Annotated in this window: 54 protein-coding genes and 1 tRNA gene (1 of these 55 running past the window's edge); 26 read left to right on the top strand and 29 right to left on the bottom strand. The window is 70.9% G+C overall.

Going from position 1 to position 56,202, the window contains the following annotated elements:
* Positions 1-380 carry the beginning of a sugar porter family MFS transporter gene (locus tag ABT324_RS16980; protein ID WP_351177680.1) on the bottom strand. It extends 1,030 nt beyond the left edge of the window, so only the first 380 of its 1,410 coding nucleotides appear in the window; its start codon is at positions 378-380; its stop codon lies off the left edge, out of view.
* Between the two features lie 198 nt (positions 381-578).
* Positions 579-1,160 carry a dCTP deaminase gene (dcd, locus tag ABT324_RS16975; protein ID WP_351177677.1) on the bottom strand — a complete coding sequence of 194 codons (582 nt, stop codon included), beginning with the start codon at positions 1,158-1,160 and terminating at the stop codon, positions 579-581.
* Between the two features lie 80 nt (positions 1,161-1,240).
* On the opposite strand from dcd, the gene ABT324_RS16970 reads away from it, so the two are divergent.
* Positions 1,241-1,311 (top strand) — tRNA-Gly (locus ABT324_RS16970).
* 303 nt (positions 1,312-1,614) lie between these two features.
* On the opposite strand, the gene ABT324_RS16965 is transcribed toward ABT324_RS16970, so the two are convergent.
* Both ABT324_RS16965 and ABT324_RS16960 read right to left on the bottom strand, forming a co-directional pair.
* Entirely contained in the window at positions 1,615-2,115 is a 501-nt protein-coding gene (locus ABT324_RS16965; protein WP_351177674.1) for a GtrA family protein, read from the bottom strand.
* A gap of 190 nt (positions 2,116-2,305) precedes the next feature.
* A complete protein-coding gene (locus tag ABT324_RS16960; RefSeq protein WP_351177671.1) occupies positions 2,306-2,704 on the bottom strand; it encodes an SSI family serine proteinase inhibitor in 399 nt (132 codons plus the stop codon).
* 415 nt (positions 2,705-3,119) lie between these two features.
* On the opposite strand from ABT324_RS16960, the gene ABT324_RS16955 reads away from it, so the two are divergent.
* On the top strand, positions 3,120-3,557 hold the full coding sequence (locus ABT324_RS16955) for a carboxymuconolactone decarboxylase family protein (protein WP_351177669.1): 438 nt from the start codon (positions 3,120-3,122) through the stop codon (positions 3,555-3,557).
* Between the two features lie 57 nt (positions 3,558-3,614).
* Here ABT324_RS16955 and ABT324_RS16950 read toward each other — a convergent pair whose 3' ends face one another.
* The 6 genes from ABT324_RS16950 to ABT324_RS16925 all read right to left on the bottom strand — a co-directional run bounded on the left by ABT324_RS16950 (position 3,615) and on the right by ABT324_RS16925 (position 8,207).
* Positions 3,615-4,544 carry an LCP family protein gene (locus ABT324_RS16950; RefSeq protein ID WP_351177666.1) on the bottom strand — a complete coding sequence of 310 codons (930 nt, stop codon included), beginning with the start codon at positions 4,542-4,544 and terminating at the stop codon, positions 3,615-3,617.
* A gap of 196 nt (positions 4,545-4,740) precedes the next feature.
* Positions 4,741-5,970, bottom strand: a complete 1,230-nt coding sequence (gene thrS, locus ABT324_RS16945) for a threonine--tRNA ligase (RefSeq protein ID WP_502949748.1) — start codon at positions 5,968-5,970, stop codon at positions 4,741-4,743.
* 184 nt (positions 5,971-6,154) lie between these two features.
* Positions 6,155-6,256, bottom strand: a complete 102-nt coding sequence (locus tag ABT324_RS16940) for a methyltransferase domain-containing protein (RefSeq protein ID WP_351177663.1) — start codon at positions 6,254-6,256, stop codon at positions 6,155-6,157.
* 109 nt (positions 6,257-6,365) lie between these two features.
* On the bottom strand, positions 6,366-6,611 hold the full coding sequence (locus tag ABT324_RS16935) for a hypothetical protein (protein ID WP_351177660.1): 246 nt from the start codon (positions 6,609-6,611) through the stop codon (positions 6,366-6,368).
* A gap of 7 nt (positions 6,612-6,618) precedes the next feature.
* A complete protein-coding gene (locus ABT324_RS16930; protein ID WP_351177657.1) occupies positions 6,619-7,539 on the bottom strand; it encodes an erythromycin esterase family protein in 921 nt (306 codons plus the stop codon).
* Between the two features lie 113 nt (positions 7,540-7,652).
* On the bottom strand, positions 7,653-8,207 hold the full coding sequence (locus ABT324_RS16925; protein WP_351177654.1) for a TetR/AcrR family transcriptional regulator: 555 nt from the start codon (positions 8,205-8,207) through the stop codon (positions 7,653-7,655).
* A 94-nt stretch (positions 8,208-8,301) separates the two neighbouring features.
* Here ABT324_RS16925 and ABT324_RS16920 point away from each other — a divergent pair, with 94 nt between their 5' ends.
* The 3 genes from ABT324_RS16920 to ABT324_RS16910 all read left to right on the top strand — a co-directional run bounded on the left by ABT324_RS16920 (position 8,302) and on the right by ABT324_RS16910 (position 11,495).
* The gene (locus ABT324_RS16920) at positions 8,302-9,207 is read left to right on the top strand and encodes an NmrA family NAD(P)-binding protein (RefSeq protein ID WP_351177651.1); all 906 of its coding nucleotides are present in this window, start codon (positions 8,302-8,304) and stop codon (positions 9,205-9,207) included.
* Positions 9,208-9,331: 124 nt separating this feature from the next.
* Positions 9,332-10,282 carry an aldo/keto reductase gene (locus ABT324_RS16915; protein ID WP_351177649.1) on the top strand — a complete coding sequence of 317 codons (951 nt, stop codon included), beginning with the start codon at positions 9,332-9,334 and terminating at the stop codon, positions 10,280-10,282.
* Positions 10,283-10,805: 523 nt separating this feature from the next.
* The gene (locus ABT324_RS16910) at positions 10,806-11,495 is read left to right on the top strand and encodes a TioE family transcriptional regulator (RefSeq protein ID WP_351177646.1); all 690 of its coding nucleotides are present in this window, start codon (positions 10,806-10,808) and stop codon (positions 11,493-11,495) included.
* Here the strand turns inward: ABT324_RS16910 and ABT324_RS16905 are convergent.
* On the bottom strand, positions 11,468-12,631 hold the full coding sequence (locus tag ABT324_RS16905) for an MFS transporter (protein ID WP_351177643.1): 1,164 nt from the start codon (positions 12,629-12,631) through the stop codon (positions 11,468-11,470). The two genes, ABT324_RS16910 and ABT324_RS16905, sit on opposite strands and share 28 nt — an antisense overlap.
* A gap of 45 nt (positions 12,632-12,676) precedes the next feature.
* Here ABT324_RS16905 and ABT324_RS16900 point away from each other — a divergent pair, with 45 nt between their 5' ends.
* Positions 12,677-13,144 carry a winged helix-turn-helix transcriptional regulator gene (locus ABT324_RS16900; RefSeq protein ID WP_351177640.1) on the top strand — a complete coding sequence of 156 codons (468 nt, stop codon included), beginning with the start codon at positions 12,677-12,679 and terminating at the stop codon, positions 13,142-13,144.
* A gap of 45 nt (positions 13,145-13,189) precedes the next feature.
* On the opposite strand, the gene ABT324_RS16895 is transcribed toward ABT324_RS16900, so the two are convergent.
* Positions 13,190-13,642 (bottom strand): hypothetical protein, encoded by a 453-nt coding sequence (locus ABT324_RS16895; protein ID WP_351177637.1) that lies wholly within the window; start codon positions 13,640-13,642, stop codon positions 13,190-13,192.
* Positions 13,643-13,992: 350 nt separating this feature from the next.
* Here ABT324_RS16895 and ABT324_RS16890 point away from each other — a divergent pair, with 350 nt between their 5' ends.
* Positions 13,993-14,481, top strand: a complete 489-nt coding sequence (locus ABT324_RS16890; protein ID WP_351177634.1) for a GNAT family N-acetyltransferase — start codon at positions 13,993-13,995, stop codon at positions 14,479-14,481.
* A gap of 6 nt (positions 14,482-14,487) precedes the next feature.
* Here ABT324_RS16890 and ABT324_RS16885 read toward each other — a convergent pair whose 3' ends face one another.
* Positions 14,488-14,892, bottom strand: a complete 405-nt coding sequence (locus ABT324_RS16885) for a VOC family protein (protein WP_351177631.1) — start codon at positions 14,890-14,892, stop codon at positions 14,488-14,490.
* A gap of 110 nt (positions 14,893-15,002) precedes the next feature.
* Between ABT324_RS16885 and ABT324_RS16880 the strand changes: the two genes are divergently transcribed.
* Positions 15,003-15,968 (top strand): helix-turn-helix transcriptional regulator, encoded by a 966-nt coding sequence (locus ABT324_RS16880; RefSeq protein ID WP_351177628.1) that lies wholly within the window; start codon positions 15,003-15,005, stop codon positions 15,966-15,968.
* Positions 15,969-16,000: 32 nt separating this feature from the next.
* On the opposite strand, the gene ABT324_RS16875 is transcribed toward ABT324_RS16880, so the two are convergent.
* Entirely contained in the window at positions 16,001-16,987 is a 987-nt protein-coding gene (locus ABT324_RS16875; RefSeq protein ID WP_351177625.1) for an aldo/keto reductase, read from the bottom strand.
* A 215-nt stretch (positions 16,988-17,202) separates the two neighbouring features.
* Here ABT324_RS16875 and ABT324_RS16870 point away from each other — a divergent pair, with 215 nt between their 5' ends.
* Positions 17,203-18,084, top strand: a complete 882-nt coding sequence (locus ABT324_RS16870; RefSeq protein ID WP_351177622.1) for a helix-turn-helix transcriptional regulator — start codon at positions 17,203-17,205, stop codon at positions 18,082-18,084.
* A gap of 195 nt (positions 18,085-18,279) precedes the next feature.
* Here ABT324_RS16870 and ABT324_RS16865 read toward each other — a convergent pair whose 3' ends face one another.
* From ABT324_RS16865 to ABT324_RS16840, 6 genes are all read right to left on the bottom strand, one after another.
* Positions 18,280-20,943: a replicative DNA helicase gene (locus ABT324_RS16865; protein ID WP_351177710.1), complete on the bottom strand. Its 2,664-nt coding sequence runs from the start codon at positions 20,941-20,943 to the stop codon at positions 18,280-18,282.
* A gap of 414 nt (positions 20,944-21,357) precedes the next feature.
* Positions 21,358-21,810 carry a 50S ribosomal protein L9 gene (rplI, locus tag ABT324_RS16860; protein ID WP_351177619.1) on the bottom strand — a complete coding sequence of 151 codons (453 nt, stop codon included), beginning with the start codon at positions 21,808-21,810 and terminating at the stop codon, positions 21,358-21,360.
* A 19-nt stretch (positions 21,811-21,829) separates the two neighbouring features.
* The gene (gene rpsR, locus ABT324_RS16855; RefSeq protein WP_093151213.1) at positions 21,830-22,066 is read right to left on the bottom strand and encodes a 30S ribosomal protein S18; all 237 of its coding nucleotides are present in this window, start codon (positions 22,064-22,066) and stop codon (positions 21,830-21,832) included.
* Between the two features lie 45 nt (positions 22,067-22,111).
* Positions 22,112-22,594, bottom strand: a complete 483-nt coding sequence (locus ABT324_RS16850; protein WP_150066011.1) for a single-stranded DNA-binding protein — start codon at positions 22,592-22,594, stop codon at positions 22,112-22,114.
* Positions 22,595-22,635: 41 nt separating this feature from the next.
* On the bottom strand, positions 22,636-22,986 hold the full coding sequence (rpsF, locus tag ABT324_RS16845; protein WP_150066010.1) for a 30S ribosomal protein S6: 351 nt from the start codon (positions 22,984-22,986) through the stop codon (positions 22,636-22,638).
* Between the two features lie 185 nt (positions 22,987-23,171).
* Positions 23,172-24,089, bottom strand: a complete 918-nt coding sequence (locus ABT324_RS16840; RefSeq protein WP_351177616.1) for a hypothetical protein — start codon at positions 24,087-24,089, stop codon at positions 23,172-23,174.
* 186 nt (positions 24,090-24,275) lie between these two features.
* On the opposite strand from ABT324_RS16840, the gene ABT324_RS16835 reads away from it, so the two are divergent.
* Positions 24,276-25,043, top strand: coding sequence for a deoxyribonuclease IV (locus tag ABT324_RS16835; RefSeq protein ID WP_351177613.1), 768 nt, complete (start codon positions 24,276-24,278; stop codon positions 25,041-25,043).
* 81 nt (positions 25,044-25,124) lie between these two features.
* The gene (locus ABT324_RS16830) at positions 25,125-26,435 is read left to right on the top strand and encodes a glycosyltransferase family 87 protein (protein ID WP_351177610.1); all 1,311 of its coding nucleotides are present in this window, start codon (positions 25,125-25,127) and stop codon (positions 26,433-26,435) included.
* Here the strand turns inward: ABT324_RS16830 and ABT324_RS16825 are convergent.
* Entirely contained in the window at positions 26,423-27,388 is a 966-nt protein-coding gene (locus tag ABT324_RS16825; protein WP_351177607.1) for a helix-turn-helix transcriptional regulator, read from the bottom strand. The two genes, ABT324_RS16830 and ABT324_RS16825, sit on opposite strands and share 13 nt — an antisense overlap.
* 157 nt (positions 27,389-27,545) lie before the next feature.
* Between ABT324_RS16825 and ABT324_RS16820 the strand changes: the two genes are divergently transcribed.
* Positions 27,546-27,941, top strand: coding sequence for a DUF3224 domain-containing protein (locus ABT324_RS16820; protein ID WP_351177604.1), 396 nt, complete (start codon positions 27,546-27,548; stop codon positions 27,939-27,941).
* A 65-nt stretch (positions 27,942-28,006) separates the two neighbouring features.
* Here the strand turns inward: ABT324_RS16820 and ABT324_RS16815 are convergent, their stop codons facing one another.
* Both ABT324_RS16815 and ABT324_RS16810 read right to left on the bottom strand, forming a co-directional pair.
* Entirely contained in the window at positions 28,007-29,851 is a 1,845-nt protein-coding gene (locus ABT324_RS16815; protein WP_351177602.1) for an acyl-CoA dehydrogenase, read from the bottom strand.
* Between the two features lie 143 nt (positions 29,852-29,994).
* A complete protein-coding gene (locus tag ABT324_RS16810) occupies positions 29,995-30,639 on the bottom strand; it encodes a biliverdin-producing heme oxygenase (protein WP_351177599.1) in 645 nt (214 codons plus the stop codon).
* Between the two features lie 174 nt (positions 30,640-30,813).
* Between ABT324_RS16810 and ABT324_RS16805 the strand changes: the two genes are divergently transcribed.
* The 7 genes from ABT324_RS16805 to ABT324_RS16775 all read left to right on the top strand — a co-directional run bounded on the left by ABT324_RS16805 (position 30,814) and on the right by ABT324_RS16775 (position 37,013).
* Positions 30,814-31,569 (top strand): MerR family transcriptional regulator, encoded by a 756-nt coding sequence (locus ABT324_RS16805; RefSeq protein ID WP_351177597.1) that lies wholly within the window; start codon positions 30,814-30,816, stop codon positions 31,567-31,569.
* A 176-nt stretch (positions 31,570-31,745) separates the two neighbouring features.
* Positions 31,746-32,189 (top strand): fluoride efflux transporter FluC, encoded by a 444-nt coding sequence (locus ABT324_RS16800; protein WP_351177594.1) that lies wholly within the window; start codon positions 31,746-31,748, stop codon positions 32,187-32,189.
* Positions 32,189-32,530 carry a DUF190 domain-containing protein gene (locus ABT324_RS16795; protein ID WP_351177707.1) on the top strand — a complete coding sequence of 114 codons (342 nt, stop codon included), beginning with the start codon at positions 32,189-32,191 and terminating at the stop codon, positions 32,528-32,530. Before ABT324_RS16800 ends, ABT324_RS16795 begins: the two co-directional genes overlap by 1 nt.
* Positions 32,527-32,901 (top strand): fluoride efflux transporter CrcB, encoded by a 375-nt coding sequence (gene crcB, locus ABT324_RS16790; protein ID WP_351177591.1) that lies wholly within the window; start codon positions 32,527-32,529, stop codon positions 32,899-32,901. Before ABT324_RS16795 ends, crcB begins: the two co-directional genes overlap by 4 nt.
* A 61-nt stretch (positions 32,902-32,962) precedes the next feature.
* Complete coding sequence (locus ABT324_RS16785; RefSeq protein ID WP_351177588.1) at positions 32,963-33,310, top strand: cupin domain-containing protein; 348 nt, start codon at positions 32,963-32,965, stop codon at positions 33,308-33,310.
* Positions 33,310-34,632 carry an MBL fold metallo-hydrolase gene (locus tag ABT324_RS16780; protein WP_351177585.1) on the top strand — a complete coding sequence of 441 codons (1,323 nt, stop codon included), beginning with the start codon at positions 33,310-33,312 and terminating at the stop codon, positions 34,630-34,632. Before ABT324_RS16785 ends, ABT324_RS16780 begins: the two co-directional genes overlap by 1 nt.
* An 80-nt stretch (positions 34,633-34,712) precedes the next feature.
* Positions 34,713-37,013 carry a LuxR C-terminal-related transcriptional regulator gene (locus tag ABT324_RS16775; protein WP_351177582.1) on the top strand — a complete coding sequence of 767 codons (2,301 nt, stop codon included), beginning with the start codon at positions 34,713-34,715 and terminating at the stop codon, positions 37,011-37,013.
* A gap of 3 nt (positions 37,014-37,016) precedes the next feature.
* On the opposite strand, the gene ABT324_RS16770 is transcribed toward ABT324_RS16775, so the two are convergent.
* Complete coding sequence (locus ABT324_RS16770) at positions 37,017-37,421, bottom strand: hypothetical protein (RefSeq protein WP_351177579.1); 405 nt, start codon at positions 37,419-37,421, stop codon at positions 37,017-37,019.
* Positions 37,422-37,931: 510 nt separating this feature from the next.
* Here ABT324_RS16770 and ABT324_RS16765 point away from each other — a divergent pair.
* The 4 genes from ABT324_RS16765 (at position 37,932) to ABT324_RS16750 (ending at position 44,110) form a co-directional block, all read left to right on the top strand.
* Positions 37,932-39,674 carry a hypothetical protein gene (locus tag ABT324_RS16765; RefSeq protein WP_351177576.1) on the top strand — a complete coding sequence of 581 codons (1,743 nt, stop codon included), beginning with the start codon at positions 37,932-37,934 and terminating at the stop codon, positions 39,672-39,674.
* Between the two features lie 182 nt (positions 39,675-39,856).
* Entirely contained in the window at positions 39,857-41,080 is a 1,224-nt protein-coding gene (locus ABT324_RS16760; protein ID WP_351177573.1) for an MFS transporter, read from the top strand.
* A gap of 155 nt (positions 41,081-41,235) precedes the next feature.
* Positions 41,236-43,227, top strand: coding sequence for a PhoX family protein (locus ABT324_RS16755; protein ID WP_351177570.1), 1,992 nt, complete (start codon positions 41,236-41,238; stop codon positions 43,225-43,227).
* A 184-nt stretch (positions 43,228-43,411) separates the two neighbouring features.
* Entirely contained in the window at positions 43,412-44,110 is a 699-nt protein-coding gene (locus ABT324_RS16750) for a hypothetical protein (protein WP_351177567.1), read from the top strand.
* 41 nt (positions 44,111-44,151) lie between these two features.
* On the opposite strand, the gene ABT324_RS16745 is transcribed toward ABT324_RS16750, so the two are convergent.
* The 3 genes from ABT324_RS16745 to erm all read right to left on the bottom strand — a co-directional run bounded on the left by ABT324_RS16745 (position 44,152) and on the right by erm (position 48,235).
* The gene (locus tag ABT324_RS16745) at positions 44,152-44,739 is read right to left on the bottom strand and encodes a TetR/AcrR family transcriptional regulator (RefSeq protein ID WP_351177564.1); all 588 of its coding nucleotides are present in this window, start codon (positions 44,737-44,739) and stop codon (positions 44,152-44,154) included.
* Positions 44,736-47,105 (bottom strand): PEP/pyruvate-binding domain-containing protein, encoded by a 2,370-nt coding sequence (locus ABT324_RS16740; RefSeq protein ID WP_351177561.1) that lies wholly within the window; start codon positions 47,103-47,105, stop codon positions 44,736-44,738. Before ABT324_RS16740 ends, ABT324_RS16745 begins: the two co-directional genes overlap by 4 nt.
* 392 nt (positions 47,106-47,497) lie before the next feature.
* The gene (erm, locus tag ABT324_RS16735) at positions 47,498-48,235 is read right to left on the bottom strand and encodes a 23S ribosomal RNA methyltransferase Erm (protein WP_351177558.1); all 738 of its coding nucleotides are present in this window, start codon (positions 48,233-48,235) and stop codon (positions 47,498-47,500) included.
* Between the two features lie 523 nt (positions 48,236-48,758).
* Here erm and ABT324_RS16730 point away from each other — a divergent pair.
* Both ABT324_RS16730 and ABT324_RS16725 read left to right on the top strand, forming a co-directional pair.
* Positions 48,759-50,825: a PhoX family protein gene (locus ABT324_RS16730; RefSeq protein WP_351177555.1), complete on the top strand. Its 2,067-nt coding sequence runs from the start codon at positions 48,759-48,761 to the stop codon at positions 50,823-50,825.
* A gap of 147 nt (positions 50,826-50,972) precedes the next feature.
* On the top strand, positions 50,973-51,926 hold the full coding sequence (locus ABT324_RS16725) for an alcohol dehydrogenase catalytic domain-containing protein (RefSeq protein WP_351177552.1): 954 nt from the start codon (positions 50,973-50,975) through the stop codon (positions 51,924-51,926).
* A 198-nt stretch (positions 51,927-52,124) separates the two neighbouring features.
* On the opposite strand, the gene ABT324_RS16720 is transcribed toward ABT324_RS16725, so the two are convergent.
* Positions 52,125-53,501 carry an MFS transporter gene (locus ABT324_RS16720; RefSeq protein WP_351177549.1) on the bottom strand — a complete coding sequence of 459 codons (1,377 nt, stop codon included), beginning with the start codon at positions 53,499-53,501 and terminating at the stop codon, positions 52,125-52,127.
* A gap of 214 nt (positions 53,502-53,715) precedes the next feature.
* Positions 53,716-54,978, bottom strand: coding sequence for an MFS transporter (locus ABT324_RS16715; RefSeq protein WP_351177704.1), 1,263 nt, complete (start codon positions 54,976-54,978; stop codon positions 53,716-53,718).
* 170 nt (positions 54,979-55,148) lie between these two features.
* Between ABT324_RS16715 and ABT324_RS16710 the strand changes: the two genes are divergently transcribed.
* Positions 55,149-55,832 (top strand): SDR family oxidoreductase, encoded by a 684-nt coding sequence (locus ABT324_RS16710; RefSeq protein WP_351177546.1) that lies wholly within the window; start codon positions 55,149-55,151, stop codon positions 55,830-55,832.
* The last annotated feature ends 370 nt before the right edge of the window (positions 55,833-56,202 follow it).

Raw genomic sequence — 56,202 nt, 5'->3', positions numbered from 1 at the left:
GATGCGATGCCGATGGCGACACCACCGACCACCCGCCAGATCGCCAGGTCCCAGATCGCGAACGGCACGGCCGAACCGACGGCGCTGATGATGAACAGGATGGCGGCCAGCTGCATGACCCGGATCCGACCGACCCGGTCGGCCAGCCCGCCGGCGATCCCGGCCCCGACCGCCGAGCCCAGCAGCGCGGAGGACACCGTCAGGCCGGTCAGCGCGGAGCCGACGTTGAAGTGCGACTGGATGGCGTCGACACCGCCGTTGATCACCGAGGTGTCGTAGCCGAAGAGGAATCCGCCGAGCGCGGCTGCCCCGGCGATCATCACGACGTGCCCGAGGTGCTCAGTGGCAGCGCCCGAGGCACGCGACTGCGTTGCGGACATCGAGTACTCCTAGCCCGCACGTCGACCGCTCCGTTGCGAATCGTTCCAGAACGTCGGGCGGAGGGGATCCTAAGTTCTGAACCCCCTACTTGCTTATTCGATTCAGCGTGAAGTAGCTCACCGTCGTCGAAAGCGCTGGAAGTACCCGGCGACTATGACCCCACCAGGGAAAACAAGATCAACTTCGGTCGCGCTGCGTCACCGCTTGGTCTCGGAGCGCTGGAAGTTCAGGTACGCCCGCGACGGCGTCGGCCCCCGCTGACCCTGATACCGCGACCCGGCCTCCTTCGACCCGTACGGGAAGTCAGCAGGGCTCGACAGCCGGAACAGGCACAGCTGCCCGATCTTCATCCCCGGCCACAACGTGATCGGCAGGTTCGCCACGTTCGACAGCTCCAGGGTGATGTGCCCGGTGAACCCGGGGTCGATGAACCCCGCGGTGGAGTGCGTCAGCAGGCCCAGCCGCCCCAACGACGACTTGCCCTCCAACCGGCCCGCCAGGTCGTCCGGCAACCGCACCGACTCGAACGTCGCCCCCAGCACGAACTCACCCGGGTGCAGCACGAACGGATCGTCGTCGGGCGTCTCCACCAGCGACGTGAGCTCGTCCTGCTGCTGCGACGGGTCAATGTGCGTGTACCGGGTGTTGTCGAAGACCCGGAAGAAGCGGTCCAGCCGCACGTCGATGCTCGACGGCTGGATCATGGCGGCGTCGAACGGATCGAGTTCGAGGCGCCCCTCGTCGAGCTCTTTGCGCAGGTCCCGGTCACTCAGCAACACGCCCACAGCGTATCGGGAGCCCGGTTACGATCTACGCGCCCCACCGTGTTAGGCTGTCAGCGCCTCGAACAAGAGGTAACGCGGATGTAGTTCAATGGTAGAACATCAGCTTCCCAAGCTGAGAACGCGGGTTCGATTCCCGTCATCCGCTCGGAGCTGGGAGCCCTGTGTCCACGGAAGGCGTGGACCTGGGCTCCTTCGCCATCTCATTGGGGGGTTCGAACCCCCCAAGCCCCCCACGGGGCGGGAGTCACCTTCTCGCATGCTCCCTGCGATCAGTGACGTACCCGACCTGAGTTGGTAACCAGCCCTCCCGAAGTCCACCGAAGACGTGGACCTGGGCTCCCTCGCCATTTCACTGGGGGGTTCGAACCCCCCAAGCCCCCCACGGGGCGGAAGTCACCTTCTCGCATGCTCCTTGCTTTCACACGACTGGGCCCTCTCGCGAATTCGGTCATCCGGACCGGTGTCTCGGGACGTGCGGTGGGGTGTTTTGGTCTTCGTGGTGGTTTTGGGGCCAGGTTGCTGGGTTTGGGGTTTTTTGGCGAAAGACCACTGTTCTTTGGGCTAGGAAGTTGAATGTTGTTGCTACTGCTTGGGAGATCGCCCAGGCCAGGGTGATCTGCCAGGGGCCTTGGGGGAGGAGGCGGAGGGCTAGGGCGTTCACCCCTGCTACCAGGGCGAAGGTCAGGGCCAGGACTACCGCCAGGGTCGCCACCTCTCGCCTGCTCCTGGTGGAGGTGAAGGTCCAGCGGCGGTTCACCAGGTAGACCGCAGTGCTTCCGATCGTGAAGCTGAGGATCCTGGCCAGCTCTGGCCAGGTTTCCAGGGCGAGGAGCGCCGTCAAGCTGCCGTAGTCGACCACTGCGCCACCTGCTCCGACCAGGGCGAAGCGGAACGCTTGGGTGAAGAAACCCTTGTGCGGTCGGGGTTCTGCTGTCGAGTTCGAGCTCACGTCCCCTCCAAGGCGGCGGTGGCGTGCCCTGGATTCTCGCGGACTCCGCGATCGCGCTGGAGCCACCCCTGCCGACGGGCCTGTTGGTGCGATTTCAATGGAAATCGCTTGTGCGATTTCCATTGAAAGTGCGTCGTGGAGGGGGATCGCCCGCGGGGCGCGGGGGTTGGCGGTGGGGTGCTTGGGTTCTTTAGATGTTGAAGAGGACTCCGGTTTCGTTTTGGAGGGTGCAGGCGTTGGGGTAGCTCTTGGTGTAGCTGACCACCTCGCCTCGCCACTTGCCCTCCAGCTTCGCCGTGACCGGGAGGTACTCCAGGGTGCAGGCTCGGGCCAGGCGCGCGTTCATCCGGCGGAAGTCGCCCTGGACGAGTTCGAGGTCGCCGCAGGCCTGCTGGGCGAACTCGTGCGCGCCGCCCGCCGGGTGGCACTCCAGGACCGTCGTGCGCTGCGCCGACGAACCTTCGGTGCTTACCGAGAGGTGGAGCACGGTGGGGAGTTCGCTCTGCGCCGGGGCCGCCGTCGCGGAGGCCACCGCGGCTCCGGCGATCAGGGTCGTAGCCAGCAGCACGCGGCGAATCTGCTTCAGCAAAACTGTTCCTCCGCTCATCGGGGTGCGGGAAGTCGGGAAACGCCCCGCTTTCGGGGTGTTCTCGAAGTGAGGCGAGAGCGACGTTAATGGACTACTTGGCGTAGTTCTGATTAGCCCAACAGAGTGATCATGTTGGGCCGTTTCCCTCCGCGTGAGAACACCGCGTGCCCGCACCGCGCGAGCCGTGGAGCCGGGAAGCGTGGCGGTGTCGACGGCGTTGAGCGAGGTGCCGCCACCGATCCGACGGCGATCTCGTCCAGGGGGCGTGTGCGGTCGACCGACGAGTGGCACCGACTTCGGGATGGCCTACCGGCCGCTCGGCACCGACGGGCGGGTCGGTGCGTTCCGGGGGCGCGGTCACGTTCGTGCGGCCTGGCTCGTCTCCATGGTGAAACGCTTGACGGGAGAGGAAACCATGGCACGACTGGATCTCAGCAAGACCGCCCCCGAGCCGTACGCGGGGTTCCTGCAGGCCGACGCGGCGCTGCGGAAGGGACCGCTCGACGCCACCGTGCGCGAGCTGGTCAAGATCCGGGTTTCGCAGATCAACGGCTGCGTGTTCTGCGTCGACATGCACAGCCGGGAGGCGCTGCGCACCGGGGAGGGCCAGGACCGGCTGCTGCAGCTGCCGGTGTGGCAGGAGTCGGAGCTGTTCGACGAGCGGGAGCGGGCCGCCCTCGCCTACGCCGAGGCGGCGACCCGCCGCGAGCACGTCACCGACGAGCTGTGGGACTCGCTGCGCAAGGCCTTCCCGGACGAAGCCGAGCTCGGGCACCTCGTCGCGCAGGTCTCGCTGATCAACGCGCTGAACCTGATCGGGGCCCCGATGGAGATGAAGCCGCCGCGCCGCTGAGGGGGGTCGTGAGTGCGTAACAGTGTTCGAACACTGTTACGCACTCACGACCACGGGTCACTCGGCGATCAGGTCCTCGGGGATGGGCTGGTCGCCGTTGACCAGTTCGAACAGTTCGCTGGCCTGCTCCTTGTCCCAGCGGTGCGCGGTGGCGTCGGTGACCGGGACCGTCGTGGTCACCACCCCGCCCGAGGAGATGCCGCGCAGCGCCCACGCCAACGACAGCAGGTCGCTCGTGCCGTCCGAGTCGAGCATGGTCAGCGCTTGCGCGCCCTGGTCGGCCAGGGCGTAGGTCGTGAACGGGTTGATCAGGGTGCCGACGCTCGACGCCTCCTCGACCAGCGCGCCGATGAACTTGCGCTGGTTGGCGACCCGGTCGAGGTCCGAGCGCGGTGTCGCGTCGCTGTAGCGCATGCGGACGAAGGTCAGCGCCTGCTCGCCGTCCAGGGTCTGGCACCCGCCCGGCAGCGTCTGGCCGGTCTTGGTGTCGTGCATCTCCTCGTCCAGGCACAGCTCCACGCCGCCCACCGCGTCGACCAGCCCGGCGAAACCGCCGAAGCCGATCTCCGCGTAGTGGTCGATGCGCAGCCCGGTCGCCTGCTCCACGGTCCGCGCCAGCAGTTCCGGGCCGCCGATGGCGAACGCCGCGTTGATCATGGTGCGGCCGTGGCCGGGCACCGGGACGTGGGAGTCACGCGGGAGGCTGATCAGGGTCGGCGGGGTGTCGTTGTCCGGCACGTGCGCGACCATGATCGTGTCCGTGCGCTGGCCCTCGGCCGCGCCGACGTGCAGCGCTTCGGCCGTCTCCGGGTCCAGGCCGTCCCGGCTGTCGGAGCCGACGATGAGCCAGTTCGTGCCGGCACCCGCTTCCGGGCGGCCCGAGTAGTCCGGGAATGCGCTGATCCGGTTGATCGACGAGTCGACGTGGAACCAGAGCCAACCGCCGAACACCAGCGGGAAGAGGACCAGCACCAGCAGCACCAGCACTGGCCACCTGCGGCCCCGCCGACGCGGTGCGGGCCCCCGCCCGGGAGCCGGTGGTGGTGCGCCCCAGTCGTTCCGCATGCGTTGGGTGTTCATACCCGTCCAGACGTCCAACGAGCCACCTGGTTGCCAAGCTCCCGGAAAAAGGGACGCCCTTGCCCTTTCGGGCACCCCCGGGACCGCCTCCGACCACAATGGACTAGAGGTCGGTGCTGCGGTTGGTGGTGCGATCGGTGACGCGGGCCAGGAAGTCGTCGGCTGGTTGGGGGTCGAGGCGGCGGCCATCGCGGAGGCGGACGGAAACCAGGTCGTCGGAGGCCTCCTCCGCGCCGATCACCAGCTGGTACGGCACCAGGCGGGCTTCTCGGACGCGGGCGCCGAGGCTGCCCCGGTCGGGTGGCAAGACCTCCGCGCGGAGGCCGCGTTCCAGGCACTGCCGGGCGAGGTGCTCAGCGTGCGGCAGTTCGTCGTCGGAGACGGGCAGCACCACGAGTTGGGTCGGGGACAGCCACACCGGGAAGGCACCGCCGTGCTGCTCGAGGAGGTGGGCGACGGCCCGCTCCACGCTGCCGATGATGCTGCGGTGCACCATGACCGGCCGGTGCTTGGCGCCATCGGCACCGGTGTAGTGCAGGTCGAACTGCTCGGGCTGGTGGAAGTCGACCTGCACGGTGGACAGGGTCGACTCGCGGCCAGCGCTGTCGGCCACCTGCACGTCGATCTTTGGGCCGTAGAACGCCGCCTCCCCCTCGACGGCCTCGAACTCCAGACCGCTGCGGTCCAGGACCTCGGTCAGCAGCGCGGCAGCGCGGCTCCAGTTCTCCGGCGCGGCAACGTACTTCCCGCCCGCACCGGCCAGCGACAGCCGGTAGCGGGCCGGGCGGATGCCCATCGCGGCGTAGGCGTTGCCGATCAGCTCCAGCGCGGCGGACGCCTCGTCGGCGACCTGGTCCAGGGTGCAGAAGATGTGCGCGTCGTTGAGCTGGATCGCGCGCACGCGGGTCAGGCCGCCGAGCACGCCGGACAGCTCCGCGCGGTACATGCCGCCGAGTTCGGCCATTCGCAGCGGCAGTTCCCGGTAGCTGTGCGGGCGGGACCGGTAGATGACCGCGTGGTGCGGGCACAGGCTCGGCCGCAGCACCACCTGCTCGCCACCGAGGTCCATCGGCGGGAACATGTCGTCCCGGTAGTGCGCCCAGTGCCCGGAGATCTCGTACAGCTCGCGCTTGCCCAGCACCGGTGAGCTGACGTGCCGGTACCCCGCCCGCCGCTCGGCGTCGCGGATGTACTCCTCCAAGGTGTGGCGGACCACGGCGCCGTCGGGCAACCAGTACGGGAGCCCGGCGCCGATCAGCCGGTCGGTGTCGAACAGGCCCAGCTCGCGGCCGAGCTTGCGGTGGTCGTTCATGGTGGTCTCCTCGCAGGTGATGAGGCGGGTGACCACACGACGAAGCTCCGGGGCACCCGCCCCGGAGCTTCGGTGAGCAGAAGTCAGCGCGCCGGGACGTCGTCCGGCGTCGTAGTCAGACCAGCGCGCTTCACGGGAGTGAGGCTAGCAGGACACTCGTGAGTGCGAATGGTGGTTCTAGCGACCAAACGCACTCACGAGCTGGTCACCGCTGCAGTTCGTACGGTTCGGCACCGATGTGCAGCACGAATCCGCAGAGCACCACGTCGAACGACTCGTCCGGCAGGTCCAGGGACTGGGCGTCCAACCGACGGGCGGTGGCCCCGGACAGTTCCAGCGCGCGTCCGCTGCACCATCTCGGGCGCGATGTCCGACGCCAGCACCGGACCCGGGAAGTCCACATAGGACTACGGGGGTCACCAGAACTGGTGCTGCTTGCCGTCGGTGTCGGCGATGAAGACCACCGCGTCGGCACCCGCCAGCTGTTCCGGTGCCAGCGGCAGGTGGCCGGGGAACATCGGCTCGCCCGCGCTGGTCGACGCGGGCAGCGCGGCGCGCAGGGCCGGTGCCGGGAACAACGCGCGGCGGGTGGTCGCTTCGGCCAGCACGCCCTGAAGGGTTCCCGGTGTGCTGCGGGGGTTGGCGTCGGTCGCCACGAACATGTAGCGCTCACCCAAGGCCAGGGAGACGAGCGCCCCCGCGGCGTCCCAGCTCACCTCGTCCCCGCCGAACGGCCATGTCGGACGGCGCGCGCTGTAGGTGCGCGTTGTGCGCGAACACCAGTGTCGGGCCGCGGTGCTGCTCCCGGGCGACGATCGCGAGCAGGTTGTCGGCCATCATCTCGGCGCGCAGGCTGAGCAGCGTCGCGATCCGATCAGTCGAGGAGCTGGCCATCGCCGCGTGGTAGCGCAGCAGGCCCAGAGCCGTGCGCGCGTGCGCGGTGGCCCGGTCGTGGGCGTCCGGGTCCCGGCGGCACAGGCCCGGTGCCGCGCGACGCAGGGCGCTGGCCAGGTCGTCGGCGATGACGCGCAGCGCGCGGGCACGGTCGGAACCTCCGATGGACGCCGCCGGGTCGAACATGGCGGCTTCGCTGGACCAGTCCGCGTCGGCGCCGAGCAGCCCATCGACGTCCAGATCCACCGACAGGTAGTCGATGACCGAGGTCAGCGCGCGCCGCGGGCTGGGCGCACCGGAGATCTCCATGGGCCCGTCGAAGCCGCGGAAGCGGACCCGGTCCTGCGGTTCCCGCTCGGCGTTGTGGGCCCGGAGCCACTCGACGAGCTCGCGGTTTCCGGGCACCGCGCCGAACCGGTGGCTGAACCCGGTCTCCAACACCTCGTTTACGTCCGCGGTGCCCCCGGCCACGTAGTCGTCGACGACGGATGCGGCGAAGTGGTCCACCTCCAAGGCGATCGAGCGGTATCCGCGTTCGACGAGCGCGGGCAGGAGTTCGTTGCGCAGCATCGGGAAGGCCGCGACCCCGTGCGTGGGTTCACCGAGCCCCAGCAGGACCGGCGGTTCTGGCCCGAGCAGGTCGTCGATGGCGCCACCCAGGTCGTCGAGCTGGCGGCCGATCTCAGCGGTGGACATGAGCACTCCGTTCTCGAGGTTGGTGCTCCCTTCGACGCTATCGTTGAAGGATCGAGTGAAACTCCAGCGAGATCCACCTGGTGATTTCCGCCCAAAGCCTCAATCGTGGGCGCTCAGCTCTGCGGGCTGAGCCCCGTCACGACCAGTTGGTACAGGCGGGCCGCCCGGGCCGCGGGGTCGGCGGAGCGCTCGGCGACCAGGGCGATGCCGACGGCCAGCGAGAGCAGGTCCGCGACCGTGACGCCGGCCGCCACCGCACCGTCGCGTGCCGCGCGGGCCAGCAGTTCGCTTGCCGCCCCTTCCAGCGCTGCTGCGCAGCCGTTCTGCGTCGGGTCCTCGGAATCGTCGTGGGCCAGCGCGGCCGCCAGACCTCGCGCGGAGACGCAGTAGTCGACGAGTTCACCCAGCCACGTCAGCAGCGCACCGCGGCTGTCGTCCTCGTCGGCGAGGGTCTCGGCGCGCTCGCGCAGCGCCTCGATCCGCTCTCTGGACACCGCTTCCAGTAGCGCCTGCCGGGTGGGGAAGTGCCTGCGCACCGTCGCCGAGCCGACCCCTGCGATGCGGGCGATCTGCTCCAGCGAGGCGTCCGGACCGTGTGCGGCGACCTCCTGCTCGGCCACCGCGAGGATGCGCACGTGGTTGCGCTGGGCGTCGGCTCGCTGCGCCACCGCGTCACCTCCAGTCTTGCTAAACGGCGGGGCCCGCCATATCTTACTCGAACAGAAACGGCGGGCTCCGCCGTTTATCCACAGGAGGCACACCATGTCCGCACCCGTCCTGGTCACCGGCGCAACCGGCAGGCAAGGCGGCGCCACCGCGCGCGCCCTGCTCGCCGCGGGCGTGCCCGTCCGCGCCCTGGTCCGTGACCCGGCGACCGACCGGGCCAGGGCCGTCGCGGCGCTCGGCGCCGAACTGGTCCGCGGCGATCTGCACGACCGCGATGCCACGCGCCGGGCGGCCGAGGGCACCCGCGCGGTCTTCTCCGTTCAGATGCCGCCCTTCACCGCCGACGGCCCTGACTTCGACGACGAAATCGCCCAGGGCGTCAACCTCATCGAGGCCGCGCTGGCCGCTGGGGTGCCGCAGTTCGTGCACACGTCGGTCTCCGGCGCCGGGCAGCACACCGAGCACCCCGGCTGGACCAGCGGCCGCTGGCCGATGCTGGAGCGCTCCCTGGACGCCAAGGTCGCGCTCCAGGACCACCTCCGAGCAGCTGGTTTTGCGCGCTGGACCCTGCTCAAGCCGACCTTCTTCATGGAGAACTTCCTGCCCTCCACCACGTTCCTGTTCCCGCGCGGTATCGAGGGCGGTCTGGTCAGCGTCGTGCGACCCGCGACGCGGCTGGCCCTGATCGCGGTGGACGACATCGGCGCGGCTGCCGCGGCGGCCATCGCCGAGCCCGAGCGGTTCGACCGGGTCGAGCTGGAGATGGCGAGCGAGGTCCTGTCGATGCGGGAGGTCGCCGAGGTCCTCTCCCGCGCGCTCGGAACCCCGCTCCGCGCTCCCGACATGACCCAGGAGCAGGCCGTCGCCGCCGGGATGCCGCCCATGGGGGCCGGGCACGAGTGGCTCAACGTGGCGGGCCAACCGGGACGCCCGGAGCACGCCAGGGGCCTCGGCATCCCGCTCACCAGCTTCGAGGACTGGGCGCGGGAGAACCTGTCCTGACACCAAGCGTCAAGTCCTCTTTGGACTCCAGATTGCCCGGCGACCAGGGACTCCCGGGCACTTCTGCGGGACGAACGGGCGATCAGCCTTGTCGACGAGCGCGCGCACCGTGGTTCAATCCGATATGACCGCACTTCGCCCACTGGGCTCCTCCGGACTGTCCGTGTTCCCGCTGTGCCTGGGCGGCAACGTGTTCGGCTGGACGGCCGACGAGGCCACCTCGTTCGAGGTGCTCGACGCCTACCGCGAAGCGGGTGGCAACTTCATCGACACCGCCGACGCGTACATGTACTACTTCCCCGGCAACGAAGCTGGCCAGTCCGAGGCCATCATCGGCAGGTGGCTCGCCGCCCGCGGCAACCGCGACGACGTGGTGGTGGCGACCAAGGTCGGCGACAGCCCCGAGCGCAAGGGCCTCGCGCCCGCGAACATCGTCGCCGCCGCCGAGGATTCCCTGCGCCGCCTGGGCACCGACCACATCGACCTCTACTACACGCACCTCGACGACGAATCCGTCCCGGTCGAGGAGGTCATCACCGCGCTGGACGGCCTGGTGAAGGCGGGCAAGGTCCGCGCCATCGGCGCCTCCAACATCAGCCCCGAACGCCTCGCCGCCTCGCTGGCCTTCTCCGACCGCGAGGGCCTGGCCCGCTTCGTCGCGCTCCAGCCGAGGTACAACCTCGTCTCGCGCGACACCTACGAGGGCGAGCGGCGCAACATCGTGGCGCGCGAGGGACTCGCGTGCCTCCCGTACTTCGCGCTCGCCGCCGGTTTCCTGACCGGCAAGTACCGCCCGGGCAAGCCCGTCGGCGGGCCGCGCGACACGCCCACGATGGCGGGCAGCTTCGCGGACACCGAACGCGGTGCGCGGGTCCTCGCCGCGCTGGAGGAGGTCGCGACGGCCCGAGGCGCGGAGATGGCGACCGTCGCGCTGGCCTGGCTCGCGCAGCAGCCCACGGTGTCCGTGCCGGTCTCCTCCGCCCGCACGGTCGAGCAGCTGCCCTCGCTGCTCGCCCACCTGGATCTGCAGCTGACCGACACCGAGCTGAAGACCCTCACCACCGCCTCGGCCTGACCTGCGCGGCCCGGCCCGCAACACCCCGGGCCGGGCCAGCAGGCGGTCGAAACAGGTGCCGTGCCACGCCTGCTGGCCGACGGCGGTGGAGTCGTTCTCGCCGCACTGGCACCGGTCGTGGTGGCGTCCCGGTCTCCCGTGGTCTCGTTGCGGCAACGCGCAGCCCGCACTCCTCATCGAGCTGACCGGAGGAGTCGACTCCGTCCTGCGCCTGGGCAACGGCCGTAGCACCGACCTGCACGCGGCGCGGGGAACCTCCCTCCCACTCCACGGCCTGCTCAGTTGAGGATGGGAACCTTCCTGCCACCCCGGGGCCTGTGGTGAGGATGGGAACCTTCCTGTCACCCCGAGCCGTCCCGAGGAGTTGGCGCACACCGCCCTTCGAGAATCCGCTGAGCCTGCGGAACTCGCCCGACCCAACCGCTCAGGCGAGCCGCCCACGCGCCGCAGCACCACCAGTATCGTGGAAATCCCGCGAGATCCACCTGGTCAGCGACGCTCAAACCCGAAGCGGAGATCCCGGTTGCGCCCCATCGACCTGGCCCGCGAGCACGGGTTGTCCGCGCAAGCGGTGCGCAACTACGACGACGCGGGCGTCCTCCCGCCGACCGAACGCACCGAGACCGGCTACCGCCGATACACGCCCCGGCACGCCCAAGCCCTGCGCGCCTTCATCGCGCTGCGGCGCGGTCACGGGCACCAGCAGGCGGTCGAGATCATGCGTGCTGTCCACCGCGGTGACACCGAATCCGCTTACCAGCTCATCGATTCCGCGCACGCCGAGCTGCTCGCCGAGCGCGGCACCCGCACCGAAGTCGCCGCTGCCCTGGGCGCCCTGTCCACCACGTCCCCGAGCCCCGCCCGTCCGCTGACCGTGGGCGAACTCGCGCACCGGCTCGACGTCCACCCCGCCACGCTGCGCACCTGGGAGACCCAGGGGATCCTGCACCCCGAGCGCGATCGGGCGACGGGCTACCGCGAGTACGGCCCGGACTGCGTGCGCGATGCCGAGATCGCGCGGCAACTGCGCCGGGGCGGCTACCCGCTGCCCAAGGTCGCGCAGTTCCTCGCGTCGCTGCGCGAAGCGGGCGGCGCCGACGCGCTGGCGGCCTTCCTCGACGACTGGCAGGAGCGGTTGACCAGGCGCAGCCGCCACCTCCTCGCCGGAGCCGCCCAGCTCGACGCCTACCTCACCATGCTCGGCACCGGCTGAGCTGCGCTGCGCCGGTCAACGGCCCACACCACCAGCGCGCACACCGCGAACCCGGCTCCGAGCAGGCTGGACCCGAGCCACCCGCTGGCGGTGAAGACGGCGGTCGTCGCGGCGGCCCCGAGCGCGGAACCGAGCGAGTAGAAGACCATGTACCCGCCGATGGCGCTGCTCGCACGATCCGGGTGCGCCGCGGTGAGCAGGTGCTGGTTGCTCACGTGCACGGCCTGGACCGCGAAGTCCAGCACGACGATCCCCACCACGAGCAGCCCCAACGACCACGGCAGCTGCCCGGTCGCCGCCCACGATGCGATGAGCAGGACGAGCGCGAGCCCGGTCACCGGGGCCGCCCGCCCGGAATCCGCCCACCGGCCCGCCCGCGCCGCGCCGAGCGCACCCGCGAGTCCGGCCAGGCCGAGCAGCCCGACCTGGCCTTCGCTGAGCACGCCCGTCAGCGGCAGCGAAAGCCCGCTCCACAGCGTCCCGAACGACGCGAACAGGAAGAACGCGATGAGCCCGCGGGTCAGGAACAGGCGCTGGCCGAACAACCCACCGAGCGAGGCCACGGCCTGCCCGTACCCCGCGGGTCGGCTGGCTCCCGGGGGCAGCACGACGAGCACGAGCACGGCCAGCACCAACGACAACACCGCGAGCACGGCGTAGATGCCCCGCCACCCCCACACCTCGGCGAGCGCGCCGGTGACGACCCGCGCGCCGAGGATCCCGACCACGACGCCCGAGGTGACGACACCGATGTTCCGCCCACGCTCGGCGGGCGGTGAGGTCGACGCGGCGTAGGCGACCGCGGTCTGCACCACCACCGCGAACACCCCAGCGACCGCGAGCCCCGCGAACGCCACCCACGCGACCGACGCCGAAGCCGCCAGGACCATGCCCACCGCGGTGAGGCCCAAGTGCCCGGCGATGAGCCGACGCCGGTCGACGACGTCGCCGAGCGGCACCAGCAGCACCAACCCGACCAGGTAGCCGAGCTGCCCGGTCGCGACGATCCACCCGACCAGCTCCGCTGGCACCCCGAGGTCGCGTCCCATCGGCTCCAGGACCGGCTGCGCCGCGTAGATGCTCGCCACCGCGACCCCGCACACCACCGCGAGCAACAGCCGACGCCCCACGGCCAACCCCAATCAGTAGCAATTCGCAACTGATCGCGACCCTAGGGCACAATGGTTTCAAAATGCAACTCATCGGGAGGTGCCGTGCCACCGGACTGGACCGACCCGCACTGCCCGGTCGCCCGCGCGCTCGACCTCGTCGGCGACCGGTGGAGCCTGCTCGTCATCCGCGACGCGATGGACGGCGCGCGCTCGTTCACCGAGTTCCAGCGGCGCACCGGCATCGCCCGCAACATCCTCACCGACCGGCTCCGCAAGCTCACCGCCCACGGACTCCTCGACCAGCGCACCGCGCCCTCCGGCCGCCGCCAGGAGTACGTGCTCACCGACACCGGCCGGGACCTCTTCCCGGTCGTCCTCACGCTCCGGCAGTGGGGCGAGCGCCACGCCTTCGACCCCGGCGAACCCCACTCCACCCTCGTCGACCAGCACGGCACCCCGGTGCCCGAGCTCGCACCGACCAGCGCCGACGGCACCCCCCTCGACGCGGCGAACACCCAGGTCCGGAAGGTCGGCTGAACCGCCCTCCGTCTCGCGAGCGCACGGGGCGGAGGACGCGGCGGATCAGAGCTTGAAGTAGGCCTCGATGTCGATGTCGTGGTTGTTGGCGACCTTCACCCAGCGGGTGTAGCCCTTCTTCTCGTACACCGTGACGGGACCGTCCTCCTCGCCGTCGTTGTTCCACTGGACGTGCATCTCGTAGCCCGGGTCGATCCGGAAGCTGTCGGTGTCGTGGTAGGCCGAGCCGTACGAGTGCTCGCCCGGCTCGAGGTACTGGTACGGGTGCTTGTCGGACGGCTTGCCGCAGATCCACGTCTTCTTCTTGACCGCCCCGGCGGGGTCGTCGCCGCACCAGTCGCGGCTCACCATCACCTTCCGGTGCGACCGGTTCTGGATCTCGCTGCAGCCGAAGCTGCACTCCGCACCGCGGCCGTCGACCGGCTCGCCCGGCGACGCGGCCTGCGCGGGCACGACCCCCAGCGCCAGCGCCACCACGGCGAACGACCCAGCCGCCATTGACCGCACAACGGCGCTGACATCCACGTTCCTCTTCGACATGCGATTCCCCATCGGTGAATTCGGGCAGTTCGCCCAGTAGATCCGGAGCCCCATGCGATTCCCCCAGGTGCTCCAGCGGACGGAACAGATCGTGCACACCGCCGAACCACACCCGCAACACGAAACCCAGGAATGGGACGACCGGGATGCAGAACCTGCCCTGACCTGGGAATTCACCCGTTCCTGGGACGACCGGGACGCATTTCCCGGGCCCGTCCCAAGCGGGATTGCACGCGAATTCGCCTCGAATTGCGCGGACCCACCGACAACACCGGGAACTGATCCGACCCGCGAATTAGGGTGCGGCCATGCCGATCAAGCTCCGACCGCTCGCGCTCACCGACACCGACGCCGTCCACAGCTGGGCCCGCCTCCCGGAAGCGTGCCGCTACCAGACGTGGGGACCCAACACCTACGAGCAGACCCAGGCCTACGTGCGAGCCGCGGTGGCGGCAGCCCCGAACCGGCCGGTGTTCGCGGTGCTCCTGGACGGCGACGTCGTGGGCAGCGCGGACCTGAAGCTGCGCGGCCCGACCACCGGCGAGATCGCCTACGCGGTGCACCCACACCAGTGGGGACGGGGCATCGCGACGGCCGCGGCACGAGAGCTGCTGCGCATCGGTTTCACCGAGCACGGCCGCCACCGCATCTTCGCCACCTGCGACCCGCGGAACGCCGCCTCAGCAGCAGTGCTCCGCAAGATCGGGATGCGCCGCGAAGGCCGGATGCGCGCCACCGCCCGCCTCCGCGACGGCTGGCGCGACTCCGACCTCTACGCGATCCTCGCCGACGACTGACACCGCTCAACCGCCAAGCCGCGCGCGAGCACCGTCGGTGACCGGGGTGAAGAAGTTGACCAGGTTGCCGTCGGGGTCGCGGAACAGCAGCGAGCGGTTCCCCCACGGCATCGTGGTCGGCTCCTGCACGACCTCGGGGACGACAGCCAACCCGGCCAACCGCTCGTGCTCCCGGTCCACGTCGTCGACGAGGAACTCCAGGACCGCGGTCCGGTTCGACTCCGGCACCGCCGCCCCGGGGCTGAACAGCGCCATCGTCTCAACACTGCCGATGGCCAACGTGCACGCCGGGCCCACGAACTCGGCGAACTGCTCCGCGGGCCGCCGCGCGGCGAGGCCGGTCACCTGCTCGTAGAACTCGACGAGGCGGGGGACGTCGTTGGTGATCACGCGAACGGACACGAGCTGCACGGTGCTTCCTCTCTGCAAGGTGGGCGGCTCTGCCTCCGCCCTCCTGGGACACCGGCCACGGTAGGAGCAATAGTGGACAGGATCCGCCCGGTATTGCCAAGATCTTCCGCATGACCCGTCCGATCGCCCGCGTGCTGGCACTGCTGGAGGTCCTCCAGCGCGGAGGCACCCGGACCGTCGCCGACCTCGCCGAGCGGCTCGACGTCGACGAGCGCACCGTCCGCCGCTACGTCGGCCACCTCCTCGACCTGGACGTCCCCGTCCGCTCGGTGCGCGGCCGCCACGGCGGGTACCGCCTGGCCCCGGGCTACCGGATGCCCCCGCTGATGCTCACCGACGAGGAGGCGCTCGCCGTCCTGCTCGGCCTGGTCGCAGGGCGACGCGCCGGACTGCTCAGCACCTCGGTCGCCGCCGCCGAGAGCGCGATCGCGAAAGTCCGCCGAGTGCTCCCCGAACGCCTCGGCCGCCGACTCGACGCGCTGCTGGAGGTCGCCGACTTCACCGCGCCCCCGCGAACGGTGCCCACCGCGGAAGCCGAGGTCCTGCTCACCGTCGCGGAAGCAGCCCAGGACCGACGCCCACTCACCCTCCGCTACACCGCAGGCCACGGCGGCAGCAGCGAACGCGTCGTCCACCCGTACGGGATCGTGGCCCACTCCGGGCGCTGGTACCTGACCGGCTACGACTCCACCAGCGAGCAGGTCCGCACGTTCCGCGTCGACCGGATCACGACCGTCGAGGTGCGCGACGGGGAGTTCGCCGCACCAACCGGTTTCGACCCCGCCCAGCAGGTGCTCACCGCGATCGCCGAGACACCGCACCAGCACGAGGTGTCGGTGCGGATCCGCGCGGCACCCGAGCACATCCACTCGGTCTTCCCACCGTCCATCGCCCAGCTCGAGGAGCTCGACGCGGACTGGGTGCGAGCCCGCATCCGAGCCAACCGGCTCGACTGGCTCCCACCCCTGCTAGCCGCCCTCGACCGCCCGCTCGTCATCGAACACCCCGAAGCCCTCCGAGACCGGCTCCACGCCCTGGCCACCAGGCTCACCCACCACGCCACCACCCGCCCGTAGGGTCTGACGTCCTCGGCCGGAAGCAGCGGGGCTCAGCGGCCGAACATGGATTTCAACCGCGCGGGGACGCGCTCACCGTGGATGTGGCTCGCGGCCTCCTCGATGCAGTGCAGATCGCCGGAGGTCAATTCGACGTCGAGCGCACCCAGGTTCTCCTCCAAGCGGTGCAGCTTGGTGGTGCCGGGGATCGGCACGAACCACGACTCCTGCGCCAGCACCCAGGCGAGAGCGAGCTGGGCCGGGGTGGCGCCCTTGTCGTCGGCAATCTGCTGCAGCAGGTCGACCAGTGCCTGGTTCGCTCGCCGCGCCTCAGGGGTGAAGCGCGGCAGCATGCGGCGGAGGTCGTTGTCGGCCAGCGGTGTGCGGGGGTCGATCGTGCCGGTCAGGTAGCCCTTGCCCAGCGGGCTGTACGGGACCAGACCGATGCCCAGTTCCGCCAAGGTTGGAATGATCGCGGCTTCGAGCTCCCGCGTCCAGAGCGAGTACTCGCTCTGCAGCGCCGTCACGGGCTGCACCGCGTGGGCGCGCCTGATCGTCGTCGCCCCGGCCTCCGACAAGCCGAAGTGCTTGACCTTGCCTTCGGCGATCAGCTCCTTGACCGTGCCCGCCACGTCTTCGATGGGCACGTCGGGATCCACGCGGTGTTGGTAGAGGAGGTCGATGCGATCCGTGCGCAGGCGCTGGAGCGAGGCCTCGGCCACTCGACGGATCTGCTCAGGTCGGCTGTCGAGCCCCGACGCCGGGGTCGGCCCGTGCTCCCCGTGCCGGAGCCCGAACTTGGTGGCGATCACCACCTGGTCGCGGACCGGCGCCAGCGCCTGACCGACCAGCTCCTCATTGGTGAAGGGGCCGTAGACCTCGGCGGTGTCGAAGAAGGTCACGCCGCGCTCCACCGCAGTCCGCAGCAACCCCGTCATCTCGGCCGGGTCCGGGGGAGAGCCGTAGAAGAAGCTCATGCCCATGCAACCGAGTCCCAGGGCTGAGACTTCGAGGTGCTGTCCAAGTTCGCGCGTCCGCACTGGAGGATGCTCCTTCGGTACAGGTCAGTGGCTGTTCAGCCGGGACCGGTCACGGCCGGTTAGGCCCGCCCCGAGGATGACGGGGAGCTCCTCCGCGTACCGGTACTGCCGCTGCCCCCTGGTCCGGTGGGCTGCCGCTCCGTCCGCGGGGGCCTCCACCGTGGGGGTACCAGCAGGCCCTCCCTCCGCCTGCGGGCAGGGCCTACGGTGGTGTGGTGGCCGCGACCGATCTGCGCACCGAGATCAAGGGATTTCTCAGCTCGCGTCGTGCGCGGATCACGCCCCAGCGGGCCGGACTGCCCGCCTACGGCGGCAACCGCCGGGTCGAGGGACTGCGTCGCGAAGAGGTAGCTCTCCTGGCGGGGATATCGGTCGACTACTACGTGCGCATGGAGCGCGGCAGCCTCACCGGCACCTCCGACGGGGTGCTCGACGCCGTGGCCGCTGCCTTGCAGCTCGACGAGGCCGAGCGCGATCACCTGTTCCACCTCGCCCGGCAGTCCAGGACACCCAGCGGTGCAAGCCGCCGACGACCCGCCGTGACGGTGCGCCCGGCGCTCCAGCAGGTGCTCGACGCCATCACCGAAGCACCGGCCTGGATCTGCACCGGCCACTACGACGTGCTGGCCACGAATCAACTCGCCCGCGCGCTGTTCTCACCGGTGCTGGTCGGCACGCGACGCCCGGCGAACACCGCGCGGTTCGTGTACCTGGAGCCCGAAGCGGCGAGAACGTTCTTCGTCGACTACGACCGGATCACCTGTGATGTGGCCGCGAAGTTGCGCATGGAAGCTGGCCGCAACCCGCACGACGAGGAACTGATCGCCCTGGTCGGGGAACTGTCAACACGCAGCGAGCTGTTCCGGCAGCGGTGGGCGTCGCAGGACGTCCGGCTCCACCGGTCCGGACGCAAGCGCCTGCACCACCCGGTGGTGGGCCAGCTCGACCTCGACGTCGAGTCGATGGACCTACCTGCCGAACCCGGCCTGCTCCTGAACGTCTACACCGCGCCCACCGGCACGGCGGCCGCGGACGGCCTGGCCCTGTTGGCGTCATGGGCAGCCACCCAGGAGGACCTGGCACGCGAATCCGGTTGATCACCGACCGCGCGTGACACGCCGATCTTGTGTGCTTGCGGCACCTGCCTCCGCCCGCTGCGGTGAGCAGGAACGGCTGAGCGACGATGACGAACCGCGCTGTCGAAAGCCAGCCAGCAGTGAACGAACGGACCGCCCCAGCCATCAACGGCCCCGAGATCCGCCACCAAATTTCGAGACCTACAGGCGGGAGCGCTACTCCTGGGCCATGTCGACGAAGCGGCTGTAGTGCAGCTGGTGGGCGACGGTGACCGTGGCCGTGGGACCGGCACGGTGCTTGGCCAGTATCAAGTCGGCCTCGCCCATGCGCGGGTCGTCGCGCTCGAACGCGTCCGGCCGGTGGATCAGGATCACCATGTCCGCGTCCTGCTCCAGCGAGTTGTGCATGGCGATGCCGTTGGCCACGAAGTTGTGCGTCCCGTCGACCGTCGCGTCGTAAACTGGCTGTTCGCCGGTGCTGACGATCTCGGCGATCTCGTCCCAGAAGACGTCGTTGGTCGCCAGCATGTCCAGGTCCGCTTCGTCCAGGACGGCCGCTGCGCGCGCCAACCTGGTTCGGCTCGGTGCCCGGTTCCCCATGGCGGCGCCGCTGAACTGGACGTTCACCGGCGCCGAGGAGTCCCGGTGGGTCATCGAGCGGGCCGCGAGCAGGCCGCGCACCCGGTCCCAGACCTCCTTCGGCACCGTGTCGCGGTTCGTGTTCCCAGCAACGGTGCGCAGCTGCTCGGCCACGAACGCCGCCTGGAGCGAACGCGCGCCGTGGACCCCTGCCTCGTCCAGGAACTGCAGCTGGTTCTCGGCGCCGTCGACGACGACGTGGTAGCAGTCCCGGTAGCCGGACTTCCTCGCGGTCTTGATCCGCGCGAAGACCCCGATGCGCAACATCAACTGGGTCAGGTCGTCAGCAAGGCGGCGGCTCGTCGTGGCGTAGTGGAGCCGCGCCTGCCCAGCCCGCTCGTCCCAGCGCACCGATCCGCCCGTGGCCCAGAGGTGCCGCAGGAACAGTGCGACCTGGTCCCGCGGTAGCGAGAAGACGCGCTCTGGGAGGAACTTCTCGGGACTGCGCAGACCGAACAGCCCCAACTCGTCGAGCCACGCGGCGATCGGGTGCCGCTCGCCGTCGGTGTGGCGGTGTGGCGCCGGGAGCCGCAGCGTGGTCACCTTCGCCGCGGCGTGGTCGTCGCGGACGGCGGTGACGCCGAAGTGCTTCGCGGCGTCGGTCACGGCCGCCAGGTTCGCCTCGTCCGCGCTCGCGTAGCGCAGCGGCTGCCGCTTGACGAACGATCCATCGCCGATCAGGTGCGCGAGGAGCACGAGCTCGGCCTCGGGCATCGGCTTGACGTCCATCGGCTCCGGCGACCGCCTCGGGACAGCGACCCGCGATCCCTCGGTCAGCTCGCCCAACGGGACCCAGCCATCCACGGTGAGCACCGGGTGGTTCGCGGTCGCCTCGATCTCGCGACCGGAGGCCAGCCGGACCCTGAAGGCTTCCTTGGTCCCGCTGGAGAAGACGTTGGTGATCGGTCGCGGCACCAGGCGCATCCGGTCGTCGAGCGACCACACGATCGGCCGCTCGCCGGTCCGCATCAACTCCCCGAAGGTGACCTCGGCGCCGGTGTCCGCGCGCAGCAGACGCGTGTCGACGGTGAGGCAGCCCGACTCGCGGAGGTCGGAGAGTTGCGGCTTCTTGTCCGTTCGCTGTTCCGGGCCTCGGTTGAGCTGGGAGATCGCGACCAGCGGGACCTCTAGCTCCTTGGCCAGCAGCTTCAGGTTCCGGGAGAACTCCGAGACCTCCTGCTGCCGGGACTCGACGCGCTTGCCCGAGGTCATCAGCTGCATGTAGTCCACCACGATGAGCTGGATGTCGTGGCGCTGCTTGAGCCGCCGGGCCTTGGCGCGGATCTCCATCATGGTCAGGTTCGGCGAGTCGTCGATGTAGATCGGCGCCTCGCTGATCTCGCTCATCCGCCGGGCCAACCGCGTCCAGTCGTCGTCGGTCATCCGGCCACCACGCATGTCGCCGAGCCGGATCCGGGCCTCCGCGGAGAGCATGCGCATGACGATCTCGGTGCGCCCCATCTCCAGCGAGAAGATGACGCTCCCCATCCCGTGCTTCACCGACGCCGACCTGGCGAAGTCCAGGCCCAGGGTGCTCTTCCCCACGCCTGGTCGTGCCGCGACGATGATCATCTGGCCGGCGTGGAGGCCGTTGGTGAGGGCGTCGAGGTCGGCGAAGCCGGTGGGCACGCCCTGGGACTCGCCGCCTCGGGACGCGATCGCGTCGATCTCGTCCATCGTCGGCTGGAGGAGCTCTTCGAGGGCGTGGTAGTCCTCGCTCGCGCGGCGTTCCGTGACGTCGTAGATCGCCGACTGGGCGCGGTCCACGACCTCCTCGATCGGGGCGCCCTCGGAGCCGTGGTAGCCGAGCTGGACGATGCGGGTGCCCGCCTCCACCAGGCGGCGCAGGACCGCCTTCTCCGCGACGATCTCCGCGTAGTAGCCCGCGTTCGCCGCGGTCGGGACCGTGGCGATCAGCGTGTGCAGGTAGGGGGCGCCGCCGACCTTGAGCAGCTCCTGGCGGCGCTCCAGCTCCGCGGACACCGTGATCGCGTCCGCCGGTTCGCCGCGGCCGTAGAGGTCCAGGATGCAGTCGTAGATCGCCTGGTGGGCCGGGCGGTAGAAGTCGTTGGGACTGAGCGCCTCGACCACGTCGGCGATCGCGTCCTTGCTCAGCATCATGCCGCCGAGCACGGACTGCTCGGCCGCCAGGTCCTGCGGGGGTTGCCGCTCGAAGGTGCCGCCGCCGGGGCCGCTGCCGCCGCCGTCGTCGAAGTACGGGTCTTCGGGTTCCTCGGGCACCGCCACCTGACCCGGTCACCTCCTCGGAAGACCATCGCGCGCGGTGGGCGCGCAGGCCCGCGCGCGAAGCTAGATCGCCCGCGCGGAGCAGGCAAATCAAGCTGTGGACAAAGCTCGGGACAACCTGTGGATAGATCGACTCAAGCTGGGGATAACTCGCCGCAGCCTTCCGCGCAGCTGGGGACAACTTGGGGACAACTGCACAGAAGTGACAAGAATCCCCAGGTCAGAGGCCATGCGTAGGCTGTGGAAGAAATCCGTGGAAAAGTACGGGCGTGTCGCGCTGCTCGGCGTGTCGGACCGGTGGAACCTCGTCGTCACCGCCACCGCCGGTGCGCGCGCCTACCGCGGCACCGCCACCCGTCCCCGGAGGTCGGGGTGGGCGGTGCCGCGGGGCGAACCGGTGCTACCGGGTCACTGCTCCTTGGTGACCTGGACGGCGACGTTGGCCGACACGTCCGGGTGCAGCTGCACGTCGACGACGTGCTTGCCCAGCGACTTGATGTGGCCGCGCAGGCTGACCGAACGCTTGTCCAGGTTCGGGCCACCGGCCTTGCGGACCGCGGCGACGACGTCGCCGGTGGTGATCGAGCCGAACAGCTTGCCCTGCGGCGAGACCTTGGCGGTCAGGGTGACCCCGCCGAGGTTCTGCAGCTGCTGCTTGAGCTCGTGGGCGTGCTCCAGGTTCCGCACCCGGCGGTTCTCCTGGACGCGGCGGATCGTCTCGATCTGCTTCTGTGCGCCCTTGGTGGCCACGATGGCCAGGCCCTTGGGCAGCAGGTAGTTGCGCGCGTAGCCGTCCTTGACCTCGACGATGTCACCGGACTCGCCGAGGTTGGAGACGTCAGCGGTGAGGATGATCTTCACGACGTGGCTCCTTTCCTGGTCAGCGAGCGGTCGAGGTGTAGGGCAGCAGCGCCATCTCGCGGGCGTTCTTCACCGCGATCGCGACGTCGCGCTGGTGCTGGCTGCAGTTGCCGGTCACGCGACGGGCACGGATCTTGCCGCGGTCGGAGATGTACTTCCGCAGCAGCGTCGTGTCCTTGTAGTCGATCTGCGCCGCCTTGTCCTTGCAGAAAACGCAGACCTTCTTCTTCGGCTTGCGCACGGGCGCCTTGGCCATCGGTCTTCCTCCTGAACGAAAACTTCGAGAGCGTTGTCGCCGCGGTTAGAACGGCGGCTCGTCGCTGAACCCACCGCCGGAACCGGCAGGTGGTGCGGAACCCCACGGGTCGTCGGCCGGCGGACCGGCCGGGCCGCCACCGCCGCTGAAGCCGCTGCCGCCCCGGCTGACCTTGTTGACCTTGGCGGTCGCGTAGCGCAGGGACGGACCGATCTCGTCGACCTCGAGCTCGACGACGGTGCGCTTCTCGCCCTCCTTCGTCTCGAAGGAGCGCTGGCGCAGCCTGCCCTGCACGACCACCCGCATGCCGCGGGTCAGCGACTCGGCCACGTTCTCCGCTGCCTGCCGCCAGATGTTGCAGCGCAGGAAGAGGGCTTCGCCGTCCTTCCACTCGCCGGTCTGGCGGTCGAAGGTCCGGGGCGTGGAGGCGACCGTGAAGTTCGCGACCGCGGCACCGGACGGGGTGAAGCGCAGCTCCGGGTCGGCGGTCAGGTTGCCGACCACCGTGATTACCGTTTCACCAGCCATGACCTGGGGACTCCAGTCTGGTCGTTAGCGGTTCGGGCCGGTCAGGCGTTGGCCTGAGCAGCGCGGGCCTTGGCGGCGCGCGCGGCCTTGCGGGGCTCGACGACCTTGCGCAGGACCTTGGTCCGCAGGATCGACTCGTTGAGGTTCAGCTGCCGGTCCAGCTCCTTGATGGTGGCCGGCTCGCTGTTGAGGTCCAGGACGACGTAGATGCCCTCGGAGTTCTTGTCGATCTCGTAGGACAGCCGACGGCGGCCCCAGACGTCGACCTTCTCGACGGTGCCACCGTCGTTGCGGACGACGTTGAGGAAGTTCTCCATGGACGGAGCGACGGTGCGCTCGTCCAGGCTCGGGTCCAGGATGACCATGAGCTCGTAATGACGCATGAAGACCATTCACCTCCTGTGGGCTCACGGCCATGGGCTCTCCATGGCAGGAGGGTCGTTCGCGTCGACGAACTGGACAAGGCTAGCAAGGCCCGCCGACAGCACCGACACCCCCACCACCAGCCGGGGTGGGCTTGCGGAGGCGCGCGATCCCAGTGGGGTTCAGGTGCCCGGTTCCCGGTGGAACCGGGTGGTCAGGAGCGGCGGAGGACCCAGCTGCGGACCAGGGCCGCGGTGGCGATCGCCAGGGCGATGGAGGCGAGCAGCACCGGGACCGCGACGCGCTCGGTGACCTCGGTGGGCAGCGCTTCGGCCCGGCCCGCGGCGCGGACCTCGTCCTGCTCCTCCCGCACCTTCCGCTGCTCGGCGTTCTGCTCGACCAGGTCGCCGATGTTGGGCGTCATGCCAGGTGCCTGGCCGTAGTGGCCCTGCAGCCAGGCCAGCTCCGAACCCCGCAGCTCGGGCGGCAGGACGCTCACCGCCGAGGGCGCTCCACCCGGCTGCGGGACGAAGGCCCTCGGGTCCGGTGGGAGCAGCTCCGGGCTGGGTTCGGGCGGCGGCGGGGGCGGCGGTTGCTCCGCCGACGGGGGTGGCGGCGGGGGCGGCTGCTCGGTGGAGGGCGGCGGGGGCGGCGGTGCTTCCTCCTCGGGCGCCTTGGCGCGCACGGTCACCGCGTTGCCGATGGCGACGAGGTTGGTGAAGTGCCAGCGCACCGAGTCGACCGCGTCCTCCGGCAGGCCGATCTCGGCGAGCCGGGGCCCGGCGGCCTCGGCGATCTTCTTGCCGGAGTAGAAGGTGCGGCCCTCGGGGGCCGCGCCGAGGGTGATCGGGGGCAGCTGCGCGAACCGCTCGCTGGCGTCCTTGGCCTTGCCGAAGGCCAGCGGCATGGCCAGCAGCACCGCCTCGCGGACCTTGAAGTCCAGGGTGCTGGGCCTGACCACGACCTGCTGGCCGGGCACGGCGTCGACGATGGCCAGGGGGGTGTCGACGACCAGCGGTTCGACGGCGTGCGCGGTCCCGGCACCGAGGAAGGTACTCGCGGTGAGGGTGAGGCCGACGAGCCCGGCCGCCAGGCCGCGGGCCTTCGGCTTGATCAGCGGGTTGGTCCCCATGGCTCGCCTCCCCAGGATCGCGGTTCGGGTGATCACTGTCCCAGACCTGAACCTCTCAGATCTGTACAACGGTTGAACACCGCCATTGGTGACGGCCTGGTTCCGTCCCACCGCGTGGAACCACCCGTCCGGCGGGACCGCGCCAGCCCGGGCGGGCGGCGTCGGCGGGGTGCCTAGACTTCGGGCATGCGTATCGGCGCCCACGTCCGCGATGACGACCCGTTGACCGCTGCCGCCGAGCGCGGTGCGGAGGTCGTGCAGTTCTTCCTCTCCGACCCGCAGGGCTGGAAGGCCCCGAAGCCGCACCCGCAGGCCGAGCAGCTGCGCAGCAGCGACCTGTCGGTGTTCATCCACGCGCCGTACGTGATCAACGTGGCGTCGTTGAACAACCGGATCCGGATCCCGTCGCGCAAGGCGGTCCTCCAGCAGGCCAAGGCGGCGGCCGAGGTCGGCGCGCAGGGGTTGATCGTGCACGGCGGGCACGTGACCAAGGACGACGACCCGGGCGAGGGCGTGGCGAACTGGCGCAAGCTGTTCGAGCGGCAGGCCGCCGACGGCGGGTTCGAGGTGCCGGTGCTGATCGAGAACACCGCGGGCGGGGCGAACGCGATGGCGCGGAAGTTCGACGCGCTGGCGCGGCTGTGGGATGCGGTCGGCGAGTTCGGCGCGGGGTTCTGCCTGGACACCTGCCACGCGCACGCGGCGGGCGAGGAGCTGCTGGACGTGGTGGAGCGGGTGAAGGCGATCACCGGTCGGATCGACCTGGTGCACCTGAACGACTCGCGGGACGAGTTCGGTTCCTCGCGGGACCGGCACGCCAACATCGGCGCGGGCACCATCGAGCCGGACCTGCTGGTGGCGGTGTGCGCGAGCGCGGGTGCCCCGGTGGTGGTGGAGACCCCGGCCGAGGGGCAGGCCGACGACATCGCCTTCCTGCGCGGCAAGGTGCAGTGATCGTTCCCCGGTGAGGGGGGCGCGACGGGTGGAGGGATCGGCATCAGCAGGACGGCTCGCGGGCTGACCATCTCCGGTCTGGTGGCGCTGTGCGTGCTGACCGCGCTGTCGTTGGCGCTGGGGTACGCGAACAAGGCGCGCTGCACCGGTCCGGAGTTCGACGAGTGGGGTCGTTCGGAGCCCGCGTACCAGGAGCGGGCGTACGGCGACGTCTGCTACTCCGACATCCAGAACCTGTGGATCGGCCGGGACATCGACCGGCACGTGTTCCCGTACGTGCACGGTGGGATCGATCCGGACGGTTCGCTGTACGGCGGGGTGGTCGAGTACCCGGTGCTGTCCGGGGTGCTGATGTGGGCGGGGGCGCTGTTCGTCGACACCGATGCGGGTTTCCTGGCGGCGTCGGCGTTGCTGATGGCCCCGTTCGGGCTCGCCACGGCTTGGTGGCTGGGCCGGTTGAGCGGGTGGCGCGCGCTGCTGTGGGCGTTGTCCCCGCCGCTGGTGCTGTACGCGTTCCACAACTGGGACTTGCCGGTGGTGGCGTGCGCGGTCGCGGCGGTGTTCGTGGTGCACCGGTGGACGTCGGTGTCGTTGCGGCGGCGCGCGACGGTGGCCGCGGTGGTCTTGGGGCTCGGGTTCGCGCTGAAGCTCTACCCGGCGTTGTTCGTGCTGCCGCTGGCGTTGCACGTGCTGACCAGTGGGCGCGAGCGGTGGGACGTGCGCGGCGCGCTGCAGGTGGTGGGGGCTTCGGTGGCCACCGCGGTGGTGGTGAACGTGCCGTTCGTGATCGCTGGGTTCGAGGGGTGGGCGGCGTCGTTCGAGTTCCAGTCGCGGCGACAGGTGGACCTCAGCACGAACTCGATCTGGTACTGGGGTTTCCGGCACTGGACGGGTTCGGCGGACTTCCAGTCGGCGATGGGCGTGGTGTCGCCACTGCTGGTGTTGTTGTCGTTCGCGATCGCCTGCGCGGTGGGGTGGTTGCGGTTCGAGCGGTGCGGGACCTACCCGTGGGTGCCGGTGTCGGCGGCGATGCTGTGCGGTTTCCTGCTGCTGCACAAGGTGCACTCGCCGCAGTACACGTTGTGGTTGCTGCCGTTCTTCGTGCTGGTGAACGTGCGCTGGGGGTGGATCGCGGCGTACCTGGTGGCGGACGTGGCGATGGGGATCAGCATCTTCCGCTGGCTGTACCTGAACTCGGCCGGTGAGGCCAGCGGCATCCACGACGGCTTCACGGCGCAGGCGTTGATGATCGGGGTGTGGGGCCGGGCGGCGCTGCTGGTCGGGTTGTTCGTCGCGTTCCTGGCCGCTCGGTCCACTGTGGATGATTCGCGGGCCGCGGCGTTGCCGGGGCGGCCAGCTCCCGGGGTGCGGGCCGGGGTTCAGCGGGCGTAGCGGGCCGCGAGGGTGGTGACGGCCTCCGCGACGGCGGCGCGGAGTTCGGGTGGCGCGAGGACTTCGGCGTGCGCGGCGAGGCGGAGGACGTCGTGGACGGCGACGGCGGTCTTCTCGACCGGCAGGTCGACCTCCACCCAGCCGTGCTCGTCCGGTGGGCCGGACTCGGCCAGGGCTCGGGCGCCCTTCGTGCCGAACTGCGCGGGCAGGAGTTGCTGCGCGGTCGGTGAGATCCGCAGCCGGGCGGTGCCGCGCACCATCGAGGCCTCCATCCGGCGGGAGGATTCCGCCCAGCTCGCGGCGAGGTCGAAGCCCGCCGGGCGGGTGAAGGTCGCGCCCGTGGTCCGCACGTCGAGGAAGCGCGAGATGCGGTAGGTGCGGATGGCTTCTTCGGCGCGGGCCACCAGGTACCAGATGCCGCCCTTGAGCACGATGCCGAGCGGGTGGAGCTCGCGGTGCACCTCGCCGTTCCAGCGGCGGTAGTGCGCGTGCAGGACGCGCTGCTCCCAGACCGCGCGGGCGATCTCGGCCAGGTGCGGCACCTCGTCGGCGTCGCGGAACCAGCCGGGTGCGTCGAGGTGGAAGCGGTCCTGGATGCGGCGGGTCCGCTCGGCCAGCTCCGCGGGTAGCGCGGCCTGCACCTTCAGCTGCGCGGTGGCCAGCACGGCGCCGAGGCCGAGGTCGCGGGCCGGGCCGGGGGCGCCGGACAGGAACAGGGATCCGGCTTCGGCGTCGGTGAGGCCGGTGAGGCGGGTGCGGTAGCCGTCGAGCAGGCGGTAGCCGCCGTCGGGGCCGCGGTCGGCGCAGACCGGCACGCCTGCCGCGCCGAGGGCTTCGACGTCGCGGTAGACGGTGCGGACCGACACCTCCAGCTCGGCGGCCAGTTCGGGGGCGGTCATCCGGCCGCGGTTCTGCAGCAGCAGGAGGAGGGTGAGCAGGCGGTCGGCGCGCATGCCGAGGATCTTGCCGCGCGTACCTGACAGGAGGTGTCAGGTTCGACATCGATGCTGGTCGCGCCCCGATGGACCGCGCCATGGGTGGTTCCCACCGGAATCACGTGGTCCAGGGGCGCACGGCCGCTCAGCGGCAGCACCGATCGAGAGGAACTCCATGCAGACCACTGGCCACTTCACCGTCGCCCGCTGGGACGAGCGCACCGTCGGGACGGATGAGCACCCGAAGCTCGCGCAGGCGTCGATCACCAACACCTTCACCGGTGGCATCGAGGCGGGCGAGGTGGCCTGCGAGTACACCCTCGTCTACAGCGAGGACCTGACCGGCGCGTTCACCGGGGTGCAGCTCGTCCGCGGCGCCGTCGACGGGCGGGAGGGGTCCTTCGCGCTCCAGGAGCGCGGCCACTTCGGCGCGGACGGCGGGATCCGCAGCACCTTCGAGGTGGTGCCCGGTTCGGGCACCGGTGAGCTGGCCGGGCTGCACGGCACCGGCGAGTACACCGCCGAGCACGGGGTGCGCGCGGTGCCGTTCACCTTCGACTACGAGTTGTGAGCAACGACTTCGGGCGCAGTTCCGGGGAGGAACTGCGCCCGAGGCCGGGGGTCCACCGCGGTGGGTCAGAAGACGGACTCGTCGAGCTCCATCAGCGAGTTGTCGGCTGCCTCGATGATCTTGCGGCGACCGGTCAGCTCCGGCAGCACGTTCTTGGCGAAGAACCGGGCCACCGCGACCTTGCCCTGGTAGAAGGACTCGTCCTTGGCGGAGGCACCGGCGTCCAGCGCGGCCAGCGCGATCTCGGCCTGCCGCAGCAGCAGCCAGCCGATGAGCAGGTCACCCATGCTCATCAGGAACGACACGGCGTGCTGGCCGACCTTGTAGATGTTCTTGACGTCCTCCTGCGAGGAGGTCAGGAACTCGATCATCGTGCCGAGCATGCCCTGGGCGTCCTGCAGCGCCCGGGCGACCAGTGCGCGCTCCTCCTTGAGCCGCTCGTCGGCGCCCTCGGCCTCCAGGGTGGCCTGGATCTCGGCGGCGACGTGGCCGACCGCGGCACCGTTGTTGCGCACGATCTTGCGGAAGAAGAAGTCCTGCGCCTGGATCGCGGTGGTGCCCTCGTACAGGCTGTCGATCTTGGAGTCGCGGATGTACTGCTCGATCGGGTAGTCCTGCAGGAAGCCGGAACCGCCCAGGGTCTGCAGCGACAGGGCCAGCATCTCGTAGGCCCGCTCCGAGCCGACGCCCTTGACGATCGGCAGCAGCAGGTCGTTGACCTGCTCGGCGGTGCTGAAGTCGGTGCCGTCGTGCTGCCCCTGGGCGACCTGGTCCTGGAAGTTCGCGGTGTAGAGGTACACCGCCCGCAGGCCCTCCGCGTAGGCCTTCTGCAGCATCAGGATGCGCCGCACGTCGGGGTGGTTGGTGATGGTGACGCGCGGGGCGGTCTTGTCCGCGGCCCGGGTCAGGTCCGCGCCCTGCACGCGCTCCTTGGCGTAGTCCAGCGCGTTGAGGTAGCCGGTGGACAGGGTGCCGATGGCCTTGGTGCCGACCATCATCCGGGCGTACTCGATGACCTGGAACATCTGCGCGATGCCGTCGTGCACCTCGCCGAGCAGCCAGCCCTTGGCCGGGACGCCGTGCTGGCCGAAGGTCAGCTCGCAGGTGGCCGAGGCGTTGAGGCCCATCTTGTGCTCGACGTTGGTGACGAAGGCGCCGTTGCGCTCGCCGGGCTCACCGGTGCTGCTGTCGAAGTGGAACTTGGGCACCAGGAACAGGCTCAAACCCTTGGTGCCGGGCTTGGGCTCGATGCCGGGGCCCTCGGGGCGGGCCAGCACCAGGTGCATGATGTTCTCGGTCATGTCCTGGTCGGCGGAGGTGATGAACCGCTTGACGCCCTCGAGGTGCCAGGAGCCGTCCTCCTGCTTGACCGCCTTGGTGCGACCGGCACCGACGTCGGAGCCCGCGTCGGGCTCGGTGAGCACCATGGTGGCGCCCCAACCGCGCTCGATCATCAGCTCGGCCCAGCGGCGCTGCTCCTCGGTGCCGTTGCGCCACAGGATCGTCGCGAAGTTCGGGCCCGCCATGTACATGTAGATCGCCGGGTTGGCGCCGAGGATGAGCTCGGCGGCCGACCAGATCACGCTCGGCGGGGTGCCGTAGCCGCCGAGCTCGTCCGGCAGGCTCAGCCGCCACCACTCGCCGTCGATGACGGCCTGGTAGGACTTCTTGAAGCCCTCGGGCAGGGTCACCGAGTGGGTGGCCGGGTCGAACTGGGCCGGGTTGCGGTCGCCCTCCACGAAGGACTCGGCCAGGGGCCCGGTGGCGAGCTCGTTGAGTTCGGTGAGCACGCCGCGCACGGTGTCCTCGTCGGACTGCTCGAAGGCGCCCTTGCCCAGCCGTTCCTGCACCTTGAACAGCTCGAACAGGTTGAACTCGAGGTCTCGTACGTTGCTCTTGTAGTGGCCCATGGAAAGGCTCCCTCTTGCACGCTGCTGCGGGTGGGCCCGGCTCGAGCCCTTACTCGTCGGTAACAAGAGGGTATTACCTGACGGTAACTTCTGCCAAGGCGGTCTTCGCTACACCACCCGGGCGGGCCAGCTGAGCTGGTCGTTCACCGCTGCCGCGGGATCAGCAGGTAGCTCAGCCCAGCGAGGACGCGCGTGTTGTGCGCGTAGGCGCGCTTGACCTCAGCCACGATCCGATCCTCCTCGGCCGCGTCCCAGCCCGCAGTGTCCAGGAGGGTGCGGTAGGCGGCCTTGAACCGCGGGCCGTCCGGGATCCGCTCGAAGGTCAGGAACGCGGAACCAGCCTCCGCCCGCTCCAGGCAGCGGCGCAGGACCTGCCCACCGGAGAGGTCACCGAGGTAGCGGGTGTAGTGGTGCGCGACGAAGCCACCCGGCCAGTCGAAGCAGGTCTCGCGCATCCGCACCCGGTACTCCTCGGTGGCGGCACTGGGCGTGATCTTGCGGCGCCAACCGCGACCGAAGTAGTGCTGCAGGTCGGTCTCCAGCGCGGGCAGCCGCCGCAGGCGGTCGCTGACGAAGGGGCCGGCGACCAGGTCGCTGCGCATCCGCTCGGCAGCCGCCTCCAGCACCTCGTAGGCGAAGTAGTGCTGGGCGAGCAGCACCGCGAAGTCCTCGCCCCCGAGCTCACCGGCCAGCAGCGCGCGGACGAAGGGTTGGGCGTGCGCCCGCTCGTGCTCCACCCGGGTCTCCGAGTGCAGCCGTCGCGCGAAGTCGGTGCGGACCGGGACCATCGACTCCTCCTTTGTTAGGTAAGCCTTACTTAACATCGACTCTAGATCGCGGGGCCCGCCCTGCCAAGCGCCCACCTCCGGTGACCTCGGCCACGTCCGGGCGGACGCGGCACAATCCGGCTTGACCCTCACGTTGCGTGAGGCCACAGGCTCGTCCCCGAGGAGGTGAGGACCGTGCCCTACTCGGTCGGCGAAGCGGCCCGGATCTCCGGCGTGACCGTGCGGACCCTGCACCACTACGACGAGATCGGACTGCTCACCCCGAGCGCCCGGACGGCCGCGGGCTACCGCAGCTACTCCGACGCGGACCTGGACCGGCTGCGCCGGATCCTCGGGTACCGGGCGATGGACCTCGGCCTCGACGAGATCGCGACCGTCCTCGACACAGGCACCGCGCGCGCCCACCTGGAGCGGCAGCGGGAACTGCTGCTGGAGCGCATCGAACGGCTGCAGCGGATGGTCGCGGCAGTGGACCGCGAACTGGAGGCGAGCACGATGGGCGTCAACCTGACGCAGCAGGAGAAGTTCGAGCTGTTCGGCGACTTCGACCCGGACGACCACGCGGCGGAGGCCGAGCAGCGCTGGGGCGGCGGCGAGGCGTACCGCCAGTCCCAGCAGCGGATGAGCCGCTACACCAAACAGGACTGGCAGCGCTTCATGGCCGAGCAGCAGGAGGTCGGCGAGCGGCTGGCGGAGGCCAAGCGCTCCGGCGCGGCCCCGGACAGCGACCGGGCGATGGACCTGGCGGAACAGCACCGCCAGCACATCACGAAGTGGTGCTACGACTGCACGTACGAGATCCACCGGGGCCTCGGCGACATGTACGTGGCGGACGAGCGCTTCACGGCGACGTACGAAGGACTCGAGCCCGGCCTGGCGGACTACATCCGCGCGGCGATCCACGCCAACGCCGACCGGGCCGAGGCCTGACCACCAGGCCCCGCCCGGACCCGGACCACCTGCGGTCGTCCCACCAGGACGACCTCGGAGTGCCGGCGCGGAAGGACTCGCGGTGGCGAGGGATCAAGGGGAGTTGCACGGGGTGGGGGCCGTCGGATTGGGGGTACCGTTCGTGGGGAGACGGTGAGCAGCGGCGGGGAGGGGTTATGGGGTCCGCTTTCCCCGCGGAGCTGCGTTCGGCGGGCAAGGCCCGGACGCGTCCGGCGTGGGACGTCCTCGCGGTGGTCGGCGCGGGCGGTGCCGTCGGCGCCGTGCTGCGCTACGGCGCCTACCTCACCTGGCCGGGCCCGCTGTCGACCCTGCTGGTCAACGTGGTCGGCTGCGCGGCCATCGGCGTGCTGATGCTCGTCATCACCGACCTGGTCACCGCGCACCGGCTGGTCCGGCCGTTCCTGGGCGTCGGGGTGCTGGGCGGGTTCACCACGTTCTCCACCTACGTCGCCGACGCCGTGCACCTGGTACTCGACGGGCGGCCCGCGCTCGCCCTCGCCTACCTGACCGGGACCGTGCTGGCCTGCCTGCTGGCGGTGGCCGCCGGGCTGCTCGCCGCCCGGTCGGTGGCCCGCGCGTTCGGGCGGGTGAGCCGGTGATGCGGCTGCGCGGCCAGGGGCTCCGGCTCACCGCGATCGTCGGCGAGACCGACACCTACCAGCACAAACCGCTCTACCACGAGATCGTGCGGCGGGCCAGGGAGGCCGGGCTGGCGGGGGCTTCGGTGTTTCGCGGCGTGGAGGGGTTCGGGGCGTCCTCGGCGATCCACACCGCGCGGCTGCTGTCGCTGAGCGAGGACCTGCCGGTCGCGGTGGTGATCGTCGACGACGAGCAGCGGGTGCGCGACTTCCTGCCCGAGCTCGACGAGCTGGTCACCGAGGGGTTGGTGCTGCTCGACGAGGTCGAGGTGATCCGGTACGCCGGGCGGGAGCGGCCGTGAGCTTCCTGCTCGTCGCGGTCGGTGGCGCTCTGGGTGCCTGCCTGCGGTTCCTCACCGACCGCTGGGTGCAGGCCCGCCACGACACCGGTTTCCCGTGGGGCACCCTGGCGGTCAACGCGCTCGGTTCGCTCGTCCTCGGCGTCCTCACCGGACTGGCGCTGTTCGGGGTGCAGGCGCCGGAGCTGCAGGCGCTGCTGGGCGTCGGGTTCTGCGGGGCCCTGACCACCTTCAGCACGTTCGGCTACGAGAGCGTGCGGCTGCTGACCGACGGCGCACGGCTGTACGCGGTGCTCAACGTGCTCGGTTCGGTGCTCGCCGGGATCGGTTCCGGGGTGCTCGGCGTGGTGCTGGCCGCCGCGGCCCTGGCCTGATCGCGCTGCCCCACCGGGCGGGCGGCGGGAGAATCGGGGCACACGCGGGGAGGTGGATCCGATGAGCGACACCACGATCACCAAGGTGGACGGTGCGCACTCGCCGCGCGGCTCCCAGGGCCAGTACTACCTCGCCGAGGGCGTCGGCCTGGCGATGCGGCTGTGGCGCGGGGAACCGTCCGGCGTGGAGAAGGAGCCGACCACCCGGGACTACGAGACCGCCGGCTACGTGATCAGCGGCCGCGCGGAGCTGCACAGCGAGGGCCAGGTGGTGCTGCTGAGCCCCGGGGACTCCTGGATCGTCCCGAAGGGCGCCGAGCACCACTACAAGATCCTCGAGGAGTTCACCGCCGTCGAGGCCACGCACCCGCCGGCCCAGGTCCACGGCCGGGACGAGAAGTCCGCCTGATGGTGGAGGTCGAAGCCGTCGAGACCGCTTCGCTGGGCGATCGCAGCTACCTGGTCTGCGACGGCGGGCGGGCGGCGGTGGTCGACCCGCAGCGCGACGTCGACCGATACCTCGCCGCCGCGGGTCGGCGCGGGGTGCGCATCACCCGCGTGCTGGAGACCCACCTGCACCACGACCACCTCTCCGGGGGCTTGGAGCTGTGCCGGTTGACCGGCGCGGAGTACGGCATCGCGGCGGATGACGGGGTGCCGTTCGCGCGGCCGCTGGCCGAGGGCGACGTGCTGGAGGTGTCGCCGCAGGTGCGGCTGCGGGTGCTGGCCACGCCCGGGCACACCTTCCACCACCTGGCCTACGTGCTGGAGAACGCCGGAGGCGCGGTCGGGGTGTTCACCGGCGGCTCGCTGCTGGTCGGCTCCACCGGGCGCACCGACCTGCTCGGCCAGCACCACAGCGAGGACCTCGCCCGGTTGCAGCACGCCTCCCTGCGCAAGCTCGCCGAGCTCCTGCCGGAGCAGGCGCGGGTCTGGCCCGCGCACGGTTCCGGGAGCAGCGCGACGATCGGCCAGCAGTTGAAGGTCAACACCGCGTTCCACCTCGACGAGGACGGTTTCGTCGAGCACGCCCTCACCGAGCTGGACCCGCTCCCCGACTACTTCGCGCGGCTGGGGCCGCGGAACCGGGCCGGGCCGGACCCGGTCGACCTGCGCGAACCGGCCCGGCTGCGGTCCGCCGAGCTGGCCCGGCAGCTGCGCACCGGGGACTGGGTGGTCGACCTGCGCCCCCGCCGCGAGTTCTCGCGCGCGCACCTGGCGGGCGCGATCTCGTTGGGCCTGGACGGTCCGCTGGCGCGCTGGCTGGGCTGGCTGGTAGACCCGGCCGACCCGGTGACCCTGGTGGGCGGGACGCCCGAGCAGGTCGCCGCGGCCCAGCGGGAGCTGGTGCGCATCGGCCTCGACCGCACGACGGCGGCGGTGGGTGCCCCGGACGAGCTGGCCGCGGGCCCAAACCTGGTGCGCGGCATGCCGTCGGCGTCCTTCGCCGACCTCGCCGAGGCGGGACCGGGAACGGTGGTGCTGGACGTGCGGATGCGCCGGGAGTGGCGCACCTGCCACTTGGTCGGCGCCGCGCACATCCCGCTGTTCCAGCTCCGCGACCGCTCCCACGAGCTGCCCGACGGCGTGGTGTGGGTGTACTGCAGCGAGGGTTACCGGGCCGCGTTGGCCGCCTCGCTGCTGGCCCGCGAGGGGCGGGAGGTGGTGTTCGTGGACGAGGACTTCGCCGCGGCCCACCGGGCTGACCTCCCCCTCGCCTCCGACCGCTGACCGCCCGCTCCGGCTCGCCCCGCGCTGGTCCGGGCCTACACTCGGACACGTCGAACTTCCGGTGAGTGCGGGTGGTCGCGATGACAACCCGGCGGGTGGGCAGGCTTCCCGACGACCTGACGAGCTTCGTCGGGCGACGCGGAGCGATCACGCAGGTCAAGCGGCTGCTGTCGACCTCCCGGCTGGTGACCCTCACCGGCGTGGCCGGGGTCGGCAAGTCCCGCTTGGCCACCCGCGTCTCGCGCGACCTGCGCCGAGCCTTCCCGGACGGGATCTGGCTGGTGGAGCTGGGTGAGGTCCCGGCCCGCGGTGACTTCGCCCAAGCGCTGGTGAGCGGTCTCGGCCTGCACGGCGAGCAGACCGCCTCCGCCGAGGACGTGCTGGCCGAGCACCTGGCGGACAAGCGGATGCTGATCGTGCTGGACGGCTGCGAGCACCTGCTGGACGGGTGCGGTCCGCTGGTCGGCTGGCTGCTGGCGTCGGCCCCCGAGCTGCGCGTGCTGGTCACCTCGCGGGCCCCGCTGGCCATCGCCGGGGAGCAGGTGTGGTCGGTGCCGCCGATGCTGACGCCGCGGCTGGACCACCAGGGCCGGGTGGTGCAGCGGGCCGTCGGGCACGAGGCGCTGGAGCTGTTCGCCAACCGGGCGTCGGCGGTGCTGCCGACCTTCACCATCGGGCCGGACAACGAGGCCGACGTGGTCCGGCTGTGCCAGCAACTGGACGGGTTGCCGCTGGCGATCGAGCTGGCCGCGGTGTGGATGCGGTCGTTGTCGGTGTCCGAGGTCCTCGCCCGGCTCACCGACCGCTACCGGCTGCTGACCTCGGGGGACCGCAGCGCGGCGCCGCACCACCAGTCGCTGCGGGCGGCGATCGAGTGGAGCTACGGCCTGTGCTCCCCGGTGGAACAGGCGGTGTGGGCGCGGCTGTCGGTGTTCGCCGACGGCTTCGAGCTGGAGGCGGCCGAGGCCGTGTGCGTCGGCGACGGCGTGACCGTGGAGGACGTCTTCGTCGGGGTGGCCGGGCTGGTCGAGAAGTCCGTGCTGGTCAGGGAGGACCGGCAGGACTCGCGCACCCGCTACCGGCTGCTGCGGACGATCCGGGAGTACGGCCGGGAGCGGCTGGGCGGCGGCACCGAGGAGCTGGTGCTGCGCCGCCGCCACCGTGACCACTTCCTGCTGCTGGCCGAGCAGCTCGACGCGCAGTGGCTCGGACCGGACCAGGGGGAGTGGCTTTCCCGGCTGCGGTTGGACCGGGAGAACCTGCGCGCCGCGCTGAAGTTCTGCTGCACCGAGCCCGGCGAAGCCGACGAGGCGCTGCGCATGGCGGCGGCGCTGCGGTTCTACTGGATAGCCGGGACCTCCCTCCGGGAGGGCATCTCGTGGCTGGGCGAGGCGTTGCAGGCCTCCCCGGAGCCGAGCGCGCAGCGGGCCCGCGCGCTGCTGGTGGCCGCGCTGGTCAGCGGTTGGCAGGGGGATTGCGACGCGGCGCTGGACCTGCTGGCCGAGGCGCAGGGCGTGGCCAACCAGGTGCGGGCCGACGCGGTGCTGGCCCTGGTCCCGCACACCGCCGGGACCATCGACATGGTCCGCCACCACCACGGGCCCGCGCGGGCGCGGTTCACCGAGGCGTTGGAGCAGCTGGACGCCCTGCGCCACGACGGGCTGGCGGTGCTCAGCATGTCCGCCCTGGCGGTCCTGCAGGTGTTCGAGGGCGAGCTGCCGCGGGCGGTGGAGCTGTGCCACCGCTGCCAGGAGATCTGCGAGGAGCACGGGGACCAGTGGGTGCGGTCGTGGTGCGAGCTGGTGCTCGGGTTGGCCCGCTGGCAGCAGGGCGAGCACGACGCGGCCGTGTCCCACCTGCACCGGTGCCTGCGGATCAAGCACCAGTTCGGCGACGTGCTGGGCGCGCTGCTGGCGGTCGAGGTCGAGTCCTGGGTGGCCTCGGCGCAGGGCTGGGCGGCGCGGTCCGCGCAGCTGAGCGCCGCGGTGGGCCGGTTGTGGCAGCCGATCGGCAGCTATCTCTACGGCGTGCGCCGCTACCTGGCCTGGCACGCGGAGAACGAGGAGCGGCTCCGGAACGTGCTGCCCGCCGGGGAGCTGCGCGCGGCTCAGCGCCGAGGCGCGGAGTGCACGGTGGACGAGCTGGTCCAGTTCGCGCTCGGGGAGCGCAGCCCGGCGCCGCGGGCGGACGCGCCGGTGCGGCTGACGCCGCGGGAGCGCGAGGTGGCGCGGCTGGTGGCGCAGGGCCTGTCGAACCGGCAGATCGCCGAGCAGCTGGTGATCTCCAAGCGGACCTCGGACAGCCACATCGAGCACATCATGGCCAAGCTAGGCGTCACCTCGCGCGCGCAGATCGCGGTGTGGGTCGCCGAGCAGCCGTGATGCTCAGGCCGCCGCGCGGGGCGCCATCAGGCGGGCGCGCCGGGAGGCCGAGCACACCACCTGGTGAGCGGGCGCCGACAGGCCGATCCGCGGTGGGCTGATCCAGCGCGGGTCGCGCACCGGCGGCAGCGCGAGGCGGGTGCCGACCGGGACGGCGGTGAGTTCGGGGAGGTCGGCCGGAACTTCGGCGCGCAGCTCGGGCTGGGTGAACAGCACCCAGTCCGAACCGTCGGCGAGCACCGGACCGGCCTGCAGGTGCACGGCCAGCACGTGGTGCACGTGGGCGGCGAAGTCGAGGGGTGCGCGCAGGGCGCTGGCGTGGTCGCCGATGAGGAGCGTGGTGTGGTGGGAGCGCGGGTCGTGCTCGACCCGCCACCCGGCTGCGTGGAACTCGGAGTGGCTGGACATGGTGGTGGTTCCGCGGGCCTTCTGCGGATCGGGGGTGGGTGGCGCGGAGTTGGGGAGGTTCAGCGAGGTGGGTGGCGGCGGCTCCGTTGCCGCCTGGCCGGACGGGTGGACACCTACCTCGCTGTCGGGAGGCCGGGCGGCAGCCAGCTGGGGCAAGTGCTGTCGCCCGGTCGCCGGGACCTCCTCCCTGTTGCGGCTCGGGCCCGCACCGCCGTCCCGGCCGGGTGGGCCAGGGCCGGAGCGGCGGTTCGCGGCTGCCCTCCAGGTGCTTTGCGTTGGGTGTGCCGCTGGTCAGCGGCACCGCGCCGTTTCCGGACGCAGCTGAAGCATGGACCTCTGGCCCTGGTGCTCGAAGCGGGACAAGTACCGACGGGCATACCTAGGCCGCCGCAACTTCACCCGTCAGGGGGTACCGACACGGGTGCACGACCTTGCTTGCGCTACCCGGGTTTCCCGTGCTCGCTCCCTACCCTCGGAGTGATCCGCACACCTGAGCGAGAGGAGCACGCCATGCGCACCACCTTCATCCACGGCGAGGTCGACCGGTTCGAGGCCGCCCGCGCCGAGCTGATCGCCCGGTTCACCCGCAGCCGCCCCGAGCTGGGCGCCGAGCCGCTGCTGGACCAGCTGCTCACCGACAAGTTTGACCGGGACGGCTTGCTGGCCTGGTGGACCGAGGAGGAGCTGGCCAGGTTCCTGGTGGAGGTGGTGCCGCGCCGGGTGGTGCTGGCGGACTGGTCGCTGGCACCTGACTTCCTGCACCAGTGGATCGGCTTCCTCGCCGAGCACGACCTGCTGACCGGCCCGGACCCGGTCGCCGACCTGCACGAGGCGGTGGAGCACGCCACCCCGGACTACCTGGCGGCGATGGCCGAACCGTCCGAGTGGAGCTCGGAGAAGTTCTGGGAGGTCGCGATGCGGGAGCTCGGCGTGGACCCCGAGGACCCACCGGCGGTGGCGGAGTTCTTCGCCGCGGTGGAGGCCGACGAGGTCGAGGTGGACCACGACGTGCTGGAGGAGATCGAGCGCCGCGAGGCGCTGGAGCCGGGCGGCCAGCCCGCGCTGTGGTTGCCGCCGGTCGAGCTGGCCGAGGTCGAACCGCACCGGGTGATCGCCGCGGGTTCACCGGTCGTGCAGCGGATCCGGACCGTGCTCGACTGGCTCGGCGACGGCCGCGACCCGTCCGATGTGGACGAGCTGGTCGCGGCGCTGGGCGGCCGCGCGGAGGACGCCGACCTGCTGCTGGAGTGGGCCGAGCGCGCCGGTCTGGTGCGCCCGTCCGGTGACCTGCTGGTGCGCACCCTGGTCGCCGATCCGCTGCTGGCCCAGCCGGAACTGCTGTGGTCCCGGCTGTGGCAGCGGTTCGTGCTGGTGGACGACGTCTTCCGGGAGCAGCTGGACGTGCTGGCCGACGCCGACGCGCTGCCGGAGATCGTGCAGGCGGCGTTGAGCGTGCTGTACGCCCGGACCGACGCGGTGCCGCTGGAACTGATCGTGGCGATGACCTGCGAGCTGCTCGAGGAGTCGGAACCCGAGGCGCAGGAGGCGGTCCGCGAGGTCGTCTGCCGGGTGCTCGCCCAGTGGGAGTCGATGCAGGCGGTCCGCACGCACGTCAGCACCGAGCCCGAGGAACACACCGTGGTCGAGCTGCTGCCAGCCGGGCTGTGGGCGGCCCGGGAGTCGTTGCGGGCCTTCGGTTTCCAGGTGCCCGCGGTGGACGACGTGGTGACCGCCCCCGCGGAGCTGCTCGCCCTGGCCGTCACGGACACCCCGGCCGACGCGCAGCGGGTGCTGATCGCGCGGTGGATCGAGCACCGCGGCGCCCGGGAGGCGAGCAGCGAGCTGGCCGCGCTGCTGCGCCGGGTGGACGATCCGACGGTCCGGCTGTCGGCGCTGGCCGTCCTGGAGCACACCGGTGCGGAGGGCGTCGCGGCCGCCCGCGACCTCGTCGAGGACCCGGTGGCGGGTCCGGCGGTGCGGGTGTGGTTGCAGGCCGGGCGGACGAGCGCCGACGTGCTCCGCCCGGGTGATGAGCTGCTGTGCGCGCTGGACGGCATGGCGGCCGCGCTGGACGAGGACACCGAGCTGTTCCTCACCGAGTTCGACCAGCACCCGGCGGCCGACCAGCTGTCCTTGGTCACCGAGATCGCCGGGAGCGGGCACGCCAGCGCGGCGGAGGTGCTCGCCGTCATCGCCGAGCACCACCCGGAGGAGGTGGTCGCCGCTGCGGCTCGCGCTGGCGTGAGCAGCTGATCCGGGGCGTGCGGACCGGCCGCGACCGGCCCGCACCCGCCACCTGGTCGAACCGGCCCCACCTCGGTTTCCACTGGTCGGCCCCTTGCGGCGGTGAGCTCCCTCATGTTCGTTTGGGCTGCTAACCAAAAATTGTTAGCCTTGCGAACGAGGTTACTTCCAGCTGCGAGGGGTGTCGGCCGATGAGCGCCGAGCATGACGTTCGGTTTCTCGACGTGTTCAAGGGGCAACCGAGGGCGGTGTGGATCACCGCCTTCGCCGCCGTGATCGCCTTCATGGGCATCGGTCTCGTCGACCCGATCCTGCTGTCCATCGCCGAGGCCCTGCGCGCCGGGCCCGAGCAGGTCACCCTGCTGTTCTCGTCCTACCTGGGCGTGCAGGTCGTGGCCATGCTCATCACCGGCGCGTTCAGCGCCCGCTTCGGCGCGAAGCGGACCGTGGTCACCGGGCTGGTGCTGATCGTCGTCGCCACGCTGCTGTGCGCGCTGGCCAGCTCGATCGGCCAGCTCGTCGCGCTGCGCGCGGTGTGGGGCCTGGGCAACGCGTTCTTCATCGCCACCGCGCTGTCGGTGATCGTCGGTGCGGCCAGCGGCGGTCAGGGCGCCGCCATCATGCTCTACGAGGCGGCGCTCGGCATCGGCCTGTCCACCGGACCGCTGCTGGGCGCCCTGCTGGGCAACATCTCCTGGCGCGGGCCGTTCGCCGGGACCGCGGTGCTGATGGCGATCGCGCTCGTCCTGTCCGCCGGTTTCCTGCCCAAGGACGGCGACCGCGCCGGGCGCGCCAAGGTCCGGCTCCTCGACCCGATCCGCGCGCTCGGCCACGGCGGCCTGCTGCGCACCGCGCTGGGCTCGGCCTTCTACACCGCCGCGTTCTTCATCGTGCTGGCCTGGGCGCCGTTCGTGCTGGAGTTCGGCGCGATCGCGGTCGGCCTGGTGTTCTTCGGCTGGGGTTTGTGCGTCGCACTCGCCGGGGTGTTCCTGGCCCCGCGGTTGGCGGCCCGCTTCGGCGAGGTCGGCGGCACCATCATCGCGGTGCTGGCCTTCGCGGTCCTGCTCGGCGTGATGGCCATCGGCTCCAAGCCCGTGGTGGTCGTCGCGGTCATCCTCAGCGGGCTGGCCTCCGGCCTGCTGAACACCCTGTTCACCGGAACGGCCATGAGCATCAGCAACGCGCCCCGTCCGGTGGCCAGCGCCGGTTACAACTTCCTGCGCTGGCTCGGCGGCGCGGTCGCGGCCACCCTCGTCGGGCACGTCGCAACCTGGTTCGGCTCGGACCACGCGCCGTTCGCCGTCGGCGCGGTGCTCTGCGTGATCGCGGCCGGTCTGCTCTCCCTGGAGCTGCGCTCCAAGGGAGACGCCCACCAGGTCCCCGCCGAGGCCGCGCTGGTCGGCGAGGAGTTCTGAGCCACCCCGACCGGACGGGCCGCCCACGTGGCGGCCCGTTCGTCGTACCGGAGGCAAGTCATCGACAAGAATTCACCTGTTTTCCGCAAAACTCTTGCCGATCGTTCACCTTGGCATACGCTCCAAGCCGTTTCCCGAACTGCTTGGAGGTACCGGTGCCACCACAGCCGGACGAACGCCGACTCCTGCCCCTGCTCTCCACCGGTCGGTCGCGCCTGACCTGCCGCTACCGCTGCGGCGACCAGTGCTCCGAACACCCGCCGAACCCCACGGACAACCCGTACTTCGGCGACCTGCTGGCCGCCGCGCTGGACCGGCGCGGGTTCCTCCGGGCAGGTGCCGTGGTGGCGGCCTCCGCGGCGGTGCTCCCCGGCCTCAGCGCCCGGCCCGCCGCGGCGGCACCCGGCCCGCCCCCAGGTCTGGACTTCACCCCGGTGCGGCCGAACAGCGCGGACGCCGTGGTCGTCCCGGACGGCTACCAGCACGACGTGGTGATCCGCTGGGGTGACCCGATTCTGCCCGGTGCGCCGGAGTTCGACTTCGACAACCAGACGCCCGAGGCCCAGGAAGCCCAGTTCGGCTACAACAACGACTTCTGCGCGCTGCTGCCGCTCGACGGCAAGCGGCGGCTGATGGTGAACAACCACGAGTACACCACCGAGGAGTTCCTGTTCCGCGGCTACGACCCGGACAACCCCACCGAGCAGCAGGTCCGCGTCGCGTGGGCGGCGCACGGGCTGTCCGTGGTCGTGCTCGAAACCGGCGACGGCGCGCCGAAGCCCGTGCTGGACCGGCGCAACCGCCGGATCACCCTCAACACCCCGTTCGAGCTGCGCGGACCGGCCGCGGGCAGCGACCTGCTGAAGACCCCGGTCGACCCGACCGGCACGCGCTCCTTCGGCACCATGAACAACTGCTCCGGCGGCGTCACGCCGTGGGGCACCATCCTGTCCGGCGAGGAGAACATCCACCAGTACTTCGCCAACGCCGACCAGGTCACCGACCCGGCGACGCGGGAACGGCTGGCCCGCTACGGCATCAAGGGCACCGCCACCGAGCGCAAGTGGGAGCGCTTCGACTCCCGCTGGGACCTCGCCCAGCAGGTCAACGAGCCGAACCGGTTCGGCTGGATCATCGAGCTCGACCCCCACGACCCGAGCTCGACGCCGGTCAAGCACACCGCCCTGGGCCGCTTCAAGCACGAGGGCGCCAACATCCGCATCGCCGACGACGGCCGCGCCGTGGCGTACATGGGCGACGACGAGAAGTTCGAGTACCTGTACCGCTTCGTCTCCGACGGCAAGGTCAAGCGCGGCAGCAGCGCCCACGCCCGGCGGCACAACATGGCGCTGCTGGACTCGGGCACCCTCTACGTCGCCAAGCTCACCGGCGACAGCCCGGACGAGATCGACGGCACCGGCGAGCTCCCGGCCGACGGCGAGTTCGACGGCACCGGCGAGTGGATCGCGCTGGCGCACAACGACACCAGCTTCGTGGACGGCATGACCGCCGAGGAGGTCTACGTCTTCACCCGGCTGGCCGCCGACCAGGTCGGCGCCACGAAGATGGACCGCCCGGAGGACGTCGAACCGCACCCGACCACCGGCCGCGTCTACGCCGCGCTGACCAACAACTCCGACCGCGGCCCGGACGGCAAGGCACCCGCCGACGAGCCGAACCCGCGCACCGCCAACAAGCACGGCCAGGTCCTGGAGCTCGACGACGACCCGGCGGGCACCCACTTCACCTGGCGGCTGCTGCTGGTCTGCGGCGACCCCGACGACCCCGCCACCTACTTCGGCGGGTTCGACAAGTCCCAGGTCAGCCCGATTTCCTGCCCGGACAACGTGACCTTCGACAGCCACGGCAACCTCTGGATCAGCACGGACTCCTCGGAAGCCCTGGGCGCCAACGACGGCCTCTACGCCGTCCCGCTGGAAGGCGCGCACCGCGGCCACGTGATGCAGTTCCTGTCCGTGCCGCGCGGCGCGGAGGCCTGCGGCCCGATCGTCCAGGACGACCTGGTCCTGGTCTCCGCACAGCACCCCGGCGAGATCGACGGGGCGAGCGCGGACAACCCGGCCTCGCACTGGCCTGACGGCGGTGACTCCCAGCCCCGCCCCTCGGTGGTGGCCGTCTGGCGCTGATCCGCGCGGTGGGCACCGACGCACCACGGTGCCCACCGCGTTAGTCCACACAGGCCAGTGGTCGCTCCGCGGCGGGAACTGATCTCGATACCAGCGGCCGGGCCGGAACCACCGGTGCCCGCACCACCGTCCCAGAGCTCGTGCGTCGACCCGTCCGGTGGTCGACCCGAGAGGAGGACGTGGAATGTACCCCGAATGGTTGACAGCTGGCCTGACCTACCCCGCGGGCGGTCTGGTGGACCACCTGACCACGGCCACCGAACTCGCCCCGGAGGCGTTGCGCCACGACAGCGGACAGGCCGGGGAGCTGGCCGACTGCATCGCCTACGAGTACAACCACCTCTGGATGAACGCCCTGCACTTCATCGGGCACTGGGCGGATGAGGACGGCAGGACCGACGAGCTGCCGACCGAGTTCTGGGTGCGCGTGGCGCAGGCGGCACACGCCATGGAGTACCCGCAGTTCGTCCCGTACTGCCTCGGCAAGGCCAAGGGCCTCCCGCGCCAGGACCCGGGTGACCTGATGGCGGCGTTCAGCACCCTGCCGTCCGTCGTCGAGGTCCCGGACGACCTGCGCGAGCTCTGCCTCGAAGCGGCCGACCACCTGCACGAGGACGACCCGGCGACCGCGCGGATGGACCTGGACGAGCTGGCCGCGCACCTGCGCGACGGCGCGTACGACCGGCTCGGCGAAGAACTGAGCGAGCTGTTCACCGACGCCTTCGACGACCTCTTCGACCTGGTCACGAGCCCGGACTTCCCGGCTGAGCACGCCAGGCACGCCTGGGCGGTGATCGGCGCGAACCCGTTCCGGGTGGTCCTCGGCGAGGGGATGTTCCCGACGACCGAAGCCCACCCCTGGTGGCGCGCCCTCTCCTCGTGAGTGGCGATGGTCGTCCTCACCACCACCGCCACTCACGAGTGCTACTTCGTGAACAGCGGGACCAGCACGTCGTCCACGATCTCCACGATCACCTCGTCCGGGATCGGGGTGCCGCCGAAGAGGAACTGCTGGCGGAGCATCGCTTGGCCGACCTCCAGGCGGCGGGCCGGGACCTCCGCCGGTACCTCGCCGCGCTCGACCGCCCGCCGGATGACCTCCGCCATCGTCCGCCTACCCCGCGCTCGGGAGAAGCGGCGCAGCCGCACCATCCGGTCCTCGTCCGCCAGCACGTCCCCGAGCAGGCCCCGCAGCGCCTCACCCGCCGGGCCCGCCAGCACCTCGGCGTGGTGGCGCAGCATCGCGAGCAGGTCGCCGCGCAGGGTGCCGGTGTCAACCGCCTCGTCCGGTTCCGGCCAGGCGCTGTAGACGGCGGCGAGCACCAGCTCCACGCGGCTCGACCACCTCCGGTACAGCGACGCCTTGCCGGTCCTGGCGCGTTCCGCGACGCGTTCCATGGTCAGGCCCGCGTAGCCGACCTCCGCCAGTTCGGCCAAGGTCGCCGCGAATATCGCGGCGGTGAGCTCGTCGCCGCGGCGGCGGGGGAGCTTGCGGTGGTCGGTCGTGGTCATGCGGCGGGCTCCTCGGGGTGCGCCGGGACGACCCGCCCGGTGCCGCCGTCGACGGTGATGACCATCCCGTCGGTGATCTCGCTGGTGCCGGTCGCCGTGCCCATCACCGCCGGGATGCCGTACTCGCGGGCCACGACCGCGGCGTGCGAGGCGGGGCCGCCGGAGTCCACCACCACCGCCGCGGCGCGCTGGAACAGCGGTGTCCACGACGGGTTCGTGTAGCGGCAGACCAGCACGTCACCGCTGCCCAGCCGGGGGAACTCGGCCGGTTCGCGGATGATCCGGGCCGGGCCGGTGGCCCGGCCGCCGCTGGCCGGGGTCCCGGACACCAGCGCGTCAGCGCCGTCCTCGCGCGGGAAGACCGAGCTCGGGTCGATGAGCCGGACCCCCGCCAGCTCCTCGCGGCGGGCCGACCGGGCTGCGACGAGCCCGCGCAGCCGCTCGGCCCGGGACGGGTCGCTGATCGCCTCCAGCTCCTCCAGCCGCAGGTGGAAGACCTGCTCCGGCTCGTCGAGCACTCCGGCGCCGACCAGTCGGCGACCGATCTCCAGCAGTGACCGGCGCAGGATCGGCTGCGGCATCGTGAAGTAGAAGTGGCTGTCCTCGCGGAAGGCGACACCGTCGCGGGCGCGTCGCAGCCACCGGCGCAGGAGCGGGCTGCGCAGCTCCCGGTCCGCGCGCCTGACGGGATTGGGCTCTCCAGCGGCCAGCACCTTGACCAGTCCGAGCACCGTTGCCGGCGATTCGCCCCAGGTCGGCGGTGTGACCAGGACCGGGGTTTCGGTCTCGCGGTGGCCGTACTCGGCCAGGAACGCCGCGAAGTCCGCCTGGAACTCCGGGAAGTCGGCCAGCCCCGCCGGGTCGAGGCCGTCGACCGCCGCCTTCAGCTGCGGATCCGCCCGCACCTGGGCGGCCAGGGACTCCAGCGCGCGGTTGGCGTCCGAGGTGCGGGTGTGCGCGCCAGCGATCAGATCGCCCATCAGCTCCGAGCGCCCGATGACCTTGAGCGCGATGAGCAAGCGCAGCAGCGACAGCCCGGTCGCCGGGAGGTAGTCGATGCGCAGGTCGGCGACCGGGTCCACCGCGTCGAGCGCCCGCCCGGGCACGCGGACCAGCTCCGACCACGGCATCGCCGCCAGGTCGAGGGCGGCGAGCTCGCGGATGTCGGCTCGGAACCGGATGAACCGCGGATCCGCCGTCCAGCGCGCCGGGTCGTAGCGGCAGGCGCGGGAGAGCAGCTCGAACGGCGTCGCCAGCATCCGCAGCGACGGGCGCGGCGACGGCGGGATCATCCGGTCCACCACGCCGTCGACCTCCGGCAGGAAGTTCTCGAACGCGCCCCGGAGCCCGTAGGCGCTGGTCACGCGGGCCATCAGCCCGACCGGACCGCGCGGTACCCATGTCGACATGTCGATCGGGTACGGCCGGTGCGGGATGTACTCGAGCAGGATCGAGCCGAGCTTGCGCTGGACGCGGTTCAGCTCCAGCGGCGGCGGCGGCAGCGCCGTCATCGGCCTGGCCTGCAACAACAGCACCCGACCAGCTGCGCAGGCCCACTCGATGTCCTGCGGGCGCCCGAAGTGCGCGGCGACCTCGGTGCCGAGCCGCGCGAGCTCCGCGAGCACCTCGTCGGGCAGCCGCTCGGCGACGGCACCGGTCTGCTCGGTGACGCCGCCGCCCGCCTTGCTCCTGATCACCACCTCGCGGCGACCCGGCGACCACTCGTGGACCTGCCCCTCCGGCGTCAGCACGTAGTGGTCGGGTGTGACCAGGCCGGAGACCACCGCCTCGCCCAGGCCACTGCTCGCGTCGACCACGAGCTGCTGCCGATCACCGGTGACCGGGTTCGCGGTGAACACGACCCCGGCGGACTCGGCGTCGACCATCCGCTGCACCACCACCGCGATGCGCACGTCCTCCGGCGGGATGCCGCGCTTGTCCCGGTAGGCGATCGCGCGGTCCGTCCAGAGCGAACCCCAGCAGCGGCGCACCGCGTCGAGCAGCGCCGCCTCGCCGACGACGTTGAGGTAGGTGTCCTGCTGCCCGGCGAACGCGGCTCCGGGCAGGTCCTCGGCGGTGGCGCTCGACCGCACCGCGACCGGGCCGCCTGCCAGGTCGCGGTAGGCGGTGGTGATGGCCTGGCGCAGCTCGTCGGGCACGGGGACCGCTTCGAGCTCGGTTCGCAGTTCGGCCGGGTTGTCGGGGTTCGTCGACCTCGCGACCAGGGTGTAGGCGTCGGTGGTGATCACGAAGCCGTCGGGGACGGAGAAACCGGCGTTGACGAGGTCGCCCAGGTTCGCCGCCTTGCCCCCGGCGGTCGCGAGGTCGGCTCGGGTGAATGCCCGGAGTGGGCGGACCAGGTCCACGGGGACCTCCCCAGGAGACGGAGCGTTCACTAGTGAACGTAGACCTGGGTTGGTTGAGAACGCAACGTTCACTAGGGGCGGGGGCGGTCGTACCGGGGGTTGGGTGCCTGGTTGGGTTTGGGTTCGAAGCGGTGGGGTTGGTTGCGTTGGGTTGATGCAATTTCAATCGAAATTGCCGTCGTTCTCGACGGAACCTGCGGTGGGGCGGTGAGGCAGTTTCAATCGAAATTGCAACCCTCACCACCCCTCGGTCGGCCGCAGGAGAGGCCTTGGCCTTGACCTTGGTTCTTGGTCCCTAGCCTTGGTTCTTGGGCCTGGCTTTGGCCTTCGTTCTCGGTCCTTGGTCTTGGCTCTGGTCCTTGGCTTTGGTTCTGGGGTCTTCGGGGTTGTGGTCAGGTGGTCCTGGTGTAGAGGCGTGGCCAGGCTTCGGTGGGGAGGTCTTTGGGTAGGGGCGGCAGGTCCCTGATGTGGTGACCGGTTGCGTTGCGGACGATTTCCGTCATTCCTCGGCCCCTACCGGTGAACACTGCTTCGACGAATTCCTGGTAGCTGCGTTGGTGTTTCAGGGGCAGCAGGGGTCGGGGTCTCCTGGTGAGTTTGAGGACTCCGCCGTCCGCTGCCGGTTGGGGGCGGAATGAGCGGGCTGGGACCTTGCCGTGGAGGTGGAACTCGTACCAGGGGGCCCACTGGGCGTTCAGTTGGTTGGTGGCCTTCGCACGCTTACGGGCGACTTCCCACTGGACCAGCAGGACCGCTTCTGACCAGGACTCCTCGGCCAGCAGGCGGCGTGTCATCGAGGTCGTGAGACCGAAGGGGAGGTTGCCGATCACCGCGTGCTCCGACGAGGGGAAGCGGTAGTCGAGCATGTCGCAGCGGACCACGCGGACGCGCGGGAAGGCTTCCCGGAGGTGGTTCGCCCAGTGCGGATCGAGTTCGACGGCGACCACCTCTCGTCCACTGTGGACCAGGTGGCGGGTGATCGCGCCGCTTCCGGCGCCGAGTTCCACGACCGGGGTCTGGGTTGGTTCCAGGAGGTCGACCAGGTGGCGGGCTGCGCCTTCGTCGACCAGGAAGTTCTGGCCCAGTTCGCGGCGCGCGTGGTCGCGCGCCGACCTGCGGCGGGTGGACATGGTGAGCTTCTCCTGCGCTTCGCGGACCGGTGGGAACCGGGCCCCGCGAGCACAGGTCGGCGTGGCACCTCAAGGCACGACGGACCGCGCGTCGGAGCGGGAGCCCGGACGCGGACGGCGGCGCCAAGAGCGGTTGCTGCGCCGCCTAGGCGGAGCGCAGCCGCGCGATGACGACAACGGCGAAGGAAGCCATGGCGCGAAGTTAGCAGCAGGACAACGCCGGGCGACACCGATTTTTCCGGGCCCACGACCGGCGTTCAGTCCCGGGACGAATTGCTGCCCAGCTCGGCGGCGAGGCTAGCGGTAGTCCACGGCCTCCCGGTGGACCGTCGACCCGCCACGCCCCCGCTCTCGAACACCGATGTGATCGAGCCACTACCCCGTGTCACCTCTTTTGGCAGATCAGCGGGCAGTTTCGACAACTCTGCGCCGCAAGTTCGGCCGTCGTTCACCTCCGCGTACTGGAACCATCGCCTGATCGCCTTAGCGTCCGGTTGTTCCCGACGAGCACTTGGAGGTCCGCTTGTCTCCCCGACCGGACAACGGGCGGGTCATCCCGCTGCCGCTGCTTCCCCACCACTCGGCGAACCGCGCCTCGGTGACCTGCAAGTACCGGTGCGGCAACGCCTGCGCGCACGAAGCGCCCAACACCTCGGGCAACTCCTACTTCGGCGACATCGTCGAAGGCGCGCTCAGCCGGCGCAACGCGCTGAAGGCCAGCGGCGCCTTCGCGCTGGCCATCGGTGGCGCGGCCGCGCTGACCGGCACCGCGGCCGCCGCTGCGCCAGCGCCGCTGCGCCGACCAGGCCACGGGAGCATCCCGGGCACCGACTTCACCGCGGTCGCCCCGAACACCGAAGACGCCGTGGTCACCGCGGAGGGCTACGAGCAGGGCATCGTGATCCGCTGGGGCGACCCGGTAGTGCCCGGCGCCCCCGAGTTCGACTTCGCCAACCAGACCGCTGCCGCGCAGGAGCAGCAGTTCGGCTACAACAACGACTTCGCCGAGCTGGTCCCCCTGGACGGCAGCGGCAAGCGGAACCTGCTGGTGGTCAACCACGAGTACACCACCGAAACCCACATGTTCACCGGGTACGACGAGAACAACCCGACCGAGGAGCAGGTGCGCATCGCGTGGGCCGCGCACGGCCTGTCGGTCGTCTACGTCGAGCGGGAGCGCCGGGGCGGCCTCCAGGTGCGACCGAGCCGGTACAACCGCCGCATCACCCTGAACACACCGTTCGAGCTGCGCGGACCGGCCGCGGGCAGCGACCACCTCAAGACCTCCGCCGACCCCACCGGCACCACGGTGCTCGGCACGCAGAACAACTGCGCGGGCAGCCTGACGCCGTGGGGCACCATCCTGTCCGGCGAGGAGAACTTCAACCAGTACTTCGCCAACGCCGACTCGATCACCGACCCGGTCGCCAAGGAGCGCCTCGCCCGCTACGGCTTCAAGGGCACGACCAGCACCCGCAAGTGGGAGCAGTTCGACAGGCGCTGGGACCTCGCGCAGGAACCCAACGAGGCCAACCGCTTCGGCTGGATCGTCGAGATCGACCCGCACGACCCGCGCTCCACGCCGATCAAGCACACCGCGCTCGGCCGGTTCAAGCACGAGGGCGCGGCGGTCAAGGTCGCCGAGGACGGCCGGGTCGTCGCCTACTCCGGTGACGACGAGCGCTTCGACTACATCTACAAGTTCGTCTCCCACGGCAAGATGAAGAAGGGCAGGAGCGCGCACGCCCGGCGGCACAACATGACGCTGCTCGACGACGGCACGCTCTACGTCGCGAAGTTCAGCGGCAACAGCCCGGCGGGCGAGATCGACGGCACCGGCAAGCTGCCCTCCGACGGCGCCTTCGACGGCACCGGTGAGTGGATCCCGCTGGCCAGCGGCGACAAGTCGTTCGTGCCCGGCTTCACCGCCGAGGAGGTCTACATCTTCACCCGCCTCGCCGCCGACGCGGTGGGCGCGACCAAGATGGACCGGCCGGAGGACATCCAGCCGAACCCGGTCAACGGCCGCATCTACTGCGCGCTGACCAACAACTCCAACCGCGGGTCGACCGGCAACGCCGCACCGGACGAGGCCAACCCGCGGGTCGGCAACAAGCACGGCCACGTGCTGGAGATCGACGACGACGCCACCGGCACCGAGCTGCGCTGGAACCTGCTGCTGGTGTGCGGCGACCCGAACGACCCGAGCACCTACTTCGGCGGCTTCGACAAGTCGCGGGTCAGCCCGATCTCGTGCCCGGACAACGTGGCCTTCGACCGGCACGGCAACCTGTGGATCTCCACCGACGGCAACGCGCTGGACAGCAACGACGGCCTGTTCGCGGTGCCGGTGGACGGCCCGGAGCGCGGCTTCGTCAAGCAGTTCCTGACCGTGCCGAACGGCGCGGAGACCTGCGGCCCGGTGGTCCGCGACACCCTGGTGACGGTGAGCGTCCAGCACCCGGGCGAGCTCGACGGCGCGAGCGCGGACAACCCGGCCTCGCACTGGCCCGACGGCGGTGACTCCCAGCCGCGCCCGTCCGTCGTGGCGGTGTGGCGCAAGGACGGCGGTGAGATCGGCCGACGCTGATCCCACCTTGCGAGCGCGGGGGTCTCCGGCACGGACCGGAGGCCCTCGTTGCGCTCCCGGGTTGAGCGCGCGCCTGCCCGGGACCAGCGGGGCGCGCCCTGTGTTGGTGCGCCGATGTTGTTCACCGCTGCGGCCTAGCATCGCGTCATGCGCGCGGTCACCATCGCCAGTGGTCGGTTCGAGCTCCGGCAGCGCCCGGACCCCGTCCTCCAACCGGACCAGGTCCTCATCGGTGTCCGCGGGGCCGGGCTCAACGCCGCGGACCTGCAGCAAGCGCGCGGGGACTACCCGGCGCCCACCGGCTGGCCCGCCGACATCCCCGGGTTGGAGGTCTCCGGCGAAGTCCTCGAAGTGGGCTCGTCGGTGCGAGGTGCCCAGGTGGGCGATCGCGTGATGGCGCTGGTCGGTGGCGGTGGACATGCCGAGCGCATCGCCGTGCCCACCGACCTGCTCCTCCCGGTCCCGGACACCACCCCATGGTCGCAGGCAGGTGGGTTCCCGGAGGCGTTCAGCACCGCGTGGGACGCGCTCGTCACCCAGGCGGGCATCGCAGCCGGGGAGCGGGTGCTGATCACCGGTGCGGCGGGCGGGGTCGGCACCGCGATGGTCCAGATCGCCGCGATCTCCGGAGCCGACGTGGTCGCGAGCGTGCGGCGCACCGAGCTCCACGGCGAGGTCGCTTCGCTCGTGCCGGAGAACGGTCGCCTCGAGGTCGTCACGCCAGACGGTGAGGCCGACTGCGGACCATTCGACGTCATCGTCGAACTGGTCGGTGGAGACGACTGCCTGGACCGCGTGCAGCTGCTGCGGACCGGCGGGCGGATCCTGATCGTGGGCGTCCAGGGAGGGATGACCGCTCCGCTGAGGATGTTCGACCTCATGCTCAAGCGCGCCCGCCTCATCGGGACCACCATCCGCGGCCGCAGTCCCGCGGAGAAGGCGCTGCTGGCGCACCGCCTCCGCACCCACGTCGTCCCGCTCCTGGCGCAGGGCCGGGTTCGGGTTCCGATCGAAGCGACCTACCCCCTCCAAGCCCACGACGACGCGTACACCCACCTGTCCGGGGCGGGGAAGTTCGGAAAGATCGTCCTCACTCCCTGAACACCGGTCGGGTCAGGCGGGGAGTGCGTGCGTGGGGCGGTCTTTGAGAGCAGTGGTCGCCGCGACCATCACCAGGTGCGGGAACCACTCCCTCGAATGAGGTTCGGTGTTGGGTGTGGACCTGGAACTCCTCGGTCTGGCGTTCTCACCGCAGGAGCCGGGCAGGCGGTAGGAGGGTCTTCGCCTGCCCGGCCCTGTTCAGGCGTTCTGCGGTTCCTCGATGCGCCAAGCGATCAGGGCAGCGGCGAGGAGACCCACCAACGCCAACGCGCAGCTGGCGGTGAAGGGGTCGACGCCGGGGACCGCGGGCGCGAAGCCGACTCCGATGTAGAGCGTGACACCCGACGAGCCGCCGAGTTGGTCGGCGGCGCGCTGGACACCCGAGGCGACTCCCGCGTCGTCGTCCGTGACCCCGGTGACCGCCGCGTGCTGGAGGCCGACCAGGCCGAAGCCCATGCCCGCGGCGATCAGGATCATCGCCGGGATCGTCTCGACCGCTCCCGCGCCGAAGTGGGCGCCTGCGGCGATGGCGGCCATGCCCGCCGCGGTCGACGCGATGCCGACGACCGCGCAGGTTCGCGAACCCCAGCGCCCCACGACACGGGGCACGAACGTCGCTGCCGCGACCAGCGCCACCGCCAGGGGGAGCAGCGCAACTCCGGCGGCGAACGGCGTCAGTCCCGCGCGTTGCTGGAGCTGGAAGGTGAACAGCAGGAACGACGTCGACAACGCGGCGCTGAGCAGCGCAGTCGCGAGGTTGGCGCGCACCCTCGTGCGGTTGCGGAAGAACGCCAGCGGGACCAGCGGATTCGGCGCCCGGCGCTCCACGACGACGAACAGGGCGCTCGCGAGCACCGCGCCGATCAGGGCCAACGGTGCCAACCCGCCCTCGCCCGCTTCGACGACGCCGAGCACGAAGAGCAGGGGAGCGGCCGTGAGCAGCAAGGACCCGGGCAGGTCCAGCGGCTTGCGCTCCCCCGGCGGGTCAGCCGGGACGAGGACCAGCGCCGCGCAGGCCACGTACAGGGTGAACGGGACGGCGACCGGGAAGATCCACCGCCAGCCGAGCAGTTCGGTGATGACGCCTGAGAGCACGAACCCCAGCACGAGACCGGCGCTGGCGACGACCGCCCACACGCTCAGCGCCCGCGTTCGGCGCGGGCCTTCGGGGAAGGTCAGCACGATCATCGCCATCGCCGCCGGGAGCGCGATCGCCTCGCCCACGCCCTGCAGCAGTCGTGCGACCACCAGCAGCGGGAACGTCGGTGCCAATCCGGCGAGGAGGGAGGCCGCGCCGAACACCGCGGTGCCGACCAGCAGCACCCGGCGTCGGCCGAGCACATCGCCCAAGCGGCCGCCGAGCATGAGCACACCGCCGCCGGTGACGGCGTAGCCGACGACCACCCAGGTCAGCACGCGCTCGTCCACGCCGAACTCGACGCCTATCGACGGCAGGGCGATGTTGACCACCGTGACGTCGACAGCGATCAGGAACTGGAGCATGGCCAGGGACCCGAGGACCAGCCATGGCCGCGCGCCGGTGGTCCGGCGCTGGACGGGGATGTCCGATTGCAAGGAGAACTCCGTTGCTCGAAGTGGATCCGAGCAGCACGAAACTGCCGCTTCGGTCTGGACGCGAAGCAGCGGAACGTTCAGGAGGACCGCGCCGCCGCTAGGAGCGGGGCGTGCGGGTCACAGCCGCAGCGGCTGCGGCGGAAGCAGCGGACATGGCGGCGAGGCTAGCAGGAACGGGCAGGGCCAGTCGCGGCATTTTCCGCGCCTGAACCGGTCAGGTGTGGTCCGGGGAGTCCGAGCGTGGGGCGGCCTTCAGGACGATCACGGTGATGGCCGCTGCGACCATCACGATGCCGACGACCCACAGGCCGGTGCGCTGCGATCCGGTCGCGTCCTTGAGGGCTCCGGTGATGTAGGGCGCAGCGAAACCGCTGATGTTGCCCAGCGAGTTGATCAGCGCGATGCCGCCCGCTGCCGCCGCACCGGCCAGGAAGTTGCTGGGCAGCGCCCAGAACGTCGGCAGCGCCGAGCAGACACCGACCGCGCACACCGTCACCGCGACCATCGCCAGGAACGGATTCCCCAGGTACAGCGCGATCGGGATGCTCACACCGCCGAGCAGCAGCGGCAGCGCGACGTGCCACACGCGTTCCCGCTTCCGGTCGCCGTGCGCGCTCCACACCACCATCGCCACCGCACCGATCACGTAGGGGACCGCCGTGATCAGGCCGGTTTCCATGGTCGACAGCTCGGTGCCGTACTGCTGCTCGAAGCCCTTGATGATGGTGGGCAGGAAGAACCCGAGCGCGTACAGGCCGTAGGCGATGCCGAAGTACACGAACGCCAGGGCCAGGATCCGCGGGTGGGTGAGGGCCTTGCGCAGCGGCCAGCTGTGCTCGGCCTCGGTCTGCGCGCGCTCGGCCGCCAGCTGGTCATCCAGCCAGGTGCGCTCCTCGGCGGTGAGCCACTTCGCCTCCGACGGGCGGTCGGTCAGGTAGAACCAGGTGACGAACGCCAGCAGCATCGCCGGCACGCCCTCGACCAGGAACATGAACCGCCAGCCGGACAGGCCGAAGATGCCGTGTCCGCTGCTGATCAGCGCGCTGGACACGGTCGCCCCGATTGCGCTGGACACCGGTACTGCCGTCATGAACAGCGCGACCGCCTTCGCCCGCTGCGCGGCCGGGAACCAGTACGTCAGGTACAGGATGATCCCCGGGAAGAACCCGGCCTCGGCCACCCCGAGCAGGAAGCGCAGCACGACCAGGGTGGTGGCGTTCGGCACGAACGCCATCGCGGTCGCCACCGCGCCCCAGGTGATCATGATGCGGGCGAGCCACTTGCGCGCCCCGAACCGGTGCAGCGCGAGGTTGCTCGGCACCTCCAGCACCAGGTAGCCGAGGAAGAAGATCCCCGAGGCGAAGCCGAAGACCGTCGCGGTCAGGCCGAGCTCGTCGTTCATCCCGTTCGGGCCGGCGAAGCCGATGTTGACCCGGTCCAGGTAGTTGACGAAGTACAGCAGGCACAGGAACGGCATCAGCCGCACCGCGACCTTGCGCAGGATCCGGTTCTGCACGACGGCAGGGGCGTCCTCGACTCCGCTCACGCGAGTGACCTAAGTCCCCTGCCCCTTCCGGGTCAAGGGGCTGCCCGCCGGTTGGGACGGCCGGTGACCGCGCCAGGACCCGCCGACGTTACCGTTGAGGCATGCCCGAACGCCCAATTGCCCTGGTCACCGGTGCCTCACGAGGCATCGGTGCCGCCGTCGCCCGCTCGCTCTCCGACACGCACGATCTGCTGTTGGGCGGGCGCGACGCCGACGCGCTGCAAGCACTCGTCGACGAGCTCCCCGGCGCCAAGCCGTGGCCGGTGGAACTCACCGACCACCAGGCCGTCGCCGACGCGGTCGCCGACATCGACCGGCTCGACGTCGTGGTGCACAGCGCCGGTCTGGTGGAGCTGGCCACGGTCGCCGACACCACCAGCGACTCCTGGCGGCGCACGTTCGAGCTGAACCTGTTCGCGGTCACCGAGCTGACCCGGCTCCTGCTGCCCGCGCTGCGCGCGAGCCAGGGCCACGTCGTGCTGGTCAACTCCGGCGCCGGGCTGTCCGCGAAGCCGAACTGGGGCTCCTACGCCGCGAGCAAGTTCGCACTGCGCGCCTTCGCCGACGTGCTCCGCGCCGAGGAAGCCGCCAACGGCGTGCGGGTCACCTCGGTGTTCCCCGGCCGCACCGCCACCGACATGCAGCGCAACGTCCGCGAGCAGGAGCAGGCCGAGTTCCAGCCGGAGCACTACCTGCGCCCCGAGTCGGTGGCCGGGCCGATCGTGTCCGCGGTCCACGCCAGCGCCGACGCCCACCTGACCGAGATCGTCATCCGGCCGTCCTGACCAGCACCGCGCAGCGACCGGGCCTCGGCTCCAGCCTGACGGCGGTCAGCGGCGCTGGGGCCCCGCCGGGCCGAACCGGGCCTGCCCCGGCGCGGCCCGGCCACCGCCCAGCCGCGAGCGCGACTCAACCCGACGGCTCAAACCCCGGGTAGCGCGGCCCTGCGGCGCAACCACACGGATCAATCCCAGTGCGGCTCCCCCGCAAGGCCCTGCGCCAGGTGCCGAGCCCGCGGTGCGGCCCCATACGGCTCACCCGCAGGCCTACCCCAGCTGCCGGGCCTCGCGGTTCATCCCCGGCACGGCTCACCCACACAGCTCGCCCCCGATGCTGAGCCTCTCGCGGTTCGGCTCCGGTGCGGCTCACCCACAC

The sequence above is a fragment of the Saccharopolyspora sp. NPDC000359 genome, from assembly GCF_040300525.1.
Classification (GTDB): domain Bacteria; phylum Actinomycetota; class Actinomycetes; order Mycobacteriales; family Pseudonocardiaceae; genus Saccharopolyspora.
This window is presented reverse-complemented; position numbering and strand designations above follow the sequence as displayed.

What these genes read in the sequence shown, in the direction of transcription:
- ABT324_RS16955 (WP_351177669.1), top strand. Translation starts at nt 3,120, where the DNA reads ATGGCACGACTGGATCTCAGCAAGACCGCCCCCGAGCCGTACGCGGGG.
- ABT324_RS16935 (WP_351177660.1), bottom strand. Translation starts at nt 6,611, where the DNA reads ATGTTCGTGGCGACCGACGCCAACCCCCGCAGCACACCGGGAACCCTT.
- ABT324_RS16930 (WP_351177657.1), bottom strand. Translation starts at nt 7,539, where the DNA reads ATGTCCACCGCTGAGATCGGCCGCCAGCTCGACGACCTGGGTGGCGCC.
- ABT324_RS16920 (WP_351177651.1), top strand. Translation starts at nt 8,302, where the DNA reads ATGTCCGCACCCGTCCTGGTCACCGGCGCAACCGGCAGGCAAGGCGGC.
- ABT324_RS16915 (WP_351177649.1), top strand. Translation starts at nt 9,332, where the DNA reads ATGACCGCACTTCGCCCACTGGGCTCCTCCGGACTGTCCGTGTTCCCG.
- ABT324_RS16900 (WP_351177640.1), top strand. Translation starts at nt 12,677, where the DNA reads ATGGTTTCAAAATGCAACTCATCGGGAGGTGCCGTGCCACCGGACTGG.
- ABT324_RS16895 (WP_351177637.1), bottom strand. Translation starts at nt 13,642, where the DNA reads ATGGCGGCTGGGTCGTTCGCCGTGGTGGCGCTGGCGCTGGGGGTCGTG.
- ABT324_RS16890 (WP_351177634.1), top strand. Translation starts at nt 13,993, where the DNA reads ATGCCGATCAAGCTCCGACCGCTCGCGCTCACCGACACCGACGCCGTC.
- ABT324_RS16880 (WP_351177628.1), top strand. Translation starts at nt 15,003, where the DNA reads ATGACCCGTCCGATCGCCCGCGTGCTGGCACTGCTGGAGGTCCTCCAG.
- rpsR (WP_093151213.1), bottom strand. Translation starts at nt 22,066, where the DNA reads ATGGCCAAGGCGCCCGTGCGCAAGCCGAAGAAGAAGGTCTGCGTTTTC.
- ABT324_RS16850 (WP_150066011.1), bottom strand. Translation starts at nt 22,594, where the DNA reads ATGGCTGGTGAAACGGTAATCACGGTGGTCGGCAACCTGACCGCCGAC.
- rpsF (WP_150066010.1), bottom strand. Translation starts at nt 22,986, where the DNA reads ATGGTCTTCATGCGTCATTACGAGCTCATGGTCATCCTGGACCCGAGC.
- ABT324_RS16840 (WP_351177616.1), bottom strand. Translation starts at nt 24,089, where the DNA reads ATGGGGACCAACCCGCTGATCAAGCCGAAGGCCCGCGGCCTGGCGGCC.
- ABT324_RS16835 (WP_351177613.1), top strand. Translation starts at nt 24,276, where the DNA reads ATGCGTATCGGCGCCCACGTCCGCGATGACGACCCGTTGACCGCTGCC.
- ABT324_RS16825 (WP_351177607.1), bottom strand. Translation starts at nt 27,388, where the DNA reads ATGCGCGCCGACCGCCTGCTCACCCTCCTCCTGCTGCTGCAGAACCGC.
- ABT324_RS16820 (WP_351177604.1), top strand. Translation starts at nt 27,546, where the DNA reads ATGCAGACCACTGGCCACTTCACCGTCGCCCGCTGGGACGAGCGCACC.
- ABT324_RS16815 (WP_351177602.1), bottom strand. Translation starts at nt 29,851, where the DNA reads ATGGGCCACTACAAGAGCAACGTACGAGACCTCGAGTTCAACCTGTTC.
- ABT324_RS16810 (WP_351177599.1), bottom strand. Translation starts at nt 30,639, where the DNA reads ATGGTCCCGGTCCGCACCGACTTCGCGCGACGGCTGCACTCGGAGACC.
- ABT324_RS16800 (WP_351177594.1), top strand. Translation starts at nt 31,746, where the DNA reads ATGGGGTCCGCTTTCCCCGCGGAGCTGCGTTCGGCGGGCAAGGCCCGG.
- ABT324_RS16795 (WP_351177707.1), top strand. Translation starts at nt 32,189, where the DNA reads ATGCGGCTGCGCGGCCAGGGGCTCCGGCTCACCGCGATCGTCGGCGAG.
- ABT324_RS16785 (WP_351177588.1), top strand. Translation starts at nt 32,963, where the DNA reads ATGAGCGACACCACGATCACCAAGGTGGACGGTGCGCACTCGCCGCGC.
- ABT324_RS16780 (WP_351177585.1), top strand. Translation starts at nt 33,310, where the DNA reads ATGGTGGAGGTCGAAGCCGTCGAGACCGCTTCGCTGGGCGATCGCAGC.
- ABT324_RS16775 (WP_351177582.1), top strand. Translation starts at nt 34,713, where the DNA reads ATGACAACCCGGCGGGTGGGCAGGCTTCCCGACGACCTGACGAGCTTC.
- ABT324_RS16770 (WP_351177579.1), bottom strand. Translation starts at nt 37,421, where the DNA reads ATGTCCAGCCACTCCGAGTTCCACGCAGCCGGGTGGCGGGTCGAGCAC.
- ABT324_RS16765 (WP_351177576.1), top strand. Translation starts at nt 37,932, where the DNA reads ATGCGCACCACCTTCATCCACGGCGAGGTCGACCGGTTCGAGGCCGCC.
- ABT324_RS16760 (WP_351177573.1), top strand. Translation starts at nt 39,857, where the DNA reads ATGAGCGCCGAGCATGACGTTCGGTTTCTCGACGTGTTCAAGGGGCAA.
- ABT324_RS16750 (WP_351177567.1), top strand. Translation starts at nt 43,412, where the DNA reads ATGTACCCCGAATGGTTGACAGCTGGCCTGACCTACCCCGCGGGCGGT.
- ABT324_RS16745 (WP_351177564.1), bottom strand. Translation starts at nt 44,739, where the DNA reads ATGACCACGACCGACCACCGCAAGCTCCCCCGCCGCCGCGGCGACGAG.
- erm (WP_351177558.1), bottom strand. Translation starts at nt 48,235, where the DNA reads ATGTCCACCCGCCGCAGGTCGGCGCGCGACCACGCGCGCCGCGAACTG.
- ABT324_RS16725 (WP_351177552.1), top strand. Translation starts at nt 50,973, where the DNA reads ATGCGCGCGGTCACCATCGCCAGTGGTCGGTTCGAGCTCCGGCAGCGC.
- ABT324_RS16715 (WP_351177704.1), bottom strand. Translation starts at nt 54,978, where the DNA reads ATGCCGTTCCTGTGCCTGCTGTACTTCGTCAACTACCTGGACCGGGTC.
- ABT324_RS16710 (WP_351177546.1), top strand. Translation starts at nt 55,149, where the DNA reads ATGCCCGAACGCCCAATTGCCCTGGTCACCGGTGCCTCACGAGGCATC.